Origin of the sequence: Cupriavidus sp. YR651, assembly GCF_900101625.1 — a bacterium.
Taxonomy (GTDB): Bacteria; Pseudomonadota; Gammaproteobacteria; order Burkholderiales; family Burkholderiaceae; genus Cupriavidus.
In genome coordinates this window covers 114,111-170,663 of sequence record NZ_FMYZ01000007.1, presented here as the reverse complement: position 1 = coordinate 170,663, position 56,553 = coordinate 114,111, and the positions used below count along the sequence as shown (strand labels likewise).

At 66.9% G+C, this 56,553-nt stretch carries 52 protein-coding genes (2 of these 52 running past the window's edge); 27 read left to right on the top strand and 25 right to left on the bottom strand.

Going from position 1 to position 56,553, the window contains the following annotated elements; all coding sequences use genetic code 11:
* Both BLR29_RS19965 and BLR29_RS19960 read left to right on the top strand, forming a co-directional pair.
* Nucleotides 1–70 carry the final stretch of a LysR family transcriptional regulator gene (locus BLR29_RS19965; RefSeq protein WP_092139158.1) on the top strand. It extends 872 nt beyond the left edge of the window, so the window shows 70 of its 942 coding nt (coding positions 873–942); the start codon falls outside the window, past its left edge; its stop codon occupies nt 68–70.
* Between the two features lie 332 nt (nt 71–402).
* Nucleotides 403–1,488 (top strand): CAP domain-containing protein, encoded by a 1,086-nt coding sequence (locus BLR29_RS19960; protein WP_092139156.1) that lies wholly within the window; start codon nt 403–405, stop codon nt 1,486–1,488.
* A 111-nt stretch (nt 1,489–1,599) separates the two neighbouring features.
* Here the strand turns inward: BLR29_RS19960 and BLR29_RS19955 are convergent, their stop codons facing one another.
* Nucleotides 1,600–1,914: a hypothetical protein gene (locus tag BLR29_RS19955; RefSeq protein WP_092138768.1), complete on the bottom strand. Its 315-nt coding sequence runs from the start codon at nt 1,912–1,914 to the stop codon at nt 1,600–1,602.
* A gap of 11 nt (nt 1,915–1,925) precedes the next feature.
* Between BLR29_RS19955 and BLR29_RS32495 the strand changes: the two genes are divergently transcribed.
* Nucleotides 1,926–2,342, top strand: coding sequence for a hypothetical protein (locus BLR29_RS32495; RefSeq protein WP_176861002.1), 417 nt, complete (start codon nt 1,926–1,928; stop codon nt 2,340–2,342).
* Between the two features lie 59 nt (nt 2,343–2,401).
* Nucleotides 2,402–2,845, top strand: coding sequence for a hypothetical protein (locus tag BLR29_RS19945; protein ID WP_143018486.1), 444 nt, complete (start codon nt 2,402–2,404; stop codon nt 2,843–2,845).
* 307 nt (nt 2,846–3,152) lie between these two features.
* Here the strand turns inward: BLR29_RS19945 and BLR29_RS19940 are convergent, their stop codons facing one another.
* A complete protein-coding gene (locus BLR29_RS19940) occupies nt 3,153–3,734 on the bottom strand; it encodes a sigma-70 family RNA polymerase sigma factor (protein WP_255371332.1) in 582 nt (193 codons plus the stop codon).
* 75 nt (nt 3,735–3,809) lie between these two features.
* A complete protein-coding gene (locus BLR29_RS19935) occupies nt 3,810–5,702 on the bottom strand; it encodes a vWA domain-containing protein (RefSeq protein WP_218132708.1) in 1,893 nt (630 codons plus the stop codon).
* Nucleotides 5,703–5,905: 203 nt separating this feature from the next.
* Here BLR29_RS19935 and BLR29_RS19930 point away from each other — a divergent pair, with 203 nt between their 5' ends.
* Nucleotides 5,906–7,858 carry a gamma-glutamyltransferase family protein gene (locus BLR29_RS19930; RefSeq protein WP_092138764.1) on the top strand — a complete coding sequence of 651 codons (1,953 nt, stop codon included), beginning with the start codon at nt 5,906–5,908 and terminating at the stop codon, nt 7,856–7,858.
* Between the two features lie 131 nt (nt 7,859–7,989).
* On the opposite strand, the gene BLR29_RS19925 is transcribed toward BLR29_RS19930, so the two are convergent.
* The 4 genes from BLR29_RS19925 to BLR29_RS19910 form a co-directional block, all read right to left on the bottom strand.
* On the bottom strand, nt 7,990–8,991 hold the full coding sequence (locus BLR29_RS19925; RefSeq protein ID WP_092138763.1) for a Bug family tripartite tricarboxylate transporter substrate binding protein: 1,002 nt from the start codon (nt 8,989–8,991) through the stop codon (nt 7,990–7,992).
* Between the two features lie 351 nt (nt 8,992–9,342).
* The gene (locus BLR29_RS19920) at nt 9,343–10,419 is read right to left on the bottom strand and encodes a phosphotransferase (protein WP_092138762.1); all 1,077 of its coding nucleotides are present in this window, start codon (nt 10,417–10,419) and stop codon (nt 9,343–9,345) included.
* A gap of 67 nt (nt 10,420–10,486) precedes the next feature.
* Entirely contained in the window at nt 10,487–11,266 is a 780-nt protein-coding gene (locus BLR29_RS19915) for an oxepin-CoA hydrolase, alternative type (protein ID WP_092138761.1), read from the bottom strand.
* Between the two features lie 97 nt (nt 11,267–11,363).
* Entirely contained in the window at nt 11,364–12,887 is a 1,524-nt protein-coding gene (locus BLR29_RS19910) for a 3-hydroxyacyl-CoA dehydrogenase (protein ID WP_092138760.1), read from the bottom strand.
* 166 nt (nt 12,888–13,053) lie between these two features.
* Between BLR29_RS19910 and BLR29_RS19905 the strand changes: the two genes are divergently transcribed.
* Complete coding sequence (locus BLR29_RS19905) at nt 13,054–13,695, top strand: glutathione S-transferase (protein ID WP_092138759.1); 642 nt, start codon at nt 13,054–13,056, stop codon at nt 13,693–13,695.
* 208 nt (nt 13,696–13,903) lie between these two features.
* Here BLR29_RS19905 and BLR29_RS19900 read toward each other — a convergent pair whose 3' ends face one another.
* Entirely contained in the window at nt 13,904–15,076 is a 1,173-nt protein-coding gene (locus BLR29_RS19900; protein ID WP_092139152.1) for a pyridoxal phosphate-dependent aminotransferase, read from the bottom strand.
* 79 nt (nt 15,077–15,155) lie between these two features.
* On the bottom strand, nt 15,156–15,689 hold the full coding sequence (locus BLR29_RS19895) for a putative toxin-antitoxin system toxin component, PIN family (RefSeq protein ID WP_092138758.1): 534 nt from the start codon (nt 15,687–15,689) through the stop codon (nt 15,156–15,158).
* A gap of 40 nt (nt 15,690–15,729) precedes the next feature.
* Between BLR29_RS19895 and yaaA the strand changes: the two genes are divergently transcribed.
* Together yaaA and BLR29_RS19885 are read left to right on the top strand one after the other, a co-directional pair.
* Complete coding sequence (yaaA, locus tag BLR29_RS19890; protein WP_092138757.1) at nt 15,730–16,515, top strand: peroxide stress protein YaaA; 786 nt, start codon at nt 15,730–15,732, stop codon at nt 16,513–16,515.
* A gap of 30 nt (nt 16,516–16,545) precedes the next feature.
* Nucleotides 16,546–17,688, top strand: coding sequence for a M14 family metallopeptidase (locus BLR29_RS19885; RefSeq protein ID WP_092138756.1), 1,143 nt, complete (start codon nt 16,546–16,548; stop codon nt 17,686–17,688).
* A 62-nt stretch (nt 17,689–17,750) separates the two neighbouring features.
* Here BLR29_RS19885 and BLR29_RS19880 read toward each other — a convergent pair whose 3' ends face one another.
* The 3 genes from BLR29_RS19880 to BLR29_RS19870 form a co-directional block, all read right to left on the bottom strand.
* Nucleotides 17,751–18,560 carry a BspC domain-containing protein gene (locus BLR29_RS19880; protein ID WP_369804662.1) on the bottom strand — a complete coding sequence of 270 codons (810 nt, stop codon included), beginning with the start codon at nt 18,558–18,560 and terminating at the stop codon, nt 17,751–17,753.
* A gap of 329 nt (nt 18,561–18,889) precedes the next feature.
* Nucleotides 18,890–19,762, bottom strand: coding sequence for an N-formylglutamate amidohydrolase (locus tag BLR29_RS19875; RefSeq protein ID WP_092138755.1), 873 nt, complete (start codon nt 19,760–19,762; stop codon nt 18,890–18,892).
* A gap of 16 nt (nt 19,763–19,778) precedes the next feature.
* The gene (locus BLR29_RS19870) at nt 19,779–20,765 is read right to left on the bottom strand and encodes a Bug family tripartite tricarboxylate transporter substrate binding protein (protein ID WP_092138754.1); all 987 of its coding nucleotides are present in this window, start codon (nt 20,763–20,765) and stop codon (nt 19,779–19,781) included.
* A gap of 139 nt (nt 20,766–20,904) precedes the next feature.
* Here BLR29_RS19870 and BLR29_RS19865 point away from each other — a divergent pair, with 139 nt between their 5' ends.
* From BLR29_RS19865 to BLR29_RS19825, 10 genes are all read left to right on the top strand, one after another.
* Entirely contained in the window at nt 20,905–21,807 is a 903-nt protein-coding gene (locus tag BLR29_RS19865; RefSeq protein WP_092138753.1) for a LysR family transcriptional regulator, read from the top strand.
* A gap of 227 nt (nt 21,808–22,034) precedes the next feature.
* Entirely contained in the window at nt 22,035–22,163 is a 129-nt protein-coding gene (locus BLR29_RS32900; RefSeq protein WP_255371331.1) for a hypothetical protein, read from the top strand.
* A 145-nt stretch (nt 22,164–22,308) separates the two neighbouring features.
* Nucleotides 22,309–23,175, top strand: a complete 867-nt coding sequence (locus tag BLR29_RS19860; RefSeq protein ID WP_092138752.1) for an FAD binding domain-containing protein — start codon at nt 22,309–22,311, stop codon at nt 23,173–23,175.
* Between the two features lie 24 nt (nt 23,176–23,199).
* Nucleotides 23,200–23,727 (top strand): (2Fe-2S)-binding protein, encoded by a 528-nt coding sequence (locus BLR29_RS19855; RefSeq protein ID WP_092138751.1) that lies wholly within the window; start codon nt 23,200–23,202, stop codon nt 23,725–23,727.
* A 17-nt stretch (nt 23,728–23,744) separates the two neighbouring features.
* Entirely contained in the window at nt 23,745–26,156 is a 2,412-nt protein-coding gene (locus tag BLR29_RS19850; protein ID WP_092138750.1) for an aerobic carbon-monoxide dehydrogenase large subunit, read from the top strand.
* A 63-nt stretch (nt 26,157–26,219) separates the two neighbouring features.
* Complete coding sequence (locus BLR29_RS19845; RefSeq protein WP_092138749.1) at nt 26,220–26,831, top strand: SRPBCC family protein; 612 nt, start codon at nt 26,220–26,222, stop codon at nt 26,829–26,831.
* Between the two features lie 12 nt (nt 26,832–26,843).
* Entirely contained in the window at nt 26,844–27,737 is an 894-nt protein-coding gene (locus tag BLR29_RS19840; protein WP_092138748.1) for an AAA family ATPase, read from the top strand.
* A 122-nt stretch (nt 27,738–27,859) separates the two neighbouring features.
* On the top strand, nt 27,860–28,933 hold the full coding sequence (locus tag BLR29_RS19835) for a vWA domain-containing protein (RefSeq protein WP_255371330.1): 1,074 nt from the start codon (nt 27,860–27,862) through the stop codon (nt 28,931–28,933).
* A complete protein-coding gene (locus BLR29_RS19830; protein ID WP_092138746.1) occupies nt 28,930–29,994 on the top strand; it encodes an XdhC family protein in 1,065 nt (354 codons plus the stop codon). Before BLR29_RS19835 ends, BLR29_RS19830 begins: the two co-directional genes overlap by 4 nt.
* On the top strand, nt 29,995–30,660 hold the full coding sequence (locus BLR29_RS19825; RefSeq protein ID WP_092138745.1) for a nucleotidyltransferase family protein: 666 nt from the start codon (nt 29,995–29,997) through the stop codon (nt 30,658–30,660).
* On the opposite strand, the gene BLR29_RS19820 is transcribed toward BLR29_RS19825, so the two are convergent.
* From BLR29_RS19820 to BLR29_RS19810, 3 genes are read right to left on the bottom strand one after another with little or no spacing between them, the layout of a single operon-like run.
* Complete coding sequence (locus tag BLR29_RS19820; protein WP_092138744.1) at nt 30,652–31,827, bottom strand: vWA domain-containing protein; 1,176 nt, start codon at nt 31,825–31,827, stop codon at nt 30,652–30,654. The two genes, BLR29_RS19825 and BLR29_RS19820, sit on opposite strands and share 9 nt — an antisense overlap.
* 31 nt (nt 31,828–31,858) lie before the next feature.
* On the bottom strand, nt 31,859–32,452 hold the full coding sequence (locus tag BLR29_RS19815; protein ID WP_092138743.1) for a GNAT family N-acetyltransferase: 594 nt from the start codon (nt 32,450–32,452) through the stop codon (nt 31,859–31,861).
* Nucleotides 32,453–32,480: 28 nt separating this feature from the next.
* A complete protein-coding gene (locus tag BLR29_RS19810) occupies nt 32,481–33,359 on the bottom strand; it encodes an AAA family ATPase (protein ID WP_092138742.1) in 879 nt (292 codons plus the stop codon).
* A gap of 517 nt (nt 33,360–33,876) precedes the next feature.
* Here BLR29_RS19810 and BLR29_RS19805 point away from each other — a divergent pair.
* Both BLR29_RS19805 and BLR29_RS19800 read left to right on the top strand, forming a co-directional pair.
* Entirely contained in the window at nt 33,877–34,224 is a 348-nt protein-coding gene (locus BLR29_RS19805) for a c-type cytochrome (RefSeq protein ID WP_092138741.1), read from the top strand.
* 12 nt (nt 34,225–34,236) lie between these two features.
* Nucleotides 34,237–34,635, top strand: coding sequence for a c-type cytochrome (locus BLR29_RS19800; RefSeq protein ID WP_092138740.1), 399 nt, complete (start codon nt 34,237–34,239; stop codon nt 34,633–34,635).
* Nucleotides 34,636–34,738: 103 nt separating this feature from the next.
* On the opposite strand, the gene aroG is transcribed toward BLR29_RS19800, so the two are convergent.
* A complete protein-coding gene (gene aroG, locus BLR29_RS19795) occupies nt 34,739–35,818 on the bottom strand; it encodes a 3-deoxy-7-phosphoheptulonate synthase AroG (protein ID WP_092138739.1) in 1,080 nt (359 codons plus the stop codon).
* 114 nt (nt 35,819–35,932) lie between these two features.
* Nucleotides 35,933–36,103: a hypothetical protein gene (locus BLR29_RS32490; RefSeq protein WP_176861001.1), complete on the bottom strand. Its 171-nt coding sequence runs from the start codon at nt 36,101–36,103 to the stop codon at nt 35,933–35,935.
* A gap of 229 nt (nt 36,104–36,332) precedes the next feature.
* Here BLR29_RS32490 and BLR29_RS19790 point away from each other — a divergent pair, with 229 nt between their 5' ends.
* Nucleotides 36,333–37,388, top strand: coding sequence for a class I SAM-dependent methyltransferase (locus tag BLR29_RS19790; protein ID WP_092138738.1), 1,056 nt, complete (start codon nt 36,333–36,335; stop codon nt 37,386–37,388).
* Nucleotides 37,389–37,536: 148 nt separating this feature from the next.
* Here BLR29_RS19790 and tldD read toward each other — a convergent pair whose 3' ends face one another.
* The 3 genes from tldD to BLR29_RS19775 are packed head-to-tail and all read right to left on the bottom strand — an operon-like array spanning nt 37,537 to nt 44,253.
* Nucleotides 37,537–38,997, bottom strand: a complete 1,461-nt coding sequence (tldD, locus tag BLR29_RS19785; RefSeq protein WP_092138737.1) for a metalloprotease TldD — start codon at nt 38,995–38,997, stop codon at nt 37,537–37,539.
* Nucleotides 38,998–39,036: 39 nt separating this feature from the next.
* Entirely contained in the window at nt 39,037–39,876 is an 840-nt protein-coding gene (locus tag BLR29_RS19780; RefSeq protein ID WP_092138736.1) for a carbon-nitrogen hydrolase family protein, read from the bottom strand.
* Nucleotides 39,877–39,918: 42 nt separating this feature from the next.
* Nucleotides 39,919–44,253 (bottom strand): YhdP family protein, encoded by a 4,335-nt coding sequence (locus BLR29_RS19775; protein ID WP_092138735.1) that lies wholly within the window; start codon nt 44,251–44,253, stop codon nt 39,919–39,921.
* A 233-nt stretch (nt 44,254–44,486) separates the two neighbouring features.
* Between BLR29_RS19775 and glnE the strand changes: the two genes are divergently transcribed.
* On the top strand, nt 44,487–47,345 hold the full coding sequence (gene glnE / locus BLR29_RS19770; RefSeq protein ID WP_369804676.1) for a bifunctional [glutamate--ammonia ligase]-adenylyl-L-tyrosine phosphorylase/[glutamate--ammonia-ligase] adenylyltransferase: 2,859 nt from the start codon (nt 44,487–44,489) through the stop codon (nt 47,343–47,345).
* 22 nt (nt 47,346–47,367) lie between these two features.
* On the top strand, nt 47,368–48,000 hold the full coding sequence (gene rrtA, locus BLR29_RS19765; RefSeq protein ID WP_369804675.1) for a rhombosortase: 633 nt from the start codon (nt 47,368–47,370) through the stop codon (nt 47,998–48,000).
* Here rrtA and mprA read toward each other — a convergent pair.
* The 4 genes from mprA to BLR29_RS19745 all read right to left on the bottom strand — a co-directional run bounded on the left by mprA (nt 47,997) and on the right by BLR29_RS19745 (nt 52,984).
* Nucleotides 47,997–49,613 carry an MprA protease, GlyGly-CTERM protein-sorting domain-containing form gene (gene mprA / locus BLR29_RS19760; RefSeq protein WP_092138733.1) on the bottom strand — a complete coding sequence of 539 codons (1,617 nt, stop codon included), beginning with the start codon at nt 49,611–49,613 and terminating at the stop codon, nt 47,997–47,999. The genes rrtA and mprA overlap by 4 nt on opposite strands.
* Before the next feature lie 166 nt (nt 49,614–49,779).
* Nucleotides 49,780–50,226, bottom strand: a complete 447-nt coding sequence (locus tag BLR29_RS19755; RefSeq protein WP_092138732.1) for a hypothetical protein — start codon at nt 50,224–50,226, stop codon at nt 49,780–49,782.
* 58 nt (nt 50,227–50,284) lie between these two features.
* Nucleotides 50,285–52,039, bottom strand: coding sequence for a DNA repair protein RecN (recN, locus tag BLR29_RS19750; RefSeq protein ID WP_092138731.1), 1,755 nt, complete (start codon nt 52,037–52,039; stop codon nt 50,285–50,287).
* Nucleotides 52,040–52,066: 27 nt separating this feature from the next.
* Nucleotides 52,067–52,984, bottom strand: a complete 918-nt coding sequence (locus tag BLR29_RS19745; RefSeq protein WP_092138730.1) for an NAD kinase — start codon at nt 52,982–52,984, stop codon at nt 52,067–52,069.
* 124 nt (nt 52,985–53,108) lie between these two features.
* Between BLR29_RS19745 and hrcA the strand changes: the two genes are divergently transcribed.
* From hrcA to BLR29_RS19730, 3 genes are all read left to right on the top strand, one after another.
* On the top strand, nt 53,109–54,155 hold the full coding sequence (gene hrcA / locus BLR29_RS19740) for a heat-inducible transcriptional repressor HrcA (protein WP_092138729.1): 1,047 nt from the start codon (nt 53,109–53,111) through the stop codon (nt 54,153–54,155).
* Between the two features lie 101 nt (nt 54,156–54,256).
* Nucleotides 54,257–55,372: a ferrochelatase gene (gene hemH / locus BLR29_RS19735; protein ID WP_092138728.1), complete on the top strand. Its 1,116-nt coding sequence runs from the start codon at nt 54,257–54,259 to the stop codon at nt 55,370–55,372.
* A 56-nt stretch (nt 55,373–55,428) separates the two neighbouring features.
* Nucleotides 55,429–55,824, top strand: a complete 396-nt coding sequence (locus BLR29_RS19730) for an RNA-binding S4 domain-containing protein (RefSeq protein WP_092139146.1) — start codon at nt 55,429–55,431, stop codon at nt 55,822–55,824.
* Between the two features lie 98 nt (nt 55,825–55,922).
* On the opposite strand, the gene BLR29_RS32485 is transcribed toward BLR29_RS19730, so the two are convergent.
* Entirely contained in the window at nt 55,923–56,078 is a 156-nt protein-coding gene (locus BLR29_RS32485) for a hypothetical protein (RefSeq protein WP_176861000.1), read from the bottom strand.
* Nucleotides 56,079–56,370: 292 nt separating this feature from the next.
* Here BLR29_RS32485 and grpE point away from each other — a divergent pair, with 292 nt between their 5' ends.
* Nucleotides 56,371–56,553: the start of a nucleotide exchange factor GrpE gene (gene grpE / locus BLR29_RS19725; protein WP_092138727.1), read on the top strand. 378 nt of this gene lie beyond the right edge of the window; only the first 183 of its 561 coding nucleotides appear in the window; its start codon is at nt 56,371–56,373; its stop codon lies off the right edge, out of view.

Here is a 56,553-nt window from a genome sequence, read left to right as displayed (position 1 = left end):
CGAGCAGCTGATGGCCGTGATGACGTCCCTCGGCAATGGCATGACGGATGTGACGGCGGACACGGCCTGACGCTGTTTGCCGGCGGCCCGTGCAGCGCGCGCGGGTCACACGTAAGCCATTGTTAGCGGGCTGGACGATGGGTGGCGGGCTCCCTAACATCGTCCCGTTCCATCTGCTCCCGACGCTTCACACAAAACGCGCAGCAGCGCGTGCGTCGCCCCTGGCCAATGCGCCGGCGGGGTCTACGGGTGCATCCCCTCCATCCACGACAACAGAGCCGCATTCCGATGCCAGGGAAATACTCGCGTACTGACGCCCCGATCTCCACGATCCCCACGAATTCCACGATTTCAGCTTCGCAGAACACGACCGACCTGTTCCGGCCGATCGCACTGGCCGCGATGACCTGCACCGCGCTGGCGCTGGCCGCCTGTGGTGGCGGCGGCGATTCCGGCGGCGCATCCACCGCCGCCAGTGCATCGGCGCAGGCCGCGAGCCCCACGAGCCCCAGCAACTCGGCCACCGCACCGATTCCCGCCGGTGCCGAGCGCGCCTGCTACACCGTGTCCGGCAGCGCGCCGGCACCGGTCACGGGCGCCGTCAGCCTGCTGCCCGCGCGTGCCGCGGGTGTCACCGGCTATCGCGTGCTGGACGACGCGCGCAGCGCCGGCCTTTGCTACGCCAATTTCCGCCGTGAGCAGGTGGGCCTGCCGCCGCTGACCGCGCGCGATGCGCTCGGCACGGTCGCGCAGAGCCACACCGCCTATATGCTGGCCAACCAGTTGCTGACGCACGATGAGCAATCGGGCAAGCCTGGCTACACGGGCGCTACGCCCAATGACCGCATCCAGGCCGCGTATCCGACCAATGCCACGGCCGAGGTCGTCGCGGGTGCCAACAAGTGGACCACGGTCGCGGGCGCCAATCTGTCGATGTCGCCGAAGGATGCACTGGTGGTGGATCTCGTGAATGCGCCGTTCCACCGTGCCGCGCTGCTGGGCAGCTACGGCTCGGCGGGCAGCGGGTTTGCCGAGAGCGTGGGCCCGGGCAGCAGCGGCGGCACCACGGCCAGCTACTACCAGACCATCGACCTCGCGGACGCCAGCAAGGGCGGCGCGGACAACCAGATGGTGGCTTACCCGTACAGCGGGCAGCCGGACGTGCCGACGAGCTGGGTCAACAACGAAAGCCCGAATCCGGCACCGGCCTATGCCGGCAAGACGATGGGCTACCCGGTGACGGTGCAGGCCATCAACACGTCGCTGGCCTTCAATGCGGACACGTTCACGATCACCGATGCGCAAGGCAACAACATCGCCTGCGAGAAGGTGGATGCGCGTACGTCGGGCATGTCCAGCGCTGCACGTGGTCTGGCGATCTGCACGCCGACGGCGCCGCTGGCCAGCAAGACGCGCTACAGCGTGACCGTGAGCGGCACGCTGAACGGCCAGGGCGTGAACCTGAATTGGTCGTTCACCACGTTGTAAGGGCCCTCGGCGCTGCAATCGCGGCGCTATCGCTTCAATTGCTTCAATCGCTTCAATTGCTGCAACGCTGCAGCAGATCATGACAAACGGCGCGCCTGGACGCGCCGTTTGTCATTCTTCCCGCTCGATTCGCAATTGCCCCCGCGCCAGCGCGCTGTCGCGCTGCACGGTGTAGGGCGCCGCCGGCCGCGACTCGGCAGGCATGGCCGCCCACAGGCGCGCCACCCAATCCCGTACCGCGTCGTTGTCCGGCTCGGCGCTCCAGATGCGCAGCGTCTTGCCCGGCCGCCATTGCACCGCCACGGCAGCCGGATCTTCCTCGATCGATACCGTCGATGCCGCCTGCTTCGCACGCGCAGCGCCCTGCAATGTGCTGCGCGACACGGCCTCCGCACCGACCGCCGTGGCGTCAGCCTGCGCGTGCATCGAGGCCTTCGGTGCGGGCGCCACTGCTGGCGCAGGAATTCCTGAATACGCTGGTGCTGGTGCTGGTGCTGGTGCTGGTGCTGGTGCTGGTGCTGGTGCTGGTGCTGGTGCCGGTGCCGGTGCTGGTGCCAGTGCAGGTGCAGGTGCAGGTGCAGGTGCAGGTGCAGGTGCGGCGAATGCCACCGGCGGCGGGGCGGGGCGGGCCGCTTTTTCCGCCAGCATCGCAGGGGCGGACTCGCGCGGCGGAGCGAGGTCGGTGGTGGGTGCCGATTCCAATGTCCGCGCACGCGCTTCGGGCGCGGCGTCCTTGCGCGCAAGCGGCGTCGGCGAGGCGGGCCGTCGCGCCGCTTCGCGCGAAGGAGCCAATGTCCCGTCCGGCTGCGCGTCAGGTGCCGCCGATTGCGGTGCGGGTGCGCGTGCGGCGGTGACGGCGATGCCGGCCTGATCGGGCGAAGGCGTTGGGGATGGCGGGGAAGCCGGGGAAGTCGTGGAAGTCGCCGAAGGCGGGGAAGCCCCGGAAGCCCCAGAAGTCCCAGGAGCCGGGACCGCCGTGAAGGAGGGTGTGGCGGATGGCACAGGGGGCGTCGCGGACGATGCCGCAGGAGAGGGGGCGGCGGGAACAGGCGCCTCAGAGATTGCCACCGTTGACGATAACGACGCCGTCGTCGGCGTCCCGTCATTCAACTGCATCAACACGATCTGCGTCGCCAGTCCGGCTACGGCCAATGCGCTGCCCGCGACGGCAAACGCTTGCCACCACCGTCCGGCATTGGTGGCTCGATGTACCGATGCCCGGGTTTCACTGGTCGCCCTGGTTGCGTTGCCGGTCGATGCCTGCGCCGTGGCGGCCTCTGATTGCAACCACGCCTGCGTGGCCTCGTTCACCGGCGCGCCCAGCACCTCGGCCACGGGCATCCCCTGGCTGACCTGATCGAGCACCGCATCGCGTCGCGCGGCTTGCGCCGCCTGCAGTCGCGCGGCCTCCTGCAACACGCTGGCGGCGAGCGTCGGCGATGGCGTGAAGGTCATCGTCGACAGGTCCGAGGCATCGGCAGGTTGTGTCGATGGCGCCTGCTCGGCCTCTGCCGCCATGCGCGCCTGGACCGCACGCGCCGCGGTGGCGACGGCCACGGCGAGCGTTCCGGGCGCTTCGAATGGCGGCACGTCGCGTAGCAGCGCGGACAACCTGTCCTCGGCCGCGATAAAGCGGTCCGACGCATCGTGCATATCGGACGTCTTCATGGCCGCGACTCCTGCGCCGGTCCGCCCCTGCGGCCGGTCCCGTCAGCCAGCTCGCTACGTAATCGCGCAAACGCATACCGCAGGCGGCTCTTCACGGTCTCGAATTTCTCGCCGAGCATCTGGGCGATGTCTTCCACGCTCATCTCGCTGAAGAAGCGCAGCACCACCACCTCGCGTTGCGCCACGGGCAAGCGCAGCAGCGCCTGGCGGACGCTCGCCATGTGCTCCCGCAACTGCGCCTCGGCCTCCGGGGTCAGGTCATCGGCGGGGATGGCCAACTCACTGTCTTCCAGCGATTCCTGCAGGCGCGCATGCGCGCCGCGTACCAGGTCGAGCCACGCATTGCGCGCAATCTGGAACAGGAAGGTGCGGAATGCCGCGCTGGGCGTGTAGTCGCCGCAGCGCGTCATCAGCTGGATCCAGGTCTTCTGGGCGATATCCTCCGCCTCGGCGGCATCGCCACGACACAGCCACGCGATGTAGTTGTAGAGCCCGGCATTATGGCGGCGGAACAGTTCGGCGATGGGCGCCTCGATAATCCCGCGCGCGACCAGCAGCATCAGATCGGCGTCGGGCATCGCGGTCATGTCGGGGGCGGGGCGGGAGGCGAGGGGAGTGGGGTGCGCCATGCGGACGAGTATAGAGCGATCGCGTCAGCGTGCGGCGCGCGGCGGCGCTTCTTCGCTGCCGGTGGCGCCAGTGGTGGCCGCCGAGGTGGACAGCGACTGCGCCAGCGCCACGAGCTTGAGGAATTCGCCGCGATAGCCGAAGCGGTCTGCGCCACGTGCCGCCTGCGCCAGTGCGTGCACATCGTCGTAACGCCACTGGCCGGTGAACTTGCCACCACGCAGCACCTGGCCGAAGCCGCTCACGGCGGCCGCGAAGCGGAAATCCGCATCGCCCTGCGCCAGCGGCCGGATGGCCTGCGCGTTGACGACGACGTCCATCAACTGGCTTGTGCTGGCCGTTGGCTGCTTGTAGCGCAACTTGATGTGGGCGAGTTCGCCGGCCCGGTCCTGCGCAGCCTTCACCGAAGCGGCCGGCTGGTATCGCAGATCGTCGATCAGGCCCGGCCGGTTCGTCAGCGTCAGCTCATACAGCGCAGTCACCGTATGCCCCGCGCCGATGTCGCCCGCATCGACCTTGTCATTGTTGAAATCCTCGCGCGCCAGCAGGCGGTTCTCATAGCCGATCAGCCGGTACTCGCGCACCGTGGCGGGGTTGAATTCCACCTGGATCTTCACGTCGCGCGCAATGGTCGCGAGCGTGGCGCTCATCTCGCTGACCAGCACCTTGTTGCCTTCCATCAGGTTATCGATGTACGAATATGCGCCATCGCCGGCGTCGGCCAGTTGTTCCATCAGCTGGTCGTTGTAGTTGCCGGTGCCAAAACCCAGTGTGGACAGCGACACGCCCGACTTGCGCTTCTCCTCGACCAGGCTCTTGAGCTGGCGAAAGTCCGTGATGCCCACGTTGAAATCGCCGTCCGTGGCCAGCAGCACCCGGTTGATGCCGCCGGGGATATAGCTCTGCTGCGCGGCCTGATAGGCCAGCGCGATGCCGCTGGCGCCTGCGGTGCTGCCGCCGGCCATCAACTGGTCGATCGCCGCGGAAATGGCGGTCTTTTCGCTGCCCGGCGTGGGTGGCAGCGCCACACGCGTGGTGCCCGCGTAGGTCACCAGCGTGATGCGGTCCTGCGGGCGCAGCGCGCCGACCAGCAGCTTGAGCGACGACTTCAGCAGCGGCAGCTTGTCCGGCGAATGCATCGATCCCGAGACGTCCACGAGGAACACCAGGTTGGCTGGCGGCAGGCTGGCGCGCGCCACGTCCTCGCCCTTGATGCCGATGCGCAGCAGCACGTTCTCCGACTGCCACGGTGCCGGTGCCAGCGCGGCGTGGACGGCGAATGGTCGCCCGTCGGTGGGCGGCGCGTAGTCGTAGGGGAAGTAGTTGACCAGTTCCTCCACGCGTACGGCGTCGGCCGGGGGCAGGCGGCCGGCGTTGAGCATGCGGCGGACGTTGCTGTAGCTGCCGGTATCCACGTCGATGCTGAACGTGGAGACCGGCGCCTGTGCCACCTGTCGCACGCCGTTTTCCTCGATGGCGCCGTAGCGTTCGCGATCCTGCGGGGCCGGGGCGGGCAGATAGGACGGTGCCGGCATGACGCGCATGGCGGATGGCGCCATGGCGCGAGATTCGGCCATCGGCGCCCGGGCGGGCTCGCGGGTACGCGTCGCGGCGTCCTTTCGCGCCTGGGCCGCCAGCGGAGCCGAAGGCAGTGCTCCGGGGGAGGTCTGGCCGGAGGCATCCGCCGGCGGATGCAGCATATATGGTGGCGTGGGCCTGGGCACCGGCAGCAGCGGCGCGCTGCCCGGCGTGTTGTTGGGCGTGTTCTCGGGCCTGATGTTGGGTCTGGTGTTGGGCCCGGTGTCCGTCGCGGTGTCCGGCCTTTGGTCTGGCGGGGTGACTGGCACACCGCCGCCGCATGCGGCCAGGGTGAGGGCAATCGTGGCGGCGAGCGCCGGCAAGGCGAACTTCGGATGCATTGTTTTTTTCTCCTCGATGGCGGCGCTGCGACTGTCCCGCAGGTGGGTCAGGAGATAAAACGAGGCACGATCCGCAGAGGGGTTAAAGACGGGTGGATATTTTTGTGTGGTGCCGCGCATGTGGCGTTTTCAGAATGTTCGCGGTCCCGTGGGGATCGATCGCCGCTACAATCGCCCGAAGCTTTCCCCCCAGGAGAAATGGCATGGCTGACGCAGTGGCAGTGACCCAGGCAGGAACCCCCTCCAATCCGCTCCTCGATTCGATACACGATCCACGCGGGAATCCCCTCCGGACGGCAACGTCGACGCTGCTATGGCGAGGCACCCTGGCGGTCGCCCTGGCCACGCTGCTGGCGGCCTGTGGCACCACGGACAAGGGTGCGGGCGCGCCAGCGTCTGCTGCCCCCGCTGCCGCCCCTGCGGCGCTGCCTGCCGCACCGGAGGTTTCCTCGGGCTATCGCCCGGGCATGACCACCACGTTCGCGCAGAAGCACATGGCCGCTGCGGCGAATCCGCTGGCCACGGAGGCCGGGCGCGAGATCCTGCGCGCGGGCGGTTCGGCCATCGATGCCGCCGTCGCCATGCAGGCCGTGCTGACGCTCGTGGAGCCCCAGGCCACGGGCATTGGCGGCGGCGCGTTCATCATGTACTGGGACGGCAAGCGCGTGCAGGCCTTTGATGGCCGCGAAACGGCACCTGCCGGCGCCACCGAGAACCTGTTCATGCGTCCCGACGGCAAGCCGATGGAGTTTTCCGAGGGTCAGATTGGCGGCCGCTCGGTGGGCGTGCCCGGCGTGCTGCGCGCGCTGGAGATGGCGCACCGCCAGCACGGCCGCCTGCCCTGGGCGCGGCTGTTCCAGCGTGCCATCGCGCTGGCCGAGAACGGCTTCCCGATGTCCCAGCGGCTCTACACGCAGGTGGCGGCCGACAAGTTCATGGGTGGGTCGCCGGAAATGTCCGCCTACTTCCTGGATGCGGAGGGCAAGGCCAAGCCGGTCGGCACGATGATCAAGAACCCGCAGCTTGCGCAAACGCTGCGCGACATCGCGAAGCAGGGCCCGAATGCGTTGTATAGCGGCCCGATCGCCCGGGAAATCGTGGCCAAGGTGAACAGCCATCCCAATCCGGGCAGTCTTTCCACCGCGGACCTGACCGGTTACAAGGCGAAGGAGCGTGTGCCGGTCTGCACGGACTACAAGCGCTGGAAGGTGTGCGGCATGCCGCCGCCGTCCTCGGGCGGCATCGCCATCGCCCAGATCCTGGGCGCGCTGGAAGCGCTGGAGAAGCGTGATCCGCGTTACGCGCTGGCCAGCCTGAAGCCGCGCGCCGTGAACACGCCGGCCGGCATGGAGGCCGACCCGCTTGCGGTGCATGCCATCGCCGAGGCGGACCGCCTGGCGTATGCGGACCGGGGCCTGTATGTGGCCGATCCGGATTTCGTGCCCGTGGACGTTGCCGCGATGGTCAACCGCGACTACCTGACGGAGCGCGCCGGCCTGATCGGTGACAAGAGCATGGGCAAGGCGCAGCCGGGCACGCCGCCGGGCATGAAGGTGGCGTTTGCGCCAGACCGCTCGCCGCCGCGTATTTCCACGTCGCAGATCGTCGCGGTGGACGATCGCGGCGGGGCGCTGTCGATGACGACGACGATCGAATCGTATTTCGGCTCGCACATCATGGTCCGGGGCTTCATGCTCAATAACGAGCTCACCGATTTCTCGTTCACCCCGTCCGAGAACGGCAAGCCGGTGGCCAACCGTGTGCAGGCCGGCAAGCGGCCGCGTTCGACGATGGCGCCGACGCTGGTGTTCGACCGCCAGAGCGGCAAGCTGGTGGCGGCGCTGGGATCGCCGGGCGGCTCGCAGATCATCGAGTATGTGTCCAAGACGCTCGTGGGCCTGCTGGACTGGGACATGGACGTGCAGCAAGCCGTGAGCATGGCCAACTTTGGCAGCCGCAATGGTCCGACGGAGCTTGAGAAGGGACTCGTGACGCCGCAACTGGCGGAAGCGCTGCGTCAGCGTGGTCATCAGGTTGCCGAGATCGAAATGACCAGCGGCACGCAGGCCATCATGCGCAAGACGGGACCGAACGGGCGTCCTGTGTGGGCTGGCGGTGCCGATCCGCGTCGCGAAGGCGTGGCGCTGGGCGAGTAAGCGCGCGGCAAGGCGAAGCTTCACGAGGCAAAAAAACGGGCGCGAATTTCGCGCCCGTTTCAGTACTGCCTGTTGTTGCCGGCCTGGAGTCGCCAACAACGTCCCTGTGGCCTGCTCTTTGAAACGATCTCTTATGCGTCCAGCTTGACGCCGGACGTTTTCACCACCTGGGCCCAGCGCTTTTCTTCGGTGCTGAACCACTTGTTGGTTTCGGATGGCGACATCGTCACCACCTCGGCGCCCTGGCCGGCGAGTTGCGCGCGGATCTCGGGCGTGCGGATGATGCGCACCAGCTCGGCGTTGATGCGCTGGACCAGCGCGTCGGGCATGCCCGAGGGGGCCATCACGCCTTGCCACGTGCCCGATTCGAAATTCGGCACGCCGCTTTCGGCGATGGTCGGCGTCTGGCTGACCAGCGCCATGCGCGAGCGCTTGGACACGGCCAGCAGCTTGAGCTTGCCCGACTGCACTTGCGGCAGGGTGGCGAGCATGCCGTTCATCAACACTTGCGCGGTGCCGCCGACGGTATCGGCAATCGCCTGCGCGCCGCCCTTGTAGGGCACGTATTGCCATGCCGCCTGGGTGGCCTGCTGCACGGCCACGCCGGCCAGATGCGGAGCGCTGCCGATGGCCGTCACGGCAAAGTTCAGCGTCTGCTTGTGCGACAACGCGACCAGTTCCTTGAGGTTGTTGGCCGGCACCGAGGGATGCACGACCAGCAGGTGCGGCGAGTAAGCCAGCATCGCCACGCCCTTGAGATCCTTGTCCGGGCTGAACGTCAGTTTGGTGTAGACGGAAGGGCTGATGGCCAGCGCGCCCACATCGCAAAGCAGCAGCGTGTGGTTGTCGACGCCGGCCTGCGCCACCATGGCCGCGCCGATATTGCCATTGGCGCCCGGTCGGTTATCCACCACGATGGACTGGCCCAGCGCCTCGCCGAGCGGCTTGCTGATCAGGCGGGCGATGATGTCCGAGGAGCCGCCGGCAGGGTAGGGCACCACCAGGCGGATCGGGCGGGTCGGCCATTTCTCGTTGGCCCAGGCCGAAGTCGGCGCGAGGATGCCAGAGGTGCCGAGGGTGCCCAAGGCGGCGAGGCCCGATGCCTGGCCGAGGAATTGGCGGCGTGTGGTCATGCTGTGTCTCCAGTATTGCTTATCATCAGTCGTCGTACAACGTGGCGTGAGTGTAGTACCGTTTTGGCTTGCGGTCCATCGGGTATATACGGAGAAACTGGCGAGAAACGGCGCGGAAATGTCGAGACAAAGCCACCGTCCGGCCGACGGATTGGTACGCACAAATCATCTCGGTTGTCTGATGACATGGGGCAAACGCCACATGAAAACGCCGCCCGGCCGGAGAAGGCGGGGCGGCGTGGGCGGGGCAACCGGGTTGGACGACCCGGGGCGACCCCGGGCGATCAGGGCGATCAGGGCGACCCGGGCGACAGGGGGCGACGCGATCCGGGCCGTGGAATCGTCGTGGTCTCAGGCGCCCGACTTCTGTGCGTAGGTCCAACCCATCTCGGCCATCGGACGGGCGCGCTTGCCGGCATCCAGTGCCTGCGCCGACGATGCGGTGCCATCGACAACCCGCTTCATGATGCCCTGCAGGATGCCGGCAATGCGGAACATGCTGAAGGCGAGGTAGAAGTTCCAGTCGCCCGTGATCGGGCGGCCCGTGCGCTGCTCGTACATGCGGCGGTAGGCGGCCTCGTCGGGAATGCCCAGCGCCTTGTGGTCCAGCCCGGCGATGCCGCGGAACTGGCCCGGCTGGATATGCCAGCTCATGCAGTGATAGCCGAAATCCGCCATCGGATGGCCCAGCGTGGACAGTTCCCAGTCCAGCACGGCCAGAACCCTGGGTTCCGTGGGGTGGAACATCAGGTTATCGAGGCGGTAGTCGCCGTGGACGATGCAGGTGCGCTCCTCGGACTCCTGCGGAATATGCTCGGGCAGCCAGGCCATCAGCTGGTCCATCGCCGGAATCGATTCGGTTTCGGACAGCTTGTATTGCTTGCTCCAGCGCTCGATCTGGCGCTGGAAGTAGTTGCCGGGCTTGCCATAGTCGGCCAGCCCGATGGCCTTGTAGTCGACGCTGTGCAGCGCGGCGATGACCCGGTTCATCTCGTCATAGATCGCACTGCGCTCGCTCGGGGTCATATCCGGCAGCGACTGGTCCCACAGTACGCGGCCGCTGACGAACTCCATGATGTAGAAGGCGCGGCCGATCACCGATTCGTCCTCGCACAGCGCATACATCCGTGCCACGGGCACATCGGTATTGGCCAGGGCGGCCATCACGCGGTACTCGCGCTCGATGGCATGCGCGGACGGCAGCAACTTCGCCTTCGGCCCCGGCTTGGCGCGCATCACGTAGGTCTGGCCCGGCGTGATCAGCTTGAACGTGGGGTTGGACTGGCCGCCCTTGAACTGTTCGATGCTCAGCGGGCCGGCAAAGCCCTCCACGTGCTGGCGCATCCAGGCCTCCAGCGCGCCCAGGTCGAAGCGCTGCTGGTCGGCCACGGGGCGGGTGCCTTCAAAGTGCGAAACGTTGGTGCTCATGCTGTCTCCGAATGTCTATCCGATTTATCTTTTTATGAGGGGCGGCGGGGGCCGTTCAGCGATACCTTCAGCGATAGTTCGGCTTGCGCTTCTCCAGGAACGCGCCGATGCCTTCGCCGGCGTCCTTGTGGTGCAGCGCGGACACAAAGCTGTCGCGTTCGGCGGCCAGGTGCCCGGTCAGCGTGGCGCTGCCCGCATGGTTGATCAGCGCCTTGATGCCGCGGAGCGCATTGGGCGATTCCCTGGAGAGGTTCTCGGCGATGCGCAGCGCCTCGGTCAACGCCTGGCCCGGCGGCACCACGCGGTTGACGATGCCGAAATGCGCGAGCCGCGCCGGGTCCACCGGCTTGCCTTCCATCATCATCTCGCTGGCCAACTGACGCGGCAGCATGCGCGCCAGTTCATAGGAGCCGCCACCGTCGGGCGTCAGGCCCACCTTGACGTAGGCCATGACGAACTTCGCATCGCTGGCCGCGACCACGAAGTCGCACGCCAGCACCAGCGAAAAGCCGGCGCCCGCGGCGGGCCCTTCCACGGCGGCGATGATCGGCTTGGGAAACGCGTGAAGCGTCTCGATCCATTGATTGAGCGTTTCGATGCTTTCCGCCTGCACCGAAGGCGGCTGCGAGCGATTACCGAGCAGCCGGTTGAGGTTGCCGCCGGCACAGAACACGCCATCGGCGCCGGTCAGCACCACGGCGCGGATCGCGTCGTCGCGCGCGGCAACTTCCAGGGCCTCCTGCGATGCGGCATATATATCCGGATGCAGCGCGTTGCGCGCCTCGGGGTTGGAGATGGTCAGGACGAGCGTCGCGTCGACGCGTTCGGAAAGCAACTGGGCAGTCATGGCAGCCTCTTGATGTGCGGCGGGGCGAGATGAAGGCGCCCCGTGTCTCCTTGGGGTGCAAAAAAAGGCGCCCCGCGTCTCTTCGGGGCGCCCGCGTTCAGGCTTCTTCGGTCAGCAGCGACAGCCCCAGGCTGGCACGGCGCCACAGCCACGGGCTCGGGCGGTAGCGCATGTCGCCGGTCAGGCGGTCGAGGTTGGTCAGCACTTGGAGAATCAAATCCGGGCCGATCGCATCGCCCAGGGCCAGCGGGCCCTTGGGATAGCCCAGGCCCAGGTTCACGGCGAGGTCGATGTCGGTCGGCGTGGCGATGCGTTGCTGAGCGATATCGCTGGCGATGTTGACGATGCAGCAGACGATGCGCTGCGCGACAAAGCCGGCGGAATCGCGAATCACGGTCACGGGCACACCATCGCTGGCGAACAGGCCGTGCGCGGCATCGCGCGTGGCGGCGCTGGTGGCCGGCGTGGTCATCAGCGTGCGGCGCTTGGTGGCTTCAAAAGGCAGCAGCGTGTCGATGGCGATCACGCGGCGCGCGTCGAGGCCTTCCTGCAGGGCGGCCGTGGTGGCGTCGAGGCCCAGCGGGGTGACCACGATCAGCGCTTCAGCGGACGGCGCGTTGCCGGCCTCGGGCGTCACGCCCAGCGCGGTGAGCAGCTTCACGGTCATCGCATGACCGCGCTCATTGGCGCGGCTCACCCAGACGCTGGCCGGGCGCGCATCGGGCACCGGCTTGGCCGCCGGCACCTGCTTCTGGCCGTCCGGGTAGGCATAGAAGCCCGCACCGGTCTTGCGGCCGAGCAGCCCGCCGACGTAGCGCGTGGCGGTGATCGGCGACGGGCGGTAGCGCGCTTCCTGGTAGAACTGGTTGTAGATCGATTCCATCACCGGGTGCGACACGTCCAGCCCGGTCAGGTCCATCAGCTCGAACGGTCCCATGCGGAAGCCGGCCTGCTCGCGCATGATGTTGTCGATGTCGACGAACTCGGCCACGCCTTCCTGCGCGATCTTCAGGCCTTCGATATTCATGCCGCGGCCAGCATGGTTGACGATGAAGCCCGGCATGTCCTTGCAGCGCACCGGCGTGTGGCCCATGCGGCGCGAGAGCTCCATCAGCGCGTCGCCCACGGCCGGATCGCCGGACAGGCCGTCGATCACTTCCACGACCTTCATCAGCGGCACCGGGTTGAAGAAGTGATAGCCGACCACGCGGCCGGGCTTCTTCGCGCCGACGGCGATGGCCGTGATCGACAGCGAGGAGGTGTTCGACGCGATGATCGCGTCTTCACGCAGGATGGCTTCCAGTTTGGCGATGAGGTCGCGCTTGACCTCGAGCTTTTCCACGATGGCTTCCAGCACCATGTCGCAGCCGGCCAGGTCTTCCAGCGCGTTGCTCGGCTTGACGCGGGCCAGCGCGGCTTCACTGTCGGCGGCGCTGATCTTGCCCTTGTCGGCCAGTTTGGCAAAGGTATCCTGCAGATACTGGCGGGCGGCGGCGACGGCCTGGGGATTGGTGTCGAACAGGTTGACGGTCAGGCCGGCCTGTGCGGCGATCTGGGCGATGCCGCGGCCCATGGCGCCCGTGCCGACGATGCCGAGCGTGTGGATAGTGGAATTGCTCATCGTTCGTCCAAAAGAGTTGTGGTTAAATTAGCACGATCGTACGTTTATTGCACCCTCCGCGACAGACTCCGCGCGCACGCTGCGTGCGCTGATCGGCCAGGGGAGGCGTGGCGGGGCGCCCCCAAGTCCACACGGACGATCCATTTCAATAACGGAGAGAGACGACATGCTGAAGCTATGCGGTTTTGCCGCCAGCAATTACTACAACAAGGTCAAGCTGGCGCTGCTGGAAAAGAACCTGCCATTCGAGGAAGTGCTGGCCTGGGTCGGCGAGACGGACCTGGAGGCGTCGCCGCTTGGCAAGGTGCCCTACATCATCACCGATTCCGGCCCCCTGTGCGAATCGGAGACCATCGCGGAATACATCGAGGCCACGTACAGCCAGGCGCCGCTGCTGCCCAAGGATCCCCTCCAGGCCGGCAAGGTGCGCGAACTCGTCACGTTCATGGAGCTTTACCTGGAACTGACCGCACGCGAGCTGTACGCGGAAGCGTTCTTTGGCGGCACCGTCAGCGACAAGGTCAAGGAGCGCCAGCGTCGCCTGCTGGACAAGTACATTCCGGCCTTTGCGAAGCTGGCGAAGTTCTCGCCCTACGTGGCCGGCGACACCTTCACGCTGGCCGACTGCGCGGCGATCTGCCACTTGCCGCTGATCTCGTCGTGCACGAAGATCATCTACGGCGAGGACCTGCTGGCCCACCTGCCGGTGAAGGCCTACCTCAAGGCCATGTCGGAGCGCCCCACCGTGCAGAAGATCAATGCCGACCGGAAGGCCAGTACCGAGCTGATGCTGAGCCGAAGCCGCTGAGCCGGAATCGCCCAGCCGAAGCCACCGCGCACCAGCGTGGTTATGCCATAGGAAAAAGCCCCGCAGGGTTGTGCCTGCGGGGCTTTTTCTATCGGGTGGAATTGGACGAATCGGACGCCCTGGCAGATGGCCGGGTCGCCTGCTGGCCGGTTCGCCAGATGCGCGGGCGGAAAGGCGCGCCTCGGGGTCGCCGCCGCCCGGCCGGACGTTACAGCTTTGCCAGGCGCTCCAGCGCCAGCGCGAGCGTTTCTTCCTTCTTGGCGAAGCAGAAGCGCACGACGCCTGATTCGCGCGGCTGCGAGTAGAACGCCGAGACGGGGATCGCCGCCACGCCAATCTCGCGCGTGAGCCACATCGAGAAGTCCGCCTCGCTCATATCGGAAATGCCCGAGTAGTCGACGCACTGGAAGTACGTGCCGTCCGATGGCAACAGCTTGAAGCGCGTGGAAGCCAGTCCGGCGCGGAAGAAGTCCCGCTTGGCCTGGTAGAACGCCGCGAGGTCCAGGTACGGCGCGGGGTCGGCCATATAGTCGGCGAGGCCGTACTGCACCGGGGTGTTCACGGTGAACACGTTGAACTGGTGCACCTTGCGGAATTCGTTCGACAGTGCGGCCGGCGCTGCCACGTAGCCCACTTTCCAGCCGGTCACGTGGTAGGTCTTGCCGAAGCTCGACACCACGAAGCTGCGGCGCGCCAGTTCCGGATGGCGCGAGACCGAAGCATGCGGCTGGCCGTCATAGACCATGTGCTCGTAGACCTCGTCGGACAGCAGCAGGATGTCCGTGCCAGCCAGCAGGTCGGCCAGCTGGTCCATATCCTCCGCGCGCCAGATCGTGCCGGTGGGGTTGTGGGGGGTGTTGATGAGGATCATCCGCGTGCGCGGCGTGATCGCGGCGGCCAGCTTGTCGAACGGGATGCGGAACAGCGGCGCTTCCAGCGTCACCGGCACCGCCTTGCCTCCAGCCAGCTCGATCGAGGGCAGGTAGCTGTCGTAGCAGGGTTCCAGCACGATGACCTCGTCGCCCGGATGCACGGTGGCCAGGATCGATGTCAGGATGCCCTGCGTGGCGCCCGCGGTGACCGTGATCTCGGTGTTCCAGTCATACGTGTGGCCGTACAGCGTGGCGATCTTGCCGGCGATGGCCTGGCGCAGCTTCGGCACGCCGGCCATCGGCGGATACTGGTTGTGGCCGGCGCGCATGGCGTCCGCCACGGCATCGACGATGCGGGCGTCGCAGTCGAAATCCGGGAAACCCTGCCCCAGGTTGACGGCGTTCTTTTCGGCGGCCAGCGCCGACATCACGGTGAAGATCGTGGTGCCGACCTGCGGCAGGCGCGACAGCGGCGGGGTCAGCGGGGCGAGCGAGGATTCTGCGGACATGGCGATACGGGATAGGGACAAGGGCAGGCGGGGCACGGCGGCCGTCGGCAATTGGCGACGACGGCGGCCGTGCGACATTCTAGCGGGGATCGGCCCCGGTGGCCGGTGGCGCACCCAGCGCGGCCAGCCAGGCACCGAAGGCCCGCGGCGGCAGGATCTCCACGCCACTCATGCGACGCAGGCGGCTCCTGAGCTTGAGCACCGCCTTGTCCTTGGACACCAGCAAGGCTGCGCGGGAGAAATGGGCGAGTTCGATGAACTTCTGGTCGTCCGTGTCGCGGCATTTCGGCAGGCGCACGGCATCCGCGTCGGCCTGCTGGGGGGCGGCCTCCAGCGTGGTGAAGCCGTCGACTTCGGCCAGTGCGGCGCCGATATCGACGTCAAAGCGGGCAAACTGCGGGTACGCCAGCACGCGGCGCAATTCCTCGCGGCAGTCGGCGCGGATCACCGGGGCGATGGCGCCGGTGGCCAGCGCGGTCCGGATCGGCTCCACGTGCGGATCCCGGAACACCAGCAGGTCGACCCAGATATTGGAATCGAGGACGACGCGGGGCGCGGGCGCCGGAGCGCGGGAAGTGGCGGGCAGGGCGCCGGCGGTGGGGTGGTTGGGCATTCGCTACAATCGGGTCTTTGTTTCTGCCCCCGATTTTGCCATGCTCCTTGTTCTGTCTCCCGCCAAGTCCCTGGACTACGAGACACCGCCGCGCATCAAGACCCATACGATGCCGCGTTTCATCGACCGCTCCACGACGCTGATCGAGCGCCTGCGCCGCCTGGCGCCGCAGGACGTGGGCGCCCTGATGGATATCTCCGACAAGCTGGCCGTGCTCAACGTGACCCGCTATGCGGAGTGGTCGCCCGAGTTCACGGCGCAGAACAGCAAGCAGGCCGTGCTCGCGTTCAACGGTGACGTCTATGACGGGCTGGACGCGAAGTCGCTGTCCACCGACGACCTCGCCTTTGCCCAGAAGCACATCCGCATCCTGTCCGGCCTGTATGGCGTACTGCGGCCGATGGACTGGATGCAGCCGTATCGCCTGGAAATGGGCACGCGGCTGGATACCGCCGCCGGCCGTGACCTGTATGCGTTCTGGGGCGATGACGTCACGCAGCTCATCAACCAGGACATGACGGACCTCAGGCACGAGGGGGCGCCCACGCTGGTGAACCTGGCGTCCGAGGAATATTTCAAGGTGGTGCGGCCCAAGGTGCTGAACGCGCGCGTGATCACGCCCGTGTTCGAGGACTGGAAGGGCGGGCGCTACAAGATCATTTCGTTCCATGCCAAGCGGGCACGCGGCACGATGGCGCGCTATGCCGTGACCCATCGCGTGACCGAGGCCAGCGGGCTCAAGCGCTTTGCCGAAGACGGTTACGCGTTTGACAAGGCGGCGTCGGACGACACCCGCTGGGTATTCCGTCGGCGCCTGGAAGACTGAGCCACCGAGACAAGAACCGAGACATTCCCCATGACCTCAGCCCTGCATATTTCCACGCTGTTCGATTCGGGCGCGATCGAAGTCGAATCGCTCGATCGTGCCGACGATATCCGTCTGCGCATCCGGGCCGATTCCCACGCCGACTTCCGCCAATGGTTTCACTTCCGCCTGCAGGGCGCGGCGGGGCAGGCATGCCGCCTGCAGTTCCTGAACGCCGGCGAGTGCACGTACCCGGACGGCTGGCGCGACTATCGCGCGGTGGTGTCCTACGACCGCGCCCACTGGTTCCGTGTGCCGACGCGCTTTGACGGCGCCACGATGACCGTCGAATTCACGCCCGAGCACGACAGCGTGTGGCTGGCCTACTTCGAACCGTATCCGGACGAGCGTCATCTGTCTCTGCTGGCGACGTGCCAGCGGTCGCCGCTGGCGAAGCTGTCGCACCTTGGCAGCACCGTCGATGGCCGCGACCTGACGTGTGTGACGCTCGGCCAGCCGGGGCCGGGCAAGAAGACCATCTGGATGATTGCGCGCCAGCACCCGGGCGAAAGCATGGCCGAATGGTTCTGCGAAGGCGTGCTGCAGCGCCTGACCGGCACCGGCATGTGGGCGGGCGACGCAGTCGCGCGCAAGCTGCTGGATCGCGCGGTGTTCCATATCGTGCCGAACATGAACCCGGACGGCAGCGCGCGCGGCAACCTGCGCACGAATGCGGCGGGCGCCAACCTGAACCGTGAATGGATGCAGCCAAGCCTGGAGACGAGCCCCGAGGTCTGGCATGTGCGCCGCGCGATCGAGGCCACCGGCGTGGATCTGTTCTTCGATATCCACGGCGACGAAGGGCTGCCCTACAACTTCGTGGCCGGCAGCGAGATGCTGCCCGGCTTCACCGAGGCGCAGCGCGCGCAGCAATCACGCTTCATCGAGGCCTTCAAGCGTGCCACGCCGGATTTCCAGGACGTGCACGGCTACGCGGCCAGCAAGTACAACGCCGACGCGCTCAAGCTGGCCTCGAAGTACATCGGCCATACCTTTGGCTGCCTGGCGCTGACGCTGGAGATGCCGTTCAAGGACAACGCCGACCTGCCCGATCCGGCGGTTGGCTGGAACGGCGCCAGGAGCGCGTTGCTGGGCACGTCGATGCTGCAGGCGGTGCTGGAGTATCTGGGCTGACCGCCTGCCTGCGGTTTTGGTATCGATGACTGGCGGCAGTGGTGGTTTGCCGCCGGGTCTTCTTATTGCTTCTTCTTCGATTTGGATGAGGAGGACGAGGACGAGGAAGAGGTTGTGCTCTTCGCGGACGACGTCGATTTGGACGACGTTGACTTGGCGCTGCTCTTGCCCTTGCTCTTTCCCTTGCCCTTGGTGCTGCTGCTGTGCGAGGACGCCGGTGTGGCGACGGCTGGCGCGGCGGCGGCTTCGCTGATCGTGTCGCCGTTGCTGTCGAGCAGTTCGTACGCGAGCATCATGCTGTCGTCATAGCCGCAACGGACCTTGACCGGTTGCCACTGGGCCTCGCCACGGCGCTTGTGGGCCGTCGCCGAGAACGTGACGACCGACGTGACCGGCACCGCCTGCTTGCCGGCCGAGAAGCGGCCATTCCACGGTTCGACGGTGGCCTGCTCGCTGGAGAGCGCGCCGGTGGGGATCTTCAGGGCGTCATACGATGCCGAGCGCGGCACCACCCAGCTGGCATGCGCGGCGCAGTCCGCCACGTTCGACGATGCATTCTCCGACTTCATCAATTGCTCGCGCATCTGGGTGCGATACTCCGCCAGGCTCACGCGACCCTTGTCGGGCAGGGTGACCGTCTTGGTGGGCGCTGTGCTGGAAACGATGGGAGCGGGTTTGGCGCCCGGCCCGGAGGCCTGGCCGGCGCGTCCATTGGACGGCGTGGCGCTGGCGGCAGCGGTGCCGCCAGTCGCGGTGGCGGCGGCCTCATCGGTCGGCGCGGTGGCGCAACCGGCGAGGGCGATCGCGCCTGCCACTGCAGCAGTCAGCATCCGCAGCTGGCTGCCAAACAGTTCGGAAATTCGTCGGATCACGGGATCGTCTTTGCTTGTTGAAGCAAGGAGGGTTGGCGAAGGATTGCCATGATAGAGGAAAGCCCCCGGGGCAAGTTCCTAAATGTTGTTACCCTTCGTTCTAATTGCTTACAACCGACGCGATCGTGCCGCGTTCTCACGCGCTCCAATATCAGAAAAGCCGGCGGCCGCGCAACTGCGGCGAACCCCGAGCCAATGATGGCGATGCATGGCGATGGCGTGGTGGCCATGCCTCGCGGTCATTCAGGGAGATCACGCACGGAAAGTGTCCCCCGGCACGGTGGACGTCCGGGGGCAGGGCGCCATTGCGGCGCCCGTTCTGCATCGGCTTATGCGGTGCGCGTGAAGCGCAGCAGCTCGTCCATCAGCGCGTTGAGGTCGCGCTTGAGCTTGTCGAATCCGGCGCTGTGGGTCAGGCCCACTTCGTCCATATACAGCTTGCGATTGACTTCGAGTTGCAGGCTGTGACGGTTGGCCTGCGGCTGGCCCACCACGCGCACGATCTCCACGCCCTTGTACGGGTGGTTGCGCCAGACGTCGTAGCCCATCTCCTTCAGCACACCTTCCACGCGGTCCGTGAACCGGGTGTCGCAGGTGCTGCCGTCGCGGTCGCCCACGACGAAGTCCGGGTGCTGCAGGCCGGGATGCTCGGTGGCGTACTGCGCCGCCTGGCTCGGCATCGAGTGGCAGTTGATGTGCCACACCTTGCCGTGCCGCGCGATGGCCTGGTCCGCCAGCCGTTGCAGCTGGGCGTAGTAGGGCACGTAGTAGCGGTCGATGCGGGCCTGCAGTTCGGCCACGGGGAGCTTGCGGTCGTAGATGGGCTCGCCGGTATCCAGCACGCGCCAGACCAGCCCCTTGCCGAGCCGCGTCTTCGAGGTCTCCTGTCTGGCGCCGGGCCACGGCGCGTCGAGGAGAACCTCGTCGATTTCTTCCAGGCCGCGGTTGGCATCCAGGTAGCTGCGCGGAAAGCCGGCGCACAGCAGGGGGATGCCGCGCGAGGGCGCGTCAGCGTACAGCTCGTCGACGAAAGTGTCTTCCGCCTGGCGCAGCAGCGGCAGGGGCAGGTTGCCGGCGAAGCGGAAGTCCGCCGGATACGTGGTGCAGCTATGGGGGGAATCGAGAAAGAGCGGGCCGCTCTCGCCTTCCGGCATCTGCAGGAAGTACGGGCTTTCCGCGGTCTTTCGGTCTGCTTCGGTCATGCTCTGTTGCCGGTTGTTAATCCAGGGAGATCTTGGCGGCCGCGGCCACGCGCTTGTTCTTGGCCACTTCGCTGCTGATCTGCTGGGCAAAGTGGGCCGGCGTGTCGCCCACCGGGGTGGCGCCGAGCTTTTCCAGCTTGGCCTTGACTTCGGGCAGGGCCAGCACCTTGATGGCGGCCGCGTTCAGCCTGGCCTGGATGTCGGCGGGCAGCTTGGCCGGGCCGATCAGGCCAAACCAGGCGGCGTCGTTGACCTCGGGCAGGCCCAGTTCGGCAAACGTCGGCACGTTCGGCAGGGCTGCGACGCGCTTGGGCGATGCCACGGCCAGTGCGCGCAGCTTGCCGCCTTCGATGAACGGCAGCGACGAGGGCAGGTTGTCGAACAGCACCTGCACCTGGCCGGCCAGCGCATCGTTCAGCGCCGGGCCCACGCCCTTGTACGGCACGTGCAGCAGTTCGGTGTGGCTGCTCATCTTGAACAGCTCGCCCATCATGTGGGACACGCTGCCATTGCCGGCCGAGCCGTAGGCCAGCTTGTTCGGCTCCGACTTGGCCAGCGCGATGAACGACTTCATGTCGGTGGCCTTCACGCCCGGGTGGATGCTCATCACGTTGGGCACCGAGGCCAGGTTCGTGATCGTCGTGAAGTCCTTGGTCGCGTCGTATTGCAGGCGCGGATACACGGCCGGGTTGATGCCGTGCGTGGAAGCGGTGGCGATGCCGAGTGTGTAGCCGTCCGGCGCGGCCTTGGCCAGGAAGCCGGTGCCGATGCTGCCGCCGGCGCCGCCGCGGTTATCCACCACCACGGCCTGGCCCAGTTGCTGGCCGAGCTTGTCGGCGACGATGCGCGCCACGATGTCAGTCGTGCCGCCGGCCGGGAACGGCACGACGAGCGTGATCGGCTTGGTCGGGTAGGTGCCCTGGGCAAAGGCGGGCAGGGTCAGGCCGGTGGCCACGATCGCGGTGGCGGCGGCAAGAACGTGAAGCAGGGGACGGCGTTGCATCGGGGGGAGTTCCGGTGGGAGATAAGGGGACGATTCGGAATAAAGCGGTTTTTCCGATTCTGCGCGCCCGTGCAAGATGCTTGCAAACGAAATAAAATCCCCAGGTCATTCCAATTGGTATTGAAGTGCGAGGTGAATCATGCGGCGCTTATGTCCGTCGATGACGGAACTGCAGGCATTCGAGGCTGCTGCGCGGCACAACAGCTTTACGGTGGCCGCGCGGGAACTCCATGTGACGCAGGGAGCGGTCAGCAAGCAGGTGCGCAGCCTGGAGGCATTCCTGGGGGTGGAGCTGTTCGAGCGGGTCCGCCAGCGGCTGATGCTGACCGATGCGGGCGAGCGCTACCTGGAACGTATTCGGCCGAGCCTGAACGAGATCGAGGCCGCCAGCGTGGAACTGATCGCCCGGCAGGGGCGCGGCGGCATCCTCCATATCGCGAGCATGCCGACGCTGGGCGCCAAATGGCTGATTCCGCGGTTGCCACAGTTCTTTGCGAAACATCCGGAGGTCACGCTGGAATTCGTGCCGCACGCACAAGGATACGATTTTTCCCAGCCCGATCTCGACGCGGCGATCCGCTTTGGCGACGGGGTCTGGCCGGGCAGCCTGGCCGACTACATGACCGGCCGCGAGGTCCTGCCGGTCTGCCGGCCGGGCCTGCTGGCCCATGAACCCGATGGCGTGGCCAGGTCCCCGGCGGCCTTGCTGCGCTATCCATTGCTCCACCACACCACGGTGCCGGAAGCGTGGCCGGACTGGTTGTCCGAGCTGGGCGTTTCCACGCGCAAGACATGGAGCGGCGCACGCTTCGACCAGTTCTCATTGCTGACGCAGGCGGCGGTCTCCGGGCTGGGCATCGCGCTGATCCCGCGTTGCCTGATCGAGGAAGAACTCGCCACCGGCGCGCTGGTGGTGGCACATCCGGCGCGGGTGCTGGCCCGCAAGGGTTACTACCTGTGCTATCCGGAGCAGAAGGCCCACCTGCCGGCGTTGCAGACCTTCCGGGAATGGGTGATGGCGGGCGTGGACGTCGTGGTGTGAGACGGCAACCAGCCGCTGGCAGGGTAGCGGGGCTTCATGGCTCTCCCCGGGCTTCCTGGCCTGTGGAGCAAGAAAAGTTCATCGCCGATCTGCGGGGAAACCGGAGCCGCCCGTCGACCCCGACTCGGTCATCCGCACACTATCCGTGACCTATCGATGAATCAGTCGGTACGGATTCAAGTGTCTATAGTTAGCTTGAAGCGTTGCTGCCGCGTTGCGGAGCGGGTATGCCCGCCCGTAACGCCGGCGGTGTTTCGCGCCTGCCTGCAGACGTTCTGGGCGCGCAGACCATCCATTCGGGACACCGCATCGAATTGCTGCGTTGCATCCTGGAGTCCTCGATCGAGGCAAATTGAGGCTGACGCTTAGAGGTTGTTTCAAAAGGAAGCGAAGCAGTCCTGGCTAGGCGCGCGGCCGCAGACAGTACAAGTGGCACGGCAAGGCCGCGCAACGACGCCAGGAACTTTTTGAAACGACCTCTTAGCCACCAAGGAGGCTCGTGTGATTCCTCGTCCATTCGAATATCACGCTCCGCGCAGCCTGTCGGAGGCCATCGCGCTGCTCAACGCGCATGGCGATACCGCCAAGCTGCTCGCCGGCGGCCACAGCCTGCTGCCAATGATGAAGCTGCGCTTTGCCGAGCCCGGCCATCTGATCGACCTCGGCAAGCTCCCGGACCTGCAGGGCATCCGCGAAGTCGGCAACGAAATCCGCATCGGCGCGATGACGACCGAGAACGCGCTGATCTGGTCCGAATTGCTGCAGACGCGCTGTCCGTTGATCGTCGAAGGCGCTCGCCAGATTTCCGATCCGCAGGTGCGCTATCGCGGCACGCTGGGCGGCGACATCGCGCATGGCGATCCGGGCAACGATCACCCCGCGTTGATGATCGCCCTGGATGCGTCCTTCGTGCTGCTGAGCGAGCAGGGCGAGCGCGTGGTGCCGGCCGATGGCTTTTTCCTGGGCACCTACATGACGCAGCTCGAACCGGGCGAGATCCTGACCGAGATTCGCATTCCGATGCCGCCGTCCGGCGCCGGCTATTGCTACGCGAAACTGAAGCGCAAGACCGGTGACTTCGCGACGGCTGCGGCGGCGGTGACGCTGCGCAGAACGGGCGATACCGTCAGCGACGTCCGCATTGCGTTGACGAACGTGGCGCCGACCGCCATCCGCGCAACCGACGCGGAACAGGCGCTTCGCGGCAAGCCCTTCGACGAGTCGGTGGTCGCCGAGGCGGCGCGTCTTGCGATGGCCGTGTGCGATCCGGTCGAGGATCTGCGCGGCGATGTCGAGTACAGGACGGCGATGGCGGGCGAAATGGTGCGGCGGGCGCTGACCGTTGCGTATTCGCGGGCAACCGCCTGAAAGCGGAATCCGGGAGAACGAGGCATGAGCCAGAAAATCATGGTGTCGTTCAAGCTGAACGGCAAGGAAACGGACGTGGTGGTCGAATCGCGCGAACTGCTGATTCATACGCTGCGCGAGAAATGCCTGCACACCGGGCCGCATATCGGCTGCGAGACCTCGCATTGCGGTGCGTGCACGGTCGACTTCGACGGCATGTCGGTGAAGTCCTGCACGATGCTCACGGTCCAGGCCGAAGGCGCGGAGGTGCTCACCGTCGAGGGCCTCGCGGGCCTTGGCGGGGGCGGCGATCTGCACGCGCTGCAGGAGGCCTTCATGCAGGAGCACGGTCTGCAGTGCGGCTTCTGCACGCCCGGCATGCTGATGCGTGCCTATCGCCTGCTGCAGGAAAATCCCGACCCGAGTGAAGAGGAGATCCGCTACTGGATGGCGGGCAACCTGTGCCGCTGCACGGGGTACCAGAACATCGTGAAGGCGGTGCAGTACGCGGCGCGCAAGCTGCGTGGCGAAGCCGTTGAAACCTCGCATCCGCTGATGGCGGATACGCACTGACGCCGGGGAGATCCGTCATGGAAAAAGATGACGCCAGCCTCGATCGTCTCGCCGCTTTGGAAGGTATGGGTTGCGCACGCAAGCGCCGCGAGGATCCGCGTTTTATCCAGGGAAAAGGCACCTATATCGACGACATCAAGATGCCGGGCATGCTGTTCGGCGTGATGGTGCGCAGTCCGTACGCGCATGCGCGCGTCAAGACAATCGACAAGTCCCGTGCGCTGGCGCACCCGGGCGTGCACGCGGTGCTGACGGCAGACGATCTCAAGCCGCTCAAGCTGCACTGGATGCCGACGCTTGCTGGCGACGTGCAGGCCGTGCTGGCCGATGAAAAGGTCTGCTTCCAGAATCAGGAGGTCGCGTTCGTGGTGGCCGACGACCGCTACGTGGCCGCCGACGCCGCGGAACTCGTGGAAGTCGAGTATGAGGAATTGCCGGTGGTGGTCGACGCGCTGGCGGCACTGGCGCCCGACGCTCCCGTGATCCGCGAGGACATTCGCGACAAGCAGACGGGCGCGCACGGTGCGCGCCATCACCCGAACCACATCTTTACGTGGAATGTGGGCGACAAGGACAAGACCGATCGCGTGTTCGATAGCGCGGACGTCACCGTGACGCAGCACATGTGGTATCCGCGTGTGCATCCGTGTCCGCTGGAAACGTGCGGCTGCGTGGCGTCGTTCGACAAGGTGCGCGGCGATCTGACGGTCTACCTCACGTCCCAGGCGCCGCATGTCGTGCGGACGGTCGTCGGCCTGCTGTCGGCGATCCCCGAATCGAAAATCCGCGTGGTGTCTCCCGACATTGGTGGTGGCTTCGGCAACAAGGTTGGCGTCTATCCGGGCTATGTGACGGCGATCGTCGCGTCGATCGTGCTGGGGCGGCCCGTCAAGTGGATCGAGTCGCGCACGGAAAACCTGAGCAGCACGGCGTTCGCTCGCGACTATCACATGACGGGTGAACTGGCGGCGGACCGCGACGGCCGCATCAAGGCGCTGCGCGTCCACGTCACGGCGGATCACGGCGCGTTCGATGCGTGCGCCGACCCGACCAAATGGCCTGCCGGCATGTTCCACGTCTGCACGGGCTCGTATGCGATACCGAACGCGTTCGTATCGGTCGACGGCGTCTACACGAACAAGTTTCCCGGCGGCGTCGCCTACCGTTGCTCGTTCAGGGTGACGGAGGCGGTCTACCTGATCGAGCGGATGGTCGACGTGCTGGCGCAGAAGCTTGGCATCGACAAGGCGGAAATCCGTCTGCGCAATTTCATCCGGAAGGAGCAGTTTCCCTATTCGACGCCGCTCGGGCTCGAATACGATTCGGGCGACTACGAGCCGGCGCTCAGGAAAGTCCTCGCTGCGGTCGACTATCCCGCGCTGCGCGCCGAACAAGCCGCGCGTCGCGCCGATCCGGATGCTGAATGGCTGATGGGCATCGGGGTGGTGAACTTCACCGAGGTCGTCGGCGCGGGGCCGTCGAAGGCGTGCGACATCCTCGGCGTCGGCATGTTCGACTCGTGTGAAATCCGCGTGCATCCGGACGGCTCGGCCATCGCGCGCATGGGCACGAAGTCACAGGGTCAGGCGCACGAGACCACGTATGCGCAGATCATCGCCTCCGAAGCGGGCATCCCGGCGTCGGTGATTACGGTCGAGGAAGGCGATACGTCCACGGCGCCATACGGACTCGGCACCTATGGCTCGCGATCCACGCCGGTGGCGGGTGCCGCGATTGCCCGCGCATCGCGCAAGATCCGCGAGAAGGCCCGGCAGATCGCCGCGCATCTGCTGGAGGCGAGCCCGAACGATGTGGAATTCGATCTCGACAGGTTCGTGCTCAAGGGCTCGCCCGAGCAGTTCAAGACGGTCAAGGAGGTGGCCTGGGCGGCGTACAACAACGTCCCGGAAGGCATGGAGATGGGGCTGGAAGCCGTCGACTACTACGATCCGCCCAATTTCACGTTCCCATTCGGCGCCTACGTCTGCGTGCTCGAAGTGAACCGCTACACCGGCGAGACGCAGGTGCGCCGCTTCTACGCGCTGGACGACTGCGGCACGCGGATCAATCCGATGATCATCGAAGGCCAGATCCACGGCGGCCTGACGGAAGGATTCGCGGTCGCCATGGGGCAGCAGATGCCCTATGACGAAGCCGGCAATCTGCTGGGTGCCACGCTGCTCGACTACTTCCTGCCGACCGCGGTTGAAACGCCGCACTGGGAGACCGATTTCACCGTGACACCGTCGCCGCATCACCCGATCGGCGCAAAGGGCGTGGCCGAATCGCCGCACGTCGGATCGATCCCGTGCTTCACCGCCGCGATGGTGGATGCGTTTGCCCATCTGGGCGTCACTCACATGGATATGCCGCACAGCGCGTATCGCGTGTGGCAGCAATGCCGCGCGCTCGGGCTGGCGCGGCAGTAACGGCGGATCGCGTCGAACGGCGCAAGCGTGCGCCGGGAAGGCTGCGAACGCAGGGGTGGTTCGATGCGAATCGTGCTCGAGAAGGTATTTCCGGTGCCGGCGACGGCGGATCAGGCGTGGCGGCTGATGCAGGACATCCAGGCCGTGGCGGGCTGCATGCCGGGCGCGAAGATTGTCGAACGCGTCGACGACCGGCATTACAAGGGGACGATCACGGTGCGGCTCGGCCCGGCCACGATGTCGTTCAAGGGCGATATCGAGGTGCTGGATCTCGACAGCGCGGCGCGCAGCCTGCATCTGAGTGGCAAGGGCGCCGACACGACGGGCACCTCGGCGGCGTCGATGGATCTGGTTGCCTCCGTGCGGCCGGCTGGCGACGCGTGCGAGCTGACGGGCCGCAGCGAAGTGACGATGAGCGGCAAGGCGGCCGCGCTGGGTGGGCGCCTGATGGGCCCGGTGACGGACCAGATGCTCAAGCAGTTCGTCGCCAACTTCACGGCCCGGCTGCAGAGCGAGCCCGTGCCGCAGACGGCGGCGCCTGCCGCCGATGCAACAGGGCCGGCTTCTGTCGAGCCGCCGGCGGAGGCGCCCCGCCCCGAGCTGGACGGCCTGGCGTTGGCGTGGGCCGTGCTGCGTGACTGGCTGCGCGGGCTCTTTTCGCGCAAGGCGACCTGAGAGGGTGCAGCCATGGCAACCGACCGCATGCACGAGGTCGTCAGCCTCCAGGCGCAGTTGGCGCGCCACGGCTTTATCGCCGAGCGCAGCTTTGCCGCCACGTTGCTGCTGACGATGGAAATGCGCAGACCGCTGTTGCTCGAAGGCGAGGCTGGCGTCGGCAAGACCGAAGTCGCCAAGGCGCTGGCGAGGCTGCTGGATACGCGGCTGATCCGGTTGCAATGCTACGAAGGCCTCGACGCGCACGCGGCGCTCTACGAATGGAACTACCAGCACCAGCTGCTGGCGATCAAGTTGCTGGAGAGCGATGAGCGTTCGGTTACCGACAAGGAGCAGGACATCTTCTCCGAGCGCTATCTGCTCAAGCGGCCGCTGCTCGAAGCGATCACGACGACGCCGGTGCCTGTTCTGCTGATCGACGAAATCGACCGGACCGACGAAGCGTTCGAGGCGTACCTGCTGGAACTGTTGTCCGATTTCCAGATGTCGATTCCGGAGCTGGGCGTGATCCGGGCGACCGAGCGGCCCTTCGTGATCCTGACGTCGAATGGCACGCGCGAGATCTCCGACGCGCTGCGCCGCCGATGCCTGTATCAGTACGTCGACTACCCGGGCTTCGAGAAGGAGTTGTTGATCGTGCGCGCGCAGGTGCCCGAGGCGCCGGAAAAGCTGGCGCGGCAGATCGTCGAGTTTGTCCAGTCGGTCAGGCAGATGGATTTGCAGAAGAAGCCTGGGCTGGCCGAAACCCTCGACTGGGTGGCCGCGTTGCTGCGACTGGGCGTGACTGCGATCGACGAGGGTGCCGTCGAGCAGATCATGGATTCGCTCGCCGCCCTTGTGAAGACGCGCGAGGACCAGGCCGGGCTGACGCGCCCGGTCGTCGAAAAACTGGTGGCCGCATGTTGACCGGAATCGATTGCGCCGGACATCGGGCGCCGCCGTCGAGCCTCGAAGAGGCACTGGTCGCCCGCTATGCAGGGTTTGCAGGATGGCTGCGCGCGAATGATTTTCGCGTGACGAGCAGCGATGTGGCGGCCTCGCTGGAGGTCGCGCAGCGCGTGGGGCAACTGGACCGGCAGCTGTTGCGCTGGAGCCTGCGCGCGGTGTTGTGTTCGCGCGCCGAAGAGTGGCGGCGTTTCGACGACCTGTTTGACGCCTGGTTTCTGGCGCCGAATCGCCGCAAGCTGGTTGAGGTGCGTGCCGGCGGCGCGGGCCGCATGGAACGTGATCGTGTCTCCGGTCAGCGTGACGCCAGCGCTGGCACGCCGCTCGCACTGGCCGGGCGCGACGGCGATGCTACCGGCACCCATGGCGCCACGGCCGAGCAGGGCGCCTCCCTCGAGGCATCGCTGGAGCACGCGGATTTCCGGCATCTGAACCGGCCCGACGAACTGTTTGCGATCGACACCGCGATCCGCCGCTTCGCGCAGCGCCTGCGCGGTATCCAGGTGCGGCGCGAGCGCCGCGCGAGCACCGGGTGTGTGATCGACATGGCCTCGACGATCCGCCACAGCGTCTCGCGCGGTGGGCTGCCACTCGACCTTCTCTGGCGACGCAAGCGCCGGCTGCGTCCGCGCATCATCCTGCTGCTCGACGTCAGCCGCTCGATGAGCCTCTACAGCTTCTTCTTCCTGCGGCTGGCGCGCGTGCTGAGCAGCCGGGTTTCCGACGTGCACGCGTTCATCTTCCATACGCACCTCGTGGGTGTCGGGCAGGCATTGCGCGACCCGGACCCGTGGCGCTCGCAGGAGCGGCTGCAATTGCTGTCGGCGGGCTGGGCCGGCGGCACACGCATCGGCGACAGTCTCGGCGAATTCAACCAGCGTCACGCGGCGAAGCTGCTGCACGCGCGCACGGCCGTCATCGTTGTCAGCGACGGCTACGACGCGGGCGAACCCGAGTGCTTGCAACAGGCGCTCGCGGCGATCCGGCGCCGCTGCCGATGTCTGGTCTGGCTCAACCCGCTGGCAAGCCGTGCCGGTTTCACGCCGTCGAGCGTCGGCATGCAGGCGGCGATGCCGTATGTCGATCTGCTGGCGGGGGCGCGCGATCTGGCGAGCCTCGAGCGGATTTTTCCCCAAGTGTTGTCCGTCCTGCAATGAACACCGATAGCCCCGATTCCCTTCTGCAACGCGAGCAACGGCTGATCGAACAGGCGCAGCCGTTCGCCGTGGTCACCGTGATTCGCGCGGCGCCGCCCACGTCCGCCTGGGTCGGCGCGCAGGCGCTGGTCGAACCCGACGGGACGCTGCACGGCTGGATCGGCGGCGGTTGCTCGCGCGCCATCGTCATCGAGGCTGCGCTGCAGGCGATTCGCTCCGGGCAGCCCAAGCGCGTGCGGATCAGCAATGAGCCCGCGGCGCCGGATGCGGATGTCGAAGCCCACACGATGCCGTGTGCAAGCAATGGGGCGCTGGAGCTCTTCATTCAGCCGTCGCTGCCCGCGCCCGTGGTGCTGGTGCTGGGCGCGACGCCCACTGCGCTCGAAGCCTGCGTGCTGGCGAAGTGGGTGGGATTCCGCGTGTGCGCCGCCGCTGGCGCGACCGCGCCGTTTGCTTCGCTCGGGCTGAAGCGGGTGATTCAGGGCTTCGACGTCGATGCGTTCAACCTCGCCGGTCCGCAACTGATTCTCGTGGTGACCCAGGGCGAGAGCGACGAAGACGCGCTGGAAGCCGCATTGCGCAGCGAGGCTGCGGCCGTGTTGCTGGTCGCCAGCGAGCGCAAGGCGGACAGATTGCGCGACGCGATGCGTTTGCGCGGCATTACCGCGCAGCGGCTCGCGGCGCTGCACGCGCCCGCTGGCCCGTCAATCCACGCGCACAAGCCGCAGGAGATTGCGCTGGGCGCGGTGGCGGGGCTGGTGGCATTGCGCCACGAACTGGAGCAGTCGGTGGCCGACGCCGGCGTGCCGCCTCTCGTCGGTAGCGAGGCCGTGCCGGCGTTGCCGCCCTGCGAATCGATGGCATCGGTCGAAGCGCCGGGCGCCCGGTATGTGAATCCGGTGTGCGGCATGGCGATCGACATCGCCGCGGCGAAGCACGTGCTCAGCTATGGCGGACAGCGCTTCTATTTCTGCTGTGACAGCTGCAAGATCGAATTCGAGCGCGATCCGGGCAAGTACCTGGCGATCGCCCAGGGAGCGACGCACGGGGAGAAGACGTAAATGCATGACACGGGGAGTGCGCTCGGGGAACAGCCGAAGCTGACATTCTCGGCGGTGGTGCTGGCCGCTGGACTGTCATCGCGGATGCAGGGCCAGCACAAGCTGCTGCTGCCGATCGACGGGCAGCCGGCGGTCAGGCGTACTGTCAGTGCCATCGCGCAGGCGGAGCCGGAGGAGATCGTGGTGGTGACCGGCTACAAGGGGCGCGCCGTCATGGAGGCCCTCGACGGCTTGCCGGTCACATTCCAGAGCAATCCGCGCCATGAGGAAGGGCAGGCGACGTCGGTGGCAGCCGGGGTGGCTGCGCTACGCGCGCCGTGCGGTGTGGTGATGGTGTGTCTCGCGGACCAGGTGTTGCTCGACGCGGCAGACTACCGTGAACTGGTCGCCGCGTTCGCCGCGATGCCGCACGGCTCGATCCTGGTGCCGGTATTCGACGGGCAGCGCGGTAATCCGGTGGTTTTCCGTGCGAGCCATGCGCCGGAGGTCATCGGCGGCCGCGTGAACCCGGGCTGCCGCAAGCTGATCGCCGAGCATCCCGAAGACGTGTTTGTTCACCAGGCCGCGCACGATCGCTTTACAACCGATATGGATACGCCCGAGGATTACGCGCGCATTCTCGCCCGGCTGGGCGCAGCCCCGGTCTCTGGGCGCGTCCTACTTTGACAGGACCTTCATCGCCTGTTCCAGGCCCGCGAGGGTAACCGGGTACATCCGGTTCTTCATGATCTGGTTGATCACCGTGATCGACTGCCGGTACTGCCACAGGCCTTCCGGCTCCGGGTTGAGCCAGACAAAGCGCGGGAACTGCTCGATCATGCGGTTCAGCCAGACCGCGCCGGCTTCCGGGTTGTTGTATTCGACCGATCCGCCCGGCTGCAGGATTTCATACGGGCTCATCGTCGCGTCGCCGACGAAGATCACCTTGTAGTCCGGCGTGTACTTGTGGATCAGGTCCCACGTGGCGATCTTCTCCGCGTGGCGGCGGCGGTTGTTCTTCCACACGTAGTCGTACAGGCAGTTGTGGAAGTAGTAGTACTCGAGGTGCTTGAACTCGGTCTTGGTGGCGGAGAACAGCTCCTCCACGCGCTTGATGTGGTCGTCCATCGATCCGCCCACATCCATCAGCATCAGCACCTTGACCTTGTTGTGCCGCTCCGGTCGCAGCTTGATGTCGAGCATGCCCGCGTTGGCCGCGGTGGAGTGGATCGTATCGTCGAGATCCAGTTCGGTATCCGCGCCTTCGCGCGCGAAGCGACGCAGCCGGCGCAGCGCCACCTTGATGTTGCGCGTGCCCAGTTCGACCTGATCGTCGTAGTCCTTATAGGCGCGTGCTTCCCACACCTTGATGGCGGTGCGGTTGCCCTTGGAGGGGCCGCCGATGCGGATGCCCTCGGGGTTGTAGCCGCCGTGGCCGAACGGCGACGTGCCGCCCGTGCCGATCCACTTGTTGCCGCCCTCGTGCTTTTCCTTCTGCTCTTCCAGCAGTTGCTTGAGGCGCTCCATGAGCTTGTCCAGCCCGCCCATGGCCTCGATCTTGGCTTTTTCCTCTGCGGACAGCTCGCGCTCCAGCGTCTTTTGCAGCCATTCCAGCGGGATGTCGCTCTTCCAGTCGATCAGGCTTTCCACGCCCTTGAAGTAGGCGGCGAAGGTCTGGTCGAACTTGTCGAAGTGCTTCTCGTCCTTGACGAGCGTCATGCGTGACAAGTAGTAGAACTCGTCGATGGATGGCCTGATGACCTGTGCGCGCAGCGCTTCCAGCATCGTCAGGTATTCCTTGACGGAGACGGGCAGCTTGGCGTGGCGCAGCGAGAAGAAGAAATCGATCAGCATGAGGGGTCCCCTCGGAATCGTTGGGGCAGGATCAGCGCGGACGATCGAGCTGGAATTGCAGATGCGCGCGCACGGTCGGCCATTCGCTGGCGATGATGGAAAACACCACCGTGTCGCGGAACGACCCGTCCGGCATGCGCTGATGGTTACGCAGCACACCATCCTGCTTGGCGCCCAGGCGCGCAATGGCCGTGCGGCTCTGGTGGTTCATCCAGTGCGTGCGGAATTCCACGGCGATGCAGTCGAGCGTCTCGAACGCATGGCGCAGCAGCATCAGCTTGCATTCGGTGTTGAGCCCCGAGCGTTGCACGCGGCGTGCGTACCACGTCGAGCCGATTTCCACGCGGCGATTGGCGCCGTCGATGTTCATGTACGTGGTCATGCCGGCCAGCCGGCCGTCGGCGTCACGCACGGCAAAGGGCTGCATCGAGTCCTTTGTCTGCAGGTCAAGGCGACGCGCGATATCGGCTTCCATGCGGTCGGGCGACGGCACGCTGGTGTACCAGAGTGTATGGAGGTCGCCGTCGGCGGCGGCGTCGCGCAGACCGGCGGCATGCTCGTGCGACAGCGGCTCCAGTGTGGCGAAGCGGCCGGCGAGCGTGACGGGCTTGACGAAGTTGGGCATGGCGTGGCGCGTACGGACGGCGTGTGGCTCAGCGGTTGGCGCGGTTCATGAACACCAGGCGCTCGAACAGGTGTACGTCCTGCTCGTTCTTCAGCAGCGCGCCGTGCAGCGGCGGAATGGCGGCCTTGCGGTCCGGGCTGCGCAGTGCTTCGGCGGGAATGTCCTCGGCCATCAGCAGCTTGAGCCAGTCGATCAGCTCCGACGTGCTCGGCTTCTTCTTCAGGCCCGGCAGGTTGCGCATCTCGTAGAAGGCGTCCAGCGCGGCGGCGACGAGTTCGCGCTTGATGCCGGGATAGTGGACGTCGACGATCTGCTGCATGGTGTCGGCGTCGGGGAACTTGATGTAGTGGAAGAAGCAGCGGCGCAGGAAGGCATCCGGCAGTTCCTTCTCGTTGTTCGACGTGATGATCACCAGCGGACGGTGCTTCGCCTTGATCAGTTCGCGCGTCTCGTAGACGTAGAACTCCATCCGGTCCAGTTCGCGCAGCAGGTCGTTCGGGAATTCGATATCGGCCTTGTCGATCTCGTCGATCAGCAGCACCACGGGCTCGTCAGCCTCGAAGGCCTGCCAGAGCACACCCTTGACGATGTAGTTGCGAATGTCGTGGACCTTGTCGTCGCCGAGCTGGGAGTCGCGCAGGCGCGACACCGCGTCGTATTCGTACAGGCCCTGCTGGGCCTTGGTGGTCGACTTGATGTGCCATTGCAACAACGGCATGCCCAGCGCGGCGGCCACTTCCTCGGCCAGCATGGTCTTGCCGGTGCCGGGTTCGCCCTTGATCAGCAGCGGGCGCTGCAGCGTGCGGGCGGCATTGACGGCCAGCTTGAGATCGTCGGTGGCAACATACTGGGCGCTGCCCTCGAATTTGGCCTGCTGGGACGGATTGGCGTTGGCGGTGGTGGACATGAGGCAACCTGAGATGGCGATGTCGGCCGGCCTGCCGCCGCGTGGCCGGACTGGCTGGAGGCGTGGCCGAAGACCGGATCGGATACCGGATCGAAAAGGGGTCGGAAACGGGGTCGGAATGGGCCAGTATAAGAGGACTTTGCGGTTCGCGTTCACCCGGGGACACCCGGGGGCCGCTGTCTGGACTGCCGCGTGCCGGCTGCGGTACAATGCGCCGGTTTGACGCGCCCCCCAAGTCAAGTTCCCCACATGCCCGGCCGTCCGCCAGTTGTCATGGCAGATCCACCCGGGAGGCGGCGATCGCGCGAGATGGTTGCAGAATGGTGTTTGAGCACCCGCGGCACATCAATGACGCCCGGTTGCGCCTTGTCTGACCGGCTTCGCCTCGGCAGATTCCCGGCGAAGCCCGGGACCCGCCGCGGCGTCCGCGATTTCAGTTCAATCCCCGTTCCCAAGACCGTCTCCGGCCAACAGGGCAGGTCACGCACGGTTTAACACTTCCCAATCAGCTACGACAATGAAAAAGCTCCTCACGATGGTGGTGTTGGGCGCGGCCGCAACGGCAGCGCAGGCCCAGGACGCAAAGGGCAACGTGGATACCGCCAGGGACAAGGTTGCAATGTGCATCGGCTGCCACGGCATTCCCGGCTACCGTGCGTCATTCCCGGAGACATACGAAGTTCCCATGCTCGGCGGCCAGAGCGCCAAGTACATCGAAAACGCGCTCAAGGGCTATCAGAAGGGCGATCGCAAGCATCCGACGATGCGCGGGATCGCCGCCAGCCTGTCCGACAAGGACATCGCCGACGTGGCTGCGTACTACTCGCAGCAGAAGCCCGACTCCAAGAACAATTCGCTGAAGTAAGAGACGCAGACCATGAAGACGCTGAAGACGCTTTCGTTCGCGGTGGGTGCACTCGTACTGGGTGCCGCCGCCATGCCCGCCTCGGCCGCGGATATCGCCGCCGGCAAGGCACTGGTGGAAAAGGGTGCCTGCGTGGCATGCCACGGCGCGGGCCTGAACGCCCCGATCACGCCCGACTATCCCAAGCTGGCTGGCCAGCATGCCGACTATCTCTACCATGCGCTGGTGTCCTACCAGGTCAGCGGTAATCCGCTGGTGGGGCGCACCAACGCGATCATGGCCGGCCAGGTGAACAGCAACCCGGCCGTGACCGACAAGAACGGCAAGCCGCGCCCGTTCACGCGCAAGGAACTCCAGGACATCGCCGCCTACATCGAGTCCCTGCCGGGTGATCTGGTGCTGAAGAAGTAAGGCCCTGGCAAGACCCCGGCAAGCCGCGCCTGCCGGGTCCGCAAGGCAAAAAAGCCGCTCCTCACGGGAGCGGTTTTTTTTGTGCCCTGGCGCGGCGTCCGGCTCAGTTGCCGCTGCCCGAGACCAGGCGGCGCTGTTTGACGGCGTTGGCCAGCGTCTCCAGCACGGTGATCGAATCATCCCAGCCGATGCAGGCATCGGTCACGGACTGGCCGTAGGTCAGGTTCTCGACCGGTGTGCCTTGCACGTGGTCCTGGCGGCCGCCCACCAGGTGCGATTCCACCATCACGCCAACGATGCGCTGGTCGCCGCCGGCGATCTGCGTGCCAATGTCCGCGCAAACCGGGATCTGATTCTCATGCTTCTTGCTGCTGTTGGCATGCGAGGCATCGATCATCAGGCGCGCGGCGAGGCCGGCCTTGGAGATCGCGTCGCAGGCTTCCTGCACGCTCGCGGCGTCGTAGTTCGGCGCCTTGCCGCCACGCAGGATGATGTGGCAGTCCTCGTTGCCGGAGGTCGACACGATGGCCGAGTGGCCGCCCTTGGTCACCGACAGGAAATGGTGTGGCTGCGACGCGGCCTTGATGGCGTCCACGGCGATCTTGACGTTGCCGTCGGTGCCGTTCTTGAAGCCGACCGGGCAGGACAGTCCCGAGGCCAGCTCGCGGTGCACCTGCGACTCCGTGGTGCGTGCCCCGATGGCGCCCCAGCTGACGAGGTCGGCAATATATTGCGGACTGATCATGTCGAGGTATTCGGTGCCGGTCGGCACGCCCATCTCGCTGATATTCAGCAGCAGCTCGCGCGCGGTGCGCAGGCCATCGTTGATCTTGAAGCTGCCGTCCATGTGGGGATCGTTGATCAGCCCCTTCCAGCCAACGGTGGTGCGGGGCTTCTCGAAATAGACCCGCATCACGACTTCCAGCTCGCCGGCGAAGCGGTCGCGCTGGACCTTGAGCAGCTTGGCGTATTCCAGCGCCGCGCGGGTGTCGTGGATCGAACAGGGTCCGATGATGACGATCAGGCGATCATCCATGCCATGCAGGATGCGGTGCATGGCCTGGCGGGCGCCGTAGATCACATCGGACGCGGCCTCCGAGCAGGCGAACTCGCGGATCAGGTGCGCCGGCGGCAGCAGTTCCTTGAGTTCGCGAATACGCAGGTCGTCGGTGTTCTTCAGCATGATGGCTCCGGGTCTTGTGAGGTCGTTGATCTGGTTGAGTGTTGCGACGCGGCCGAGGCGGAATGAAAAAAAGCCGCCAGGTTCGCTGGCGGCTTTTTCTGAATTTCGGGCTGCTTACAGCTGTCCCTCTCCATCCGCCAGCGGTGTGAGATCGCTAAAAAAGTAAAAATAAAACTTGGCGGTCATGGCGGTAATCGAGTCGGCTGGTTCAGCTTTCGGGGTCAGCTTGTGTCGGATTTTCGGCAATGCGTTGAATTTATGCTGCGGCGCGCGATGAAAACGCATTTTATTGCGTCAGGCATTTTATTGCGCCGACGTAGCCGAAACCACGGGGTGCAATCGCCGCATGCACGACAACGAAGCATCTTTATATCGCTTTTCAAGATCCGTGGCAAGCGGCAAGCGCAACAGATTTAGTTAATCGCCGTGCGTGGACGCCACCTATATTGGATTTGCAGGGCGACCCGGCGGGCCAAGCCGGGCGTCATGGCCAGTGTTGCGGTGGGGAGCGATCATGCCAGTCGATGAAGCCAAGCTGAATGCGTTCATGGAGAAGTTCGTCCATGACATTGGGGCCGTGATGCACGCGGCGACCGTGGTGCTGGGCGACGAGCTTGGCCTCTACAAGGCGCTGGCGGAAAAGCCGATGACGGCGCAGATGCTGGCCGAGAAAACCCGCACCGATCCGCGCTACCTGCGCGAATGGCTGTCGGCCCAGGCCGCCAGCGGCTATGTGGAGTACGACCCGGCGGACGACAAGTTCTCGCTCTCCGAGGAACAGGCCTTTGCGCTGGCGCAGGAGGGCAGCCCGGCTTTCATCCCGGGAGCGTTCCAGATCGCGGTGGCGCAGTTCCGCGCGATTCCCAAGGTGACCGATATCTTCCGCAACGGCCGCGGGCTGGCATGGCACGAGCATGATCCCTCGCTGTTCCACGGCACCGAGCGGTTCTTCCGGCCCGGCTACGCAGCCCACCTGGTCAACGACTGGATTCCCGCGCTGGACGGCATGGAGGCCCGACTGAAGGCCGGTGCCACCGTAGCCGACGTGGGATGCGGGCACGGTGCGTCCACCATCATCATGGCGCAGGCGTATCCGGCTTCGGTATTCCAGGGTTTCGACTATCACGAGCCCTCGATCCGCTATGCGCGGGAGGCGGCGCGACGGGCGGGGGTGGGTGGCCGCGTGAGCTTCGAGGTGGCGTCGGCCAAGGATTTTCCGGGGCACGACTACGACCTCGTGGCCGTGTTCGATTGCCTGCACGACATGGGCGACCCCGTGGGCGCGGCGCGGCATGTTCGCGAGTCCGTGAAGCCCGATGGATGCTGGATGATCGTGGAGCCGTTTGCGAACGACCGGCTGCAGGACAACCTCAATCCTGTGGGGCGCGTGTTCTATTCGGCCTCGACGTTTATCTGCACACCCGGATCAAGGTCGCAGGACGGCGCGATGTGCCTGGGTGCGCAGGCCGGCGAAGCGCGCATGCGGGGCGTGACGGAGCAAGGCGGATTCACTCGCTTCCGCCGGGCGGCGCAGACGCCGTTCAACCTCGTCTACGAGGTGCGCCCGTAGCGGATGCGGCAACCGGGGAGCCGGAGAAACGGGGAAGTCGGGGAAACAGGGAAGCAGCGCGAGCCCCGATCGAACATAAAAAAACGCCGCCCCGGAAGGCGGCGTTTTCGCGCGGAGGTTCGCTCGGCGCTCTGGCGGCTCAGCCAGCTCAGGCGGTGCCGCCCACGGTCATGTTCTCGATCCGCAGGGTCGGCTGGCCCACGCCCACCGGTACGCTCTGGCCTTCCTTGCCGCAGACGCCCACGCCGGAATCCAGGCGCATGTCGTTGCCGATCATCGTCACGTCCTTCAGCGATTCCGGGCCGTTGCCGACCAGCGTCGCGCCCTTGACCGGGTACGTGATCTTGCCGTCTTCGATCATGTAGGCCTCGCTGGCCGAAAACACGAACTTGCCGTTGGTGATGTCGACCTGGCCGCCGCCGAAGTTCACGGCGTACAGGCCCCGTTTCACGCTGGAGATGATTTCCCCAGGGTCGCGGTCGCCATTGAGCATGTAGGTATTGGTCATGCGCGGCATCGGCAGCGCGGCATAGCTTTCGCGGCGCGCATTGCCGGTTACGGGCATCTTCATCAGGCGAGCATTGAGCGTGTCCTGGATGTAGCCGCGCAGGATGCCATCCTCGATCAGCGTCGTGCACTGCGTCGGATTGCCTTCGTCGTCCAGGTTCAGCGACCCGCGGCGGTTGGCCAGCGTGCCGTCGTCGACCACGGTCACGCCCTTGGCGGCCACGCGTTCGCCCATGCGGCCCGCAAATGCCGACGATCCCTTGCGATTGAAGTCGCCTTCCAGGCCATGGCCGACCGCCTCGTGCAGCAGCACGCCGGGCCAGCCCGGGCCGAGCACCACGGTCATCGCGCCAGCCGGGGCAGGGCGGGCTTCGAGGTTGACCAGCGCCGACGACACGGCCTCGTCCACATACTTGCGCAGCAGGTCGTCGGTGAAGTAGCCGTAGGCGTAGCGGCCGCCGCCGCCCGAGGAACCGATCTCGCGCCGGCCGTTCTGCTCGGCGATGACCGTGACGGACACGCGTACCAGCGGACGCACGTCGGCGGCGATCACGCCGTCGCTGCGCGCCACCAGCACCACGTCGTATTCACCGGCCAGGCCGGCCATCACCTGCACCACGCGCGGGTCCTTGGCGCGGGCCATTTTCTCGATGCGCTCCAGCAGTGCCACCTTTTCCGTCGCGCCCATCGAATCGAGCGGGTCGTTGGGCGTGTAGAGGTTGCGGCCCGTCTGCGACGACAACGCGCTGGCCACCTTGACGCGGCCGTTGCCGCTCTTGCCGATGGTGCGCGTGGCCGCGGCGGCCTGGGAGAGCGCCGCCAGGCTGATGTCGTCCGAATAGGCAAAGGCCGTCTTGTCGCCGGACACGGCGCGGACACCCACGCCCTGGTCGATGCTGAAGCTGCCCGACTTGACGATGCCTTCCTCCAGGCTCCACGCCTCGTTGCGCGTGTACTGGAAATACAGGTCGGCGTAGTCGACCTTGTGCGTGAAGATATCGGCCAGCACGCGCTGGAGCTTGGCCTCGTCTAGGCCGTACGGCGCCAGCAGCAATTGCTGCGCGGTGGCCAGGTTGCGGATTCCGAGATCGCCGGCGTTCATGGTTGTCCTTTTCTAGTTGCTTCTGAACTTCTGATAATCCTACAGCACGCGATGGCGCAATGCCGGCAGGTTCTGGCGGACTTCCGCCAGTCGTGCCGGATCGATGACACCGGCGACGACGCCTTCGCCTTCCGGCAGCACACCCAGCACGTCGCCCCACGGATCGACCAGCATCGAGTGGCCCCAGGTGCGGCGGCCGTTCTCGTGCTTTCCGCCCTGTGCGGCGGCCAGCACATAGCACTGGTTCTCGATCGCGCGGGCGCGCAGCAGGATTTCCCAGTGCGCGTGCCCCGTGGTGTAGGTGAAGGCGGCGGGCATCAGAATCAAGCTGGCGCCGTCGCCGGCACCCAGCCCGCGATACAGCTCGGGAAAGCGCAGGTCGTAGCAGACCGACATCGCCACGCGGCCGCACGGCGCGTCAAAGGCCACCGGCTGCGTGCCGGCGAGGATCGTGCGGGATTCGTCGTAGCTTTCGGTGCCCTTGGTAAAGCCGAACAGGTGGATCTTGTCGTAGCGGGCCACACGTTCGCCGCGCGGATCAAAGGCGAGCGACGTGTTGTAGACGCGCCCGTCGTCCTCGCACCACATCGGCAGCGTGCCGCCGATCAGCCAGATGCGGTGGCGACGCGCGGCATCGGCCAGGAAGCGTTGCACCGGGCCATCGCCGTCGCGTTCGCGAATCGCCACCTTGTCGGTCTCGTGGCGACCCATCATGCCGAAGTACTCGGGCAGCAACACCAGCTCCGCGCCATCCCGCGCGGCCTCGGCGATGAGGGCGTCGGCACGCGCCAGGTTGGCATCGAGCGAGGTGCCCGTCACGGTCTGGACGGCGGCGACGCGGAATGGTGCAAGTGCGGGTGTCGGAGCGGGTGTCGTCATCGGGGGCTTCCTTGCTTCCTGGTCATCGGGGCGCCCGGGGCATCACCGGGGATACATGCCCGAACGGTCCTGGATCGGCGGCTGTCGGGGCTTATTCTCCTCCACTTTGGTGATCTTGGGATCGGCCCACGACCCCGTCACGAAGTAGTGCTGCGTGAACACCTTGGAGAATTCGTCGGCAAACAGCAGTTGCGCGGCCAGCGTGCCGATGCCCAGCACCGGATTGATGAACGCGGCCGCCACGGAAGTGGTGGTGGCGTTGATGCGGGGGACCACGGAAACCTCGAGGTCCTGCGTTTCGCGCAGCAGGTTGGCCGAACCCGTCATCGTGGCCACCATCTGGTTGCTCTTGAGCCGCAACTCCTCGATCTTGCCCACGCCGTTTTCGATCGTTCCGCTGCCGGTGAGGTCGTCGAAGACCGTGCCGCGGCCCGCCAGGCTGCGGAAGTCCAGCGTGGCAAAGCGCAACAGGCTCTGCAGGCTCAGCACGCCCAGCAGCCGCGCGGCGCCCGGGTCCACGTTCAGGATCTGGCCGTTCTCGAGTTTCAGCGACAAGCGGCCCGACAGGGTGGGGTAGTCGATCGACAGCGGCGACCCGCGCCAGGCCACGCGGCCTTCCAGCGATCCCTTGCCGTCGCGCAGCGTGTGCGGCAGGCCCATGCGTTCCAGCACGTCGCCCGCGTCGCGGATATCGAGCTTGAAATTGAGCAGCGTACGGCGGCCGGCCGTCGGGGACGCATTGCCGTCCGTCGCCGCCTCGCGCAGCCGGCGCGGCAGGCGCCAACTGCCATTGCCAGTCAGCGTGGCGCCCGGTTGTTCGATCGTCAGGTTGTCCAGCGTCCACACCGGCTGGTTGTCGATGTGGCTGGTATGCGCCTTGACCTCGAGCTTGCCAAAGTCGTGGCCGCGCAGCACGAACTTGTCGACGACCAGGTCCAGGGCGGGCAGCTCCTCGATACCGCGCGTCATCGCGTCCGAGTCGTGCTTGTTGTCGCCGCTGTCCGTGGTCTCCGGGATATCCAGGCGCGACAGACGCACCGAGAGCGATCCGGACGGCGTGCTCGCGTCGCGACGCCATTGGGCCGTGCCGGCGACCTGTCGCGATGTCATCTGCAGGTTCCAGCCCGCGCTTTCCCGGCTGGCATCCAGCGAGACGTCGTTCAGATTGCGGCCGAACGCGTCGAGCGTGTTGGCGCGCACCGTCACGCGTTCCGGCAGGAACGGCGAGGACCGGTCCACGCCACCGGGGTTGTCGCGGCCCGGTCCGGCGGGCGCGCCAGTCGCGTCGATCGCGTCGAACACATTGCGCCACGCATCCACGTCCAGACGATCCGCGGTCAGCGCGGCGACGACCCCGCTCGACGGCTGAGGCGCGGGCTGCGCCAGGCCAATCCCGCCGGAGACGACGTCGATGGCATCGCCCGTGCGGCGCAGCAGGTAGCGTGCATTGAGCGCGTTGCCCACCTGCACCGTCATCTCATCCGCGCCCGCGCGCCCCGGCACGGCCGACGGATGCAGGTCGAAGCGCAGCGCCATGTCCTGGCCGGCGGTCTTGGCCAGCGGCGCGGGCAGGTTCAGGGCCATGCCGTTGAGATCGGAGGCCACCTGGACTTGCAGTTGCTTCTCGCGGATGCCAACGACGACGTTGTAGCGCGTGGCGCCTTCCATACGGGGGCCAAACCCGGCCATGGGCGACCCGGCCAGCGCCTCGCGCAGGCCCGCGGCGGTGGCCGATCCGCCCACTGTCACACGCGTCGTGCCGTCTGGCTGCGTGCCGCCGGCGATCTGCGCATCGCCGCCCAGCAAGCGGCCGTGTACGTTGTCGAGGCGGAAGCCGTGTTCGTCGAAAGCCACCACGCCGCTGGCGCCGAACAGCGTGGGCAGTTGCGGGAACAGCGTCACGTCATTGCCGGGAAAGCGGAACTGGCCATCCACCTTGGTGCCGGCCGCGTGGCTGAGCGGCAGATCCAGCTTGAGCTTGAGGTCGCCGTTGCCCGGTGCGCGGGCGTTCTCGGTCACGTTGCCGCTCCAGCCCTTGACCGGACTGTTGGCGATGAAGCGCAGGAAGCTCTGCACCGGGCCATTGGCGGTGCCGTCGATCAGCAGGTGGCCGTGGTCGCTCAGGTCGGCGATGCGGCCGCTGACGTCCTGCAGCGTGACGCCGTGGATGCCCCGCACGCTGGCACGCCTGGCCAGGAAGGACATGCCGCCGCGCTCGAACAGCAACTGGCCGGTGATGTCGGTGAAGTCGGGCCACGCGGTGTCGCCGTTCCCATTTCCGTTGCCGTTGCCGCTGCGGCTGTTCGGGCCCGCTTCCTGGGGCGCGACCTGGAAGGCGACATTCTGGACCGGCACCTCCACGCGGAAATCGCCGGCCTTTTCAAATGGAGCGTGGAACGGAAAGTGTTCGAGGTCGCCCTTGAGCAGGAACTTGACGTCGGTGGCTTCGCCGCTGACCAGCGCGCCGCCCAGGTAGTGGCGCGTGCTGGGCAGCGTCAGGGGCAGATAGCGAGGCACGCGGTTGGCCTGCGCGCGAGACAGTTCGCCCGACAGGTCGGCAATGCCGCCATGGCCGTCGCCACCCGCGCGCCAGTTGCCGCGCACGGTGCCGGCGGTGTCGGCATTGGCAAAGCGCACGCCCTCGGTGCGGACCACGAGCTTGCCATCCTCATGCGCCCAGCGCACTTCACCGCGCAATTCGTCAAACGGGATACGCGGTTCCTCGAACACGCCCGGGAAAATCAGCGCCGCGCCGGCGCTGTCCACGCGCACCGTGCCTTGCCGGTCGTCGAAATTGAACGTCCCGGAGAGGCGCGCAAAGCCGGGTGTGCCGGTACGCGGGTGACCATCCGGGCTCACCGGCGGGTCCGCTGGCTGGCCGTTGACGGAGACACTGCGCAGCGTGCCCTGGGCCGAGTAGTGTGGCGTGCCGGGGCCGCGCGTGAGCAGGCCGGCGCGGTCGCGCGACCATGTCACGTCGAGGTTGTCGATGTGGCCAGCCGGCTGGAGCGCGCGCAGCTTGCGCAGCACGGCCATGTCCAGTGGCATCGACGCCGCCAGCGCCCGCACGGTATTGAGGTCGAAGGTGGGCGCCCGCAGCGCGAATTTCCGCAGCACGCCCTGGTTGTCGCGCGTCCAGTCGAGGGTGACCTTGCGCATGCCCTCGCGCCACGACGAATCGGTGGTCGACGGCGGGCCCGTGACGGGCTCGGCCTGCCAGAGCAGCGTATCGATCGTCAGCTGGTTGTTGCCGGCGCGATCCGCCTTGTGCAGCAGGAACGCCTGAGCGTTGGCCAGCTTGAGCGGCTCCGGCGCGTCGGCCAGTTGCAGGTCCACGCCCGTGGCGCGCAGTCGCATCTGGCTGCGCACCACGTTGCCGCCGCGGAAGTCGATAGAGCCGTCCGTGCTGAAGGTGCCGCTGGCCACGTTCTCGAAGATGGCCAGGTAGCGCTGGACCACCGGCAGCTGGACCTGGCCAAGATTCCAGCTGGCCTGGCCGGTCCAGTGCCGCCAGTTGCCGGCGGCGTGCAGGTAGTCGTGCCGGAGGCTCGACTGGAAGACCAGCGGCTGCGGCGCCAGGGACGCGCTGCGGGCTTCCAGCCGCACCGTATGCTGGGATCCGTGGCGCTCCGTGGTGAAGTGGATGTCCGCCACGTCGAGTTGCGGCAGGCGGGCGCGCTCATCCAGCCAGCGCAGGTTGCCGCTGACCAGGTCGATGCGGCCCTGGGCCAGCATCCAGTCCAGGAAGGGGTCGTTATCCGTGGCGGACGCGCGTGCGTTCACCGGCACGCCAGCCACCAGCAGCCGGCCCTCCGGCGTGCGGCGGATCAGCACGTCGGTGCGCGCGGCCGTCAGGCTGGCGAACTGCAGCGTCAGCGCCGGCACGGACTGCCAGGACAGCGTGCCGTCCAGCGTGCCGGCCGACAGCAGCACGCGGTGCTGCGCGTCGACGGCGCGCACGTCGCGGGCACGGAACGCGGGATGCCAGCCTTCCCAATATGTATCGAGCTGGCCGATGGTCAGTTGTGCCGAAAGCGCCGCCGAGCCCTGTTTCTCCAGCCATTGCCGCGCGGTATGCGCCTGCGGCCACAGCACGAAGCGGATCAGCAGCACCGCGATGACGGCCAGCGCCGCCAGCGCGATCGCCAGGCGCGCCAGGGTGCGTGCGAGCCGGGGCCAGACCGGATGGCCGGCCACGGCGCGCAGCGCCCGCCAGCCGCCCGCCGCGAATCCACGCGCGAACGCCGCCGCGCGCCGGCCCAAACGGGGGCGTGCGGGGACTGAAGTCTGGGGAGTGGTGGTGACCGCGACGGGACCCTCGCCGCCCGCGTGCGGGGACGCGGAACCATCGGCGGGGGCGGTTGGGCGGCTGGACATGCGCAGATTATCCGACAATACTAGCCGCTCTCCAAAGTGGTGCGCACACGCCTCTCCGCGGTGTCTCCACGGCGCCTGCCCGCATTGCTAAAGTAACTGGAATGACTGTCCCTGATCCGACGAGTTCCGCCCCGGGCAACGCCCCGGCGCATTCCCAACCGGTCCACCGTCTGGATGGCGCGGGCACCACACCGGACTATTCGCCGCCGGGCGCCGCCAGCCCGATCGGCAACATGGCCGAAGGGGCCTTTGCGACGATGACGGCGCAAGGACTGGCCCCCGCCGATTGCGAGGGCCACGTATTGTACTCGGCGGCGTACTCCCATTACGCGCGACGTACGCTGGCTGCGCGTGCGGAGCTGGCGGGGGTGGTGGCGCAGGCCGCCGCCGCGCCGCTTACGCGCGCCTGGATGGAGGCGCGGCTACGTGCGCTGCATGTGCCGTCGTCCGACGCCGAGTCCGCCGCGGCTCAGGCGCTGCGGCGGCTGCGGGCCGAGGTGATGTGCGTGGTGATCGAGCGCGACCTGCGCGGCCTGGCCCCGCTCGCCGAGATCACCGGCGCCATGACCGACCTGGCCGAGCTGGCCATCCAGTACGGCCTGCGCACGCTGGGCGACGACCTGGCCACGACCTACGGGCGGCCCACGGGCGACCAGAGCGGCGAGGTGCAGGAGCTCGTGGTGGTCGGCATGGGCAAGCTCGGCGGACGCGAGCTCAATGTCTCGTCGGATATCGACCTGATTTTCCTGTACGACGAGGATGGCGAGACCCAGGGCGGGTCGCGCAGCCTGTCCAATCACGAATACTTCATCCGACTCGGCCGGCGGCTGATCACGCTGCTGTCCGAGGTGACCGCCGACGGCTACGTCTTCCGCGTGGACATGCGCCTGCGGCCCAATGGCGATGCCGGCCCGCTGGTCTGCAGCTTCGGCATGCTCGAGGAATACCTGGTCGTGCAGGGGCGCGAGTGGGAACGCTACGCGTGGATCAAGGGCCGCGTGGTCTCGGCGCAGGACACGCCGCATGCCGCGCGCACGGTCGGCCTGCTGTCGCGCCTGACCATGCCGTTCGTGTTCCGCCGCTACCTGGACTACGGCGTGATCGCCGCCATCCGCTCGCTGCATGCGCAAATCCGCGCGGAGGCCGCCAAGCGCAGCGGCGGACTGGCCGGCCATGGCGTCAACCAGCGCTCGTTCAATATCAAGCTCGGCCGTGGCGGCATCCGCGAGATCGAATTCATGGCGCAGGTGTTCCAGCTCATCCGCGGCGGCCAGGACGCGGCGCTGCGCGTGCGGCCCACGCTGGAAGTGCTTGCCGTGGCCGTCGAGCACAACCTGCTGCCGGCGGGGCAGGCCGAGCAACTGGCCGATGCCTATCGTTTCCTGCGCCAGCTGGAGCATCGACTGCAATATCGCGACGATGCCCAGACGCATCATCTGCCGACCTCGGACGACGAGCGGCTGGCCGTCGCGCGGATGATGGGCTGCGCGGACTGGCCCGCGCTGGTCGCGCAAATGAGCGCGTTGATGGACCCCGTGGCCCAGCAGTTCGAGGCGACGTTTTCCGATCCCTTCGCCGATCCCGACGTGCCCCAGTGCGAAGCCCTGTGGCCGGCGCTCGTGCGCGAGGAGCAGGACGCCCGCGCCACGCAGGACGGACCGGACGAGACCGACCCCGAGTCCTCGCCGTGCCAGCGGCTGCAGGCGGTGGGGTTTGGCGACTGCACCGGGCTCTATGACCGGCTGCGCGCCATCGCGACTTCGGTGCGCTATCGCGCGTTGTCCGAGACCAGCCGCTCGCGCTTCGACCAGCTGGTCAACCGCGCGTTGGACCTGGCGTCCAAACAGGACGACGCGGACAGCACCATTGCGCGCTTCCTGGATTTTCTCGATGCCATCAGCCGGCGCGCGTCGTACCTGTCGCTGTTGTCCGAATATCCGCAGGCGATGGACCGCGTGGCGCAGACGCTGCACGCCTCGCGCTGGGCGGCCGCCTACCTGACGCGCCACCCGCAGCTGCTGGACGAACTGCTCGACAGCGACGCCCTGGCGGGGGCGCCCGACTGGCCGGCGTTCCGTGCGCGGCTGGCGGAGCGGCTGCAGGCGTCCGACGGACAGGTGGAGACGCAGATGGACATCCTGCGCCGCGAGCACCATGCCGAAACCTTCCGCGTGCTGCTGCAGGACCTGCAAGGGCTGCTGACGGTGGAGCAGGTGGCGGACCGGCTGTCCGACCTTGCCGACGCCATGCTGGAAGTCACGCTGCAAGCGGTATGGCGGCAACTGGCCACGCGCCACACCGAGACGCCGCGCTTCGCGATCATTGCCTACGGCCGGCTGGGCGGCAAGGAGCTGGGCTACGCGTCGGACCTCGACATCATCTTCCTGTACGACGACGACCATGAGCGCGCGCCCGATGTCTACGCCGCGTACGCGCGGCGCCTGATCACCTGGCTCACGAGCCATACGGCCGCCGGCACGCTGTTCGACGTCGATATGCGCCTGCGGCCCAACGGCGCGGCGGGGCTCCTCGTGACCAGCTTCGACGCGTTCCGCCGCTATCAGCTGCGCGAGGGCGACAACACCGCGTGGGTATGGGAGCACCAGGCGCTCACGCGCGCGCGCTTCTGTGCCGGCGACCGCGAGATCGGCGCAAGCTTCGAGGCGCTGCGTGAAGAGATCCTGCGCCAGCCTCGCGACGCGGCGGCGCTGCGCGACGAGATCGTGCAGATGCGCGGCAAGGTGGCCGAGGGGCATCCCAACCCGACGGACCTCTTCGACCTCAAGCACGACCGTGGCGGCATGGTCGACATCGAGTTCACGATGCAGTACCTCGTGCTGCTGCATAGCGGGGCGCATCCGTCGCTGACGCGTAACGCGGGCAATATCGCGTTGCTGCGGATGGCCGGCGACCTGGGACTGATCGACGCCGGGCTGGCGGTGGCGGTCGGCGACGCGTACCGCCTGTTCCGCGCACTCCAGCACAAGCTGCGTCTGGACGGACAGGCCCACGCGCGCGTGGCGCCGGCCACCGTCGCCGCGCAGACGGCGCAGGTGCTGACGCTCTGGCGCGCGGTGTTCGGTGAAGCCTGAGGGGCCTGAGCCGGTCGCCGGCATGGCCGCGATCGCCCTGATCACCGGTCCCGGCTGGCCGGCGATGCTCGCGACCGTTGCCGGCGTGGCCATCGTCGCGGCCTTGTTCACGTTCGTGCCGTGGCTGCATGCGCACGGCCTCTATCTGCGCGATGCGGTCTATGTGGATCACCAGTGGTGGCGCGTCGTCACGGCGATGTGGGTCCACCTCGACTGGCGCCACTGGCTGGCCGACGTCGCCGCTGCCGCGGGGCTCCTGCTGCTGGCAGGCCGCGCCACGCGCGTGCGCGAAATGCTGGCCGTGCTGCTGGTCAGCGGGCTCGCCGTGCAGATAGCGCTGCTGCGCATTCCATCGATCGGCTGGTACGGCGGGCTGTCCGGCGCGCTGCACGGGCTGGCGCTGTGGGCGGGGTTGCGGCTGCTGCAGGCGCCGGGATGGTCGCGCGGGATCGGCGTGGTGATGTGCCTCGTCGTGCTGGGGAAAATCTGGATCGAGCAGTCGTGGCTGGCGGCAGTGGTCTTCGATCCGTCGTGGGGCTTTGGCGTGGTCCGCGCCGCGCACGCCGCCGGCGCGGTCGCCGGGCTGGCGTGCTGGGTCTTGCAGGAGTGGTGGGGGACGCGGCGTGGCGCCGCGTCGGACCAGGACGGCGTCTAGCGATTGATGCGCCGGCGGGTGGCAAAGCCCGCGATGCCGATCCACAGCAGCAGGGCGCCGCTCCACAGCGTGAAGGCGCCTCCACCACCGCCTCCACCTCCACCGCCGGTATCGGCCGGCGGCTGCGTGGTTGCCGCCGGGTTGGCCGCAGCGGTCAGCGCACCGTCCGCATCCAGCAGTCCCGCTCCGCATTTGCCGGCATTGGCACTGGCCGTGCAAAAGGTCCCGGCCGGATGGGGGCGCGCCGAATTCTTCAGACCGGTCATGACCTGCGCAGGCGTCAGCGACGCGTTCACCGCAAACATCATCGCCACCACGCCGGACACCATCGGCGCGGCAAAGCTCGTGCCTTGCGAGAACGTGATCGTAAAGCCGTTGGCGGTTGTCTGGCCGCTGTCCGACAGCGTGCGGATAAACGACTGGCCACCCGGCGTCGTGCAGGTGGCTACGCCGTTGATGATGGCGACCCTCGAATTGCCGCAGCCGCCTCCCGGTGCGCTGATCGTGACCTGGGATCCAATATTGGCGAAGCTGGCGTTCTCGCCATCGTTGGCGTGCGCGGTGACGGCAATGACGCCGCTGCAATCCGCCGGCGCGGCCACCGGACCAGCGTTATTGCCCGTGGCGGCCACTACCACGACGCCGGCCGCGGCCAGGTCGTTGACCGCCTGCTGCTCGATGCTCGAACACGTGCCGCCGCCCAGGCTGATGTTGACCACGCGCGCCGGGGTGGGATTGGCGGGCACGCCCGGCACCGCCAGTCCGCCGGCCCAGCGCATGCCGTCGACCGTATCGGATAGCAGCGCGCCACAACGGCCGGATACGCGCACGGGCTGGATGCGCGCGCTCCAGTCCACGCCGGCGATGCCGGTGGCGTTGTTGGTGGCCGCGCCCAGCACGCTGGCCACGCGCGTACCGTGCCATGTGCTGCTGGCCGGGCCGCTGCCATCGGGGCAGGTCGTTCCGGCCGCCACGAAGTCGCCCGGGGCGATGGGATCGCCATCGCGGCCGTCGCCGTCGTTGGAGACGCTGGTGGTATTGATGAAATCGTAGCCCGGCACGAGTCGGGCCACCAGGTCGGGGTGGGGCAGGTAGCCCGTATCCACGACGGCGATGACCACCCCGCTGCTACCACGCGAGCGATCCCAGGCGCGCGGCAGGTTGGCGCCGCCCACCACCTGCGAGGGCGGTCCCATATAGGTCTGGTTGGCGGCGAATTCCGGATCGTTCGGGATGGTGTCATGCAGGCGCAGCCAGCGGTCCGGCACGGCATCGGCGATGCGCGGGTCCTGGCGCAGGCGGGCGGCTACCGCTTCCGGGTTGTCGCCCCTGGCATCCGCTACGCTCATCAACTGCAGGGCGGCGGCCATCGGACGCCTGACGCTCAGCGCCAGTCCGGTGTTGGCCTCCACGTTGCGCATGCGGGTGTTGTCGACGGTCTGGCTGCTGTCACGCCAGCGGACGATGTAGTTGCCCGTGTAGACCGGCGCGTTGCGCGCGGTGGTGTCGGCATGGGCGGGGAGCGGTGCGGCAAGCCCCGTGGCCAGGGCAAGCCACGCGGCGGGCACGGCGTGGGACGCACGGAGAAGGGCTTTCAGTGCTGCATGCGGCATCGAGACCTCCTTTGGGGAGCGGATTGTGCGGATGCGACCTGCCACCGAGGGCTCACGTGCAGCGATCCGACATCGCCAGGCGGGCCCTTCTCGTTCTACATGCTCGCCGGTCCCTGCCTGCGTCCCGACGCGCGACCGGCGGCGCGCGTGAGGTGTGTTCCTGCGATCAGCTTTGCGGCATGTCCCGGCTGGGCGGCATGCCGTGATGCGGCTTCAGGGTCCGGTCCGGCGTGGCGGACTCCACGCGCGGTGCGGCGCGCAGCGTCTCCACGGCCTGGTTCAGCGTGACGTCCGCCGATGCGGTAATCGCGGTGACCAGCCAGACGCCGCCGGACATCGGCCGCTTGACCACGTAGCGCACCGGACCCTCGATGCCGGCCAGCAGCTTGCCGGCGTCTTCCGACACGTTGACGTCCGGTGGCGTGAACTTGACCAGGATGTCGCCGATGGCGCGGTCATTGGTGATGCTGCCGCGCGGCGGCGCGAACGACTTGGATTCCGAGGCGCAGCCGGACATGGCAGTCAGCGCGGTAAGCGCCAGCGCGATGGCGAGCGCGGTGCGCGGGCCGCGCGGGGTGCGGCGGTGGGACGACGGCAGCTGGCCAGTGGTCATGGGTGTGAAGCTCCTGAATTCTGTGCGTTCTGTGCGAGGAGGCGGGCGGCGTGCCGCGTCAGCTCGCGGCGCGGCGCGGACGGCGGTTGCCGCCTTCGCGGGCGCTGTTGGCCGCGGCGGCGCGGGCACCCTGCGCCAGCATCTCTTCGGCGTGTTGCATGGTTGTGGCGGTCACCGTGGCGCCACCGAGCATGCGCGCGGTTTCCGTGACGCGGCCCTCGGCGTCGAGTGCACGGATGCGCGAGCGCGTGACCGGGCCCTTGCCGTTGCCGTGGGCCGAGCCCTTGGTCGCGTCCACGGTCTCCTTGCTGACCAGCAGGTGGCTGCCGGCCTGGGCGGCCACCTGCGGCAGATGCGTGACGCAGAGAACCTGGCGTGCGCGGCCCAGTTCCTGCAGGCGCCGGCCGACGACTTCGGCCACCGCGCCGCCAATGCCGGTATCGACCTCGTCGAAGATCAGCGTGGGCGTGGGCGCGGCTTCACTGGTGATCACGGAGATGGCCAGGCTGATCCGTGCCAGTTCGCCACCGGATGCCACCTTGGCCAGCGGGCGCGGGCTGACGCCGGCGTGACCGGCCACGAGGAATTCCACCTGCTCCAGGCCGTGGCTCTGGCCATCCTCCAGCGCGTTGAGCGCGACGGCGAACAGGCCGCCTGCCATCGACAGGCCCTGCATCGCTTCGGTGACGGCGGCCGACAATGCCTCGGCGGCGGCCTTGCGCGCGCCGGACAAATGCTTGGCCAGGGTCAGGTACGCGGCGCGGGCGGCGGCTTCGCGCGCCAGCACCTTGTTGATGTCCTGCGCGGCCTGCAGGTCGTCCAGCTGCTGGCGGCGCGCCAGCAGTTCGTCGGGCAACTGTTCGGGCGGCAGGCGAAATTTGCGCGCGGCGGTGTGCAGCGCCTGCATGCGGGCTTCCACCGTCTGCAACCGTTCGGGGTCGAGTTCCAGACGGTCGACGTAACGGTTCAGCGAATGCGCGGCTTCTTCCGTCTGGACCAGCGCTGGTTCCAGCGCGGCCAGCACGTCGCGCAGGGCGGGGTCCACGTCGGCCAGCGACTGCAGCCGGTGCACCACGCCATTGAGCACAGAGATCACGGCACCGTCGGCTTCGGACAGCGCGTCGAGCGCCGCGCGGCTGCCATCGATCAGGCCTGCCGCATGCGACAGGCGGTTGTATTCGGACTGGGTCTCTTCCCACTCGCCCGGTTGCGGCGCCAGCTTGTCGAGTTCGCCGACCTGCCATTCCAGGCGCTCGCGTTCCAGTTGCATTTCCCGCGACTGGTGTTCGACGGCCTCGCGCTGGCGCACGCAGGCACGCCACGCACGCCAGGCCTCGGCCACGGCGCCGGCCTGCTCGGTCAGGCCCGCGTGGGCATCCAGCAGATGGCGCTGGGCGTCGGGGCGCAGCAGCAGCTGGTGGGCGTGCTGGCCGTGGATGTCGACCAGCTGGTCGCCGACTTCGCGCAGTTGCGCCAGGGTGGCCGCGGCGCCATTGATGAAGGCCTTGCTGCGGCCACTGGCGTCCACGGTCCGGCGCAGCAGCACGGTACCGTCGTCCCCGGCGAGTTCGCGTTCGGTCAGCCAGTCATCGAGCGCCGCGTGCGTGGAGAACGTGGCGCCGATGCTCGCGCGCGACGCGCCTTCGCGGACCACGCCCGCATCGGCACGCTCGCCCAGCACCAGCGCCAGCGCATCGATCAGGATGGACTTGCCGGCGCCGGTTTCGCCGGTGAAGACGGTAAAGCCGGAGGAGAAGTCAAGGTCGAGCGTGTCGACAATGACGAAATCGCGGATGGACAGGCTGCGCAGCATCGTGGGCGATAGGAGGGCGGGGGCGGCTCAGAGCCGGTTGTCTTCGGTGGGATACTCGTGCCAGTGCAGCTTCTTGCGCAGTGTGGCGTAGTAGTTGTAGCCCACGGGATGCAGCAGGTTGACGGTCTTGTCGGAACGGCGCACGACAATGCGGTCGCCCGGCAGCAGCGACGTCAGGGATTGCATGTCGAAGTTGACGCTTGCGTCGCGGGCGGTGGCCACCTGGATCGTGACCTCGGCATCGAGCGGCAGCACGATCGGCCGGTTGGACAGCGCGTGCGCGGCGATCGGCACCAGCACCAGGCCGGAGAGCGTGGGATGCAGGATCGGGCCGCCCGCGGCCAGCGCATAGGCGGTGGAGCCGGTGGGCGTGGACACGATCAGGCCGTCCGAACGCTGGTTGTACATGAAAAAGCCGTCCACGGAGACGGCCAGTTCGACCATGCCGGAGATACCCGAGCGGTTGACCACCACATCGTTGAGGGCCAGCGCGGAGAAGATCACGCCATCGTCGCGGATCACGCGCGATTCCAGCAGCGTGCGGGTCTCGGCCTCATAGCGGCCGGCCAGCATCTCGGGCAGGGCAGTGGCCACGTCCTCCAGCGGGATGTCGGTCATGAAGCCCAGCCGGCCATGGTTGACACCGATCAGCGGCACGTCATGCCCGGCCAGCTGGCGGGCGAGCCCGAGCAGCGTGCCGTCGCCGCCGAGCACCACGGCCACGTCGGCCTCGCGCCCGATTTCCTCGGCAGTCAGCACGGGGTAGCCGGTCAGGCCAGTGGCCATCGCGGTTTCGCGCTCGAACACCACATCCTGGCCGTTGCGGGAAATGCAGGCCGCCAGTTTCTCGAGAGGACCCTCGATGCCGGCGGTCGAATACCTGCCCACCAGGGCAACGGTCTTGAACGGGGCGCGCGGGGCGCCGGTCTTTGGGGGGGCAGACATGCCGGGATTAGACCATACCGGTGTGACCGTTGTCAGTAGCCGGCCCGCCGCGGCTGCAAAGGTGTTCACGAGCGAGCATGTCATGCCGCCCGAACCGGGTAAACTTGATTAAAATCGGGACATCATGGACGAACGTTCGAAAACGCTTCTCAAGACCCTGATCGAGCGATACATCGCCGAAGGCCAGCCCGTGGGCTCGCGGACCCTTTCCAAGTATTCGGGTCTGGATCTCTCGCCGGCGACCATCCGCAATGTGATGTCCGACCTCGAGGAAATGGGTTTCATCGCCAGCCCGCATACGTCGGCCGGACGCATCCCCACGCCGCGCGGCTACCGTCTGTTCGTGGATACGATGCTGACGGCGCAGCCGCTGGAGCGCGCGCCCGAGTTGGCGGCCGAGCTGGCCGAACTGACGGGCCAGATCCAGGGTCAGCTGGGCGGGCAGCAGCTGGGGCACCAGCGGATGATCACCGCCGCCGCCCATACGCTGTCCCACCTGTCGCACTTTGCCGGCGTGGTGATGACTCCGCGACGCACGCAGTCGTTCCGGCAGGTGGAATTCATGCGACTGTCGGACAGGCGCATCCTGCTGATTATTGTCAGCCCGGAAGGCGATGTGCAGAACCGCATCATCCAGACCGAATTGCCGTACACGCCGGCCCAGCTGATCGAGGCCGCCAATTTCTTCAATTCCCACTACGCCGGCATGAGTTTCGATGCCGTGCGCTCCCACCTGCGGGTGGAACTGCAAGACCTGCGGCGCGACATGTCGACGCTGATGCAGGCGGCAGTGGATGCGGGCAGCAGCGCCATGGCCGAGGAAGAGGACCAGGTGTTCATCTCCGGCGAGCGCAAGCTGCTGGAAGTGGAAGACCTGTCGTCGAGCATGGACAAGCTGCGCCGGCTTTTCGATGTCTTCGAGCACAAGACCAACCTGTTGCAGTTGCTGGATGTGTCCAGCCACGCGCAAGGGGTGCAGATCTTCATCGGCGGGGAAAGCCAGCTCGTGCCGCTGGAAGACATGGCCGTCATCACGGCGCCGTATGGCGTGGATGGCCAGATCGTCGGCACGCTTGGCGTGATCGGCCCGACCCGCATGGCGTACGAGCGCGTCATCCCTATCGTCGACATCACGGCGCGACTGTTGTCCAGCGCGCTCAGCCAGAACTAGTGGCGCGCGGCGCGTGTCTCCTGTTCATCCCCCATGCGTGATGCATGGCGGGGCCGACCTTGCCTCCCCGAAGCGCTCCCGGCAGTCTCAACGGAAAACCCATGACGTTTTCGCCTGAACCGGCCTACCAGCACGGCCAGCCGCCGCGCACCGCGATCCTGCTGATCAACCTGGGCACGCCTGACGCTCCCACGCCCAAGGCGGTGGGGCGCTATCTGAAAGCCTTCCTGTCCGACCCCCGCGTGGTGGAGATTCCGCGCCTGCTCTGGCTGCCGATCCTGCACGGACTGATCTTGCCATTCCGGTCGCGCGCATCGGCACTGAAATACGAGTCGATCTGGTTACGCGAGGCCCACATGACGGGCTCGCCCCTGCTGGTCTATACGGAGCGCCAGGCCCATGCGCTCCAGCAACTGATGCATCAGCTGGGGCACGATGTGACGGTGGCCTGCGCCATGCGCTATGGCAATCCGTCGATTGCGTCGGTCATGGAGGCGCTGCGTCGCCAGGGCACCGAGCAGATCCTGCTGTTGCCGCTGTATCCGCAGTTTTCCGGCACCACGACGGCCACGGCCTTCGACGAGGTTTTTCGCGTGCTGGCCGAATGGCGCAACCAGCCAGAAATGCGGCTGATCAAGCATTTTCATGACCATCCGGCTTACATCGGCGCGCTCCACCAGCAGGTGGGGGCATACTGGGCCCAGCACGGGATGCCCGATTTCGCCCGGGGCGACAAACTGATCCTGTCTTTCCACGGCCTGCCGCGCCGCCTGCTGGATCTGGGCGATCCCTACCATTGCGAGTGCCTGAAAACCGGGCGGTTGCTGGGCGATGCGCTGGGACTGCAGCCGGGGCAATATCAGGTGACCTTTCAGTCGCGTTTCGGCAAGGCCGAATGGCTCCAGCCCTACACCGCGCCCACGCTGGTGGAGCTCGGCAAGGTCGGCACCCAGCGCGTGGACGTGTTCTGCCCGGGCTTCCCGGCGGACTGCATCGAAACGCTCGAAGAGATCGCCATGGAAGGTCAGTCGGAATTCCGGGTGGCTGGCGGCAAGGATTTCCATTTCATTCCTTGCCTGAATGATTCCGAGGTCTGGATCGCGGGGTTGGCGGAGATGGCGCTGCAGCATTTGCAAGGCTGGTCGCTCGGCGCGCCGCATCCGCACGAGCTGGAGGCGCGGCGCACGCGGGCACAGACCCGAGGGGCGGCGGCCTGAAAGCCGGGTAGCACCGGGATGAAAACCGGATTGAGGTCCGGGTTGAGGACAAGATGATGCAAGTGGATTTCGAACCCGACGCGCGGCTGCGTATCGACAAGTGGCTGTGGTGCGCGCGGTTTTTCAAGACACGATCGCTGGCGGCGGAGGCGGTGGAGCGCGGCCGGGTCGAGGTGAACGGCCAGCCCTGCAAGAATTCACGCGAGGTGAAGCCGGGCGATACGGTCGTGCTGGAGGCGCACCAGCAACGCTGGGAGGTGGTGGTCAAGGGCATCAGCGCGTCGCGCGGGTCGGCGCCCATCGCCCAGACGCTCTTTGCGGAAACCGAAGAGAGCCAGGCGCGGCGAAGCACGGACGCCGAGCGGCGTCGCTACCAGACCGAGCCGACGGCGCAACTGCAAGGCCGGCCAACCAAGCGCGACCGGCGCAGGATCGACGGTTTCAGAAGCTGAGCGGGGCGATGACGGAATTGCGGAGAAAAACAGGACGCGCCGGGGCGGGGGCGCCTCGGCGGGGCGGGATCAGAGGGACGTGACGATTCGGAGCGGAATCAGCGAACGTAATGGACGAGGTAGTGCTTGAATACGGCCTTGCCGCTGCCATACTCGGTTTCGCGCGGGGTGAACGCGCCGGACAGGCAGATGAATACTGTCATCACCGATAGCGCGGCGACCAGGCAGAGCGTCACGACAGGAAGCTTGTGCATGGCGAACCTTCCAAAAGATGCACCAAATTGATCCACCTTTGTGCTCCCGTTATTTTTGACATTTTTCTCTCATGAATCTTAGTGTTTGCGTTGCAGCAAAGCAATCACCACTCGATTTCATCAATCGAGGCTTTGTAACGGCGTATTTCGGCGTCTCTGAACCTTCACACTTGAAAAACGGGTAGCCGACACCAAGTCCGGCTAGACTTGCCGGTTTGGCATCCGAGCCACCCGACGGCCTGCGTCAGGCGGGCCGAGTTTTAGTATTTGATACGGATTGATACGGATCGACATGGAAGAACAGAATCAGACGCCATCCTCCAACGCGCCGCAGGCGGCCGACGACGTGACCCGCGCCCAGGTGCAGGGTGTGGAAGCTGCCAGCGGGGACGATGTGGCCCGCCTGACGCAGCAGGTGGCAGACCTGGAAGCCAAGGCCAAGGAGCATTACGAATTGTTCCTGCGCGCCACGGCA

Bases quoted from the DNA above. Each gene is read 5' to 3' on its own strand.
- BLR29_RS19960 (WP_092139156.1), top strand. From the start codon at position 403: ATGACCTGCACCGCGCTGGCGCTGGCCGCCTGTGGTGGCGGCGGCGAT.
- BLR29_RS19955 (WP_092138768.1), bottom strand. From the start codon at position 1,914: ATGCACGCGCAGGCTGACGCCACGGCGGTCGGTGCGGAGGCCGTGTCG.
- BLR29_RS19940 (WP_255371332.1), bottom strand. From the start codon at position 3,734: ATGCCCGACGCCGATCTGATGCTGCTGGTCGCGCGCGGGATTATCGAG.
- BLR29_RS19935 (WP_218132708.1), bottom strand. From the start codon at position 5,702: ATGCATCCGAAGTTCGCCTTGCCGGCGCTCGCCGCCACGATTGCCCTC.
- BLR29_RS19930 (WP_092138764.1), top strand. From the start codon at position 5,906: ATGGCTGACGCAGTGGCAGTGACCCAGGCAGGAACCCCCTCCAATCCG.
- BLR29_RS19925 (WP_092138763.1), bottom strand. From the start codon at position 8,991: ATGACCACACGCCGCCAATTCCTCGGCCAGGCATCGGGCCTCGCCGCC.
- BLR29_RS19920 (WP_092138762.1), bottom strand. From the start codon at position 10,419: ATGAGCACCAACGTTTCGCACTTTGAAGGCACCCGCCCCGTGGCCGAC.
- BLR29_RS19915 (WP_092138761.1), bottom strand. From the start codon at position 11,266: ATGACTGCCCAGTTGCTTTCCGAACGCGTCGACGCGACGCTCGTCCTG.
- BLR29_RS19910 (WP_092138760.1), bottom strand. From the start codon at position 12,887: ATGAGCAATTCCACTATCCACACGCTCGGCATCGTCGGCACGGGCGCC.
- BLR29_RS19905 (WP_092138759.1), top strand. From the start codon at position 13,054: ATGCTGAAGCTATGCGGTTTTGCCGCCAGCAATTACTACAACAAGGTC.
- BLR29_RS19900 (WP_092139152.1), bottom strand. From the start codon at position 15,076: ATGTCCGCAGAATCCTCGCTCGCCCCGCTGACCCCGCCGCTGTCGCGC.
- BLR29_RS19895 (WP_092138758.1), bottom strand. From the start codon at position 15,689: ATGCCCAACCACCCCACCGCCGGCGCCCTGCCCGCCACTTCCCGCGCT.
- yaaA (WP_092138757.1), top strand. From the start codon at position 15,730: ATGCTCCTTGTTCTGTCTCCCGCCAAGTCCCTGGACTACGAGACACCG.
- BLR29_RS19885 (WP_092138756.1), top strand. From the start codon at position 16,546: ATGACCTCAGCCCTGCATATTTCCACGCTGTTCGATTCGGGCGCGATC.
- BLR29_RS19875 (WP_092138755.1), bottom strand. From the start codon at position 19,762: ATGACCGAAGCAGACCGAAAGACCGCGGAAAGCCCGTACTTCCTGCAG.
- BLR29_RS19870 (WP_092138754.1), bottom strand. From the start codon at position 20,765: ATGCAACGCCGTCCCCTGCTTCACGTTCTTGCCGCCGCCACCGCGATC.
- BLR29_RS19865 (WP_092138753.1), top strand. From the start codon at position 20,905: ATGCGGCGCTTATGTCCGTCGATGACGGAACTGCAGGCATTCGAGGCT.
- BLR29_RS32900 (WP_255371331.1), top strand. From the start codon at position 22,035: ATGCCCGCCCGTAACGCCGGCGGTGTTTCGCGCCTGCCTGCAGACGTT.
- BLR29_RS19855 (WP_092138751.1), top strand. From the start codon at position 23,200: ATGAGCCAGAAAATCATGGTGTCGTTCAAGCTGAACGGCAAGGAAACG.
- BLR29_RS19850 (WP_092138750.1), top strand. From the start codon at position 23,745: ATGGAAAAAGATGACGCCAGCCTCGATCGTCTCGCCGCTTTGGAAGGT.
- BLR29_RS19845 (WP_092138749.1), top strand. From the start codon at position 26,220: ATGCGAATCGTGCTCGAGAAGGTATTTCCGGTGCCGGCGACGGCGGAT.
- BLR29_RS19840 (WP_092138748.1), top strand. From the start codon at position 26,844: ATGGCAACCGACCGCATGCACGAGGTCGTCAGCCTCCAGGCGCAGTTG.
- BLR29_RS19830 (WP_092138746.1), top strand. From the start codon at position 28,930: ATGAACACCGATAGCCCCGATTCCCTTCTGCAACGCGAGCAACGGCTG.
- BLR29_RS19825 (WP_092138745.1), top strand. From the start codon at position 29,995: ATGCATGACACGGGGAGTGCGCTCGGGGAACAGCCGAAGCTGACATTC.
- BLR29_RS19820 (WP_092138744.1), bottom strand. From the start codon at position 31,827: ATGCTGATCGATTTCTTCTTCTCGCTGCGCCACGCCAAGCTGCCCGTC.
- BLR29_RS19815 (WP_092138743.1), bottom strand. From the start codon at position 32,452: ATGCCCAACTTCGTCAAGCCCGTCACGCTCGCCGGCCGCTTCGCCACA.
- BLR29_RS19810 (WP_092138742.1), bottom strand. From the start codon at position 33,359: ATGTCCACCACCGCCAACGCCAATCCGTCCCAGCAGGCCAAATTCGAG.
- BLR29_RS19805 (WP_092138741.1), top strand. From the start codon at position 33,877: ATGAAAAAGCTCCTCACGATGGTGGTGTTGGGCGCGGCCGCAACGGCA.
- BLR29_RS19800 (WP_092138740.1), top strand. From the start codon at position 34,237: ATGAAGACGCTGAAGACGCTTTCGTTCGCGGTGGGTGCACTCGTACTG.
- aroG (WP_092138739.1), bottom strand. From the start codon at position 35,818: ATGCTGAAGAACACCGACGACCTGCGTATTCGCGAACTCAAGGAACTG.
- BLR29_RS32490 (WP_176861001.1), bottom strand. From the start codon at position 36,103: ATGCGTTTTCATCGCGCGCCGCAGCATAAATTCAACGCATTGCCGAAA.
- BLR29_RS19790 (WP_092138738.1), top strand. From the start codon at position 36,333: ATGCCAGTCGATGAAGCCAAGCTGAATGCGTTCATGGAGAAGTTCGTC.
- tldD (WP_092138737.1), bottom strand. From the start codon at position 38,997: ATGAACGCCGGCGATCTCGGAATCCGCAACCTGGCCACCGCGCAGCAA.
- BLR29_RS19780 (WP_092138736.1), bottom strand. From the start codon at position 39,876: ATGACGACACCCGCTCCGACACCCGCACTTGCACCATTCCGCGTCGCC.
- BLR29_RS19775 (WP_092138735.1), bottom strand. From the start codon at position 44,253: ATGTCCAGCCGCCCAACCGCCCCCGCCGATGGTTCCGCGTCCCCGCAC.
- glnE (WP_369804676.1), top strand. From the start codon at position 44,487: ATGGCCGAAGGGGCCTTTGCGACGATGACGGCGCAAGGACTGGCCCCC.
- rrtA (WP_369804675.1), top strand. From the start codon at position 47,368: ATGGCCGCGATCGCCCTGATCACCGGTCCCGGCTGGCCGGCGATGCTC.
- mprA (WP_092138733.1), bottom strand. From the start codon at position 49,613: ATGCCGCATGCAGCACTGAAAGCCCTTCTCCGTGCGTCCCACGCCGTG.
- BLR29_RS19755 (WP_092138732.1), bottom strand. From the start codon at position 50,226: ATGACCACTGGCCAGCTGCCGTCGTCCCACCGCCGCACCCCGCGCGGC.
- recN (WP_092138731.1), bottom strand. From the start codon at position 52,039: ATGCTGCGCAGCCTGTCCATCCGCGATTTCGTCATTGTCGACACGCTC.
- BLR29_RS19745 (WP_092138730.1), bottom strand. From the start codon at position 52,984: ATGTCTGCCCCCCCAAAGACCGGCGCCCCGCGCGCCCCGTTCAAGACC.
- hrcA (WP_092138729.1), top strand. From the start codon at position 53,109: ATGGACGAACGTTCGAAAACGCTTCTCAAGACCCTGATCGAGCGATAC.
- hemH (WP_092138728.1), top strand. From the start codon at position 54,257: ATGACGTTTTCGCCTGAACCGGCCTACCAGCACGGCCAGCCGCCGCGC.
- BLR29_RS19730 (WP_092139146.1), top strand. From the start codon at position 55,429: ATGCAAGTGGATTTCGAACCCGACGCGCGGCTGCGTATCGACAAGTGG.
- BLR29_RS32485 (WP_176861000.1), bottom strand. From the start codon at position 56,078: ATGCACAAGCTTCCTGTCGTGACGCTCTGCCTGGTCGCCGCGCTATCG.